Here is a 54212-nt window from a genome sequence, read left to right on the forward strand (position 1 = left end):
CTGCAGCGCGAGTCACTGCTCCGCGCCGGCCTGCTGGGCGATGCCGATGCGGCGGTGATGCAGGGGTTGACGGCACGGTTGCGGGGCGACGAGGCGGCGCCGGTGCCTGGCGAGGAGAAGCCCTTGAAGTAGGGCTTCCTTGCATCATCTAGCCCTCGGCTTGATGGCAGACCGCTTCGATGTTGTGCCCGTCCGGACCAATGACGAAGGCGGCGTAGTAGTTCGCGTGGTACTGCGGGCGCAGGCCCGGCGCACCGTTGTCCTCGCCTCCTGCCTCAAGAGCGGCGCGGTAAAAGGCTTCGACCTGCCCGCGGCTCTCGGCCGTGAAGGCCAGGTGAAGGTGTGTGGCCTTCGCTTCGACCCGGCGGATGCACAGCGAAGATTGGCTGTCGGGGCGGCAGAGCTCAATGCCCAGCGGCCCTTCCGAGACGACCACGACGCCGAGCGGCTCAAGCGCCTTGACGAAGAACGCCTTGCTCGCGGCATAGTCGCTGACGCCGAATACAACGTGATCGAACATGGGGCTGCTGACTGGTGTGGGCTTGGTCGAGGTCGACGGGATTTTGGCCCACGAAGGGTTTCGATGCCAGGTCTTGAATGCAGCAGGGTTCAAGACCTGACCCCGCCTGGCGTCCCGGGGCTCGTCAAACGGCCGGTGTCCCCTGCTCTTTGGCGCCATGCCGTTCGTGGTGACGGCCGAGATAGGGCAGGGCAAACAGGTACAGCCCCGTCAACAGCAGGAGGCCCAGTGGCAGCAGCGGCGCATAGGTCAGCCAGGGCGGCGGCTCTGCTGGCCCTTGGGCCCGGGCGACGAAGTTGGCGATGACGGTCAGCGTGAAGGCGATCGACACCCAGCGGTGGGTGCGCCTCAAGAAGCTGCTGCAATTCATGTCGCGCTCCCCGCTGCCTGGATCATCTTCCAGCCGTTGCCCGCAGGGTCGCGGAAACCGGCATCCACGCTGCCATAGCGATCCACCGGCTCCTGGGTGAATTCCACGCCCCGGGCATGCAGTTGCTGGTAGGTGGCCCGGCAGTCGGCCACGGCCAGGACCAAGGCCGGCATCGCGCCCTTGGCGACCAGTGCGCGCAGCGCCTGCGCCGTCGCCTCGTCGTGCATCGGTGGCCCGGGTGTGAACAGGCCGAGCTGAAATAAGGGTTGCTCCGGATGCTGTACCGTCAGCCAGCGATAGGCCCCATTGCGCACATCCGTATGGACGCGGAAACCGAGCTTGTTGACGTAGAAATCGAGGGCCTGGTCCTGATCGTCGACGTACACACCCACCACATTGATACCTTGGCTCATCAGCGCTCCTTTGTTGGTGGCCGGTTTGTACCTTCTGTTGCACGGCGACGCTTCTCCGAAACTGCGATGGTGAGGTCCGGCCGCTGCGCCGCTTTCAGGACGCAGGCGGGCACGCGGTCGAGCTGGGTGGTCTCGGCCCTGGCCTCGATGCGAAGCGCACCGGGGCTCTTGCCGGTGATGTCCCGGAATGTGCGCCCGAAGGTACCCAGGCTCTCCCAGCCGGTGGCGAAAGCAATCTCCGTGATGGGCAGTTCGGTGTCGCGCAGCAGCGTAGCCGCCTGCTCGATGCGCCGCGTCAATAGGTAGCGATGCGGTGGGATGCCAAAGGCCTGCCGGAAGGTGTGTGCGAAATGGGTCTCGGAGACGCCGCTGACCTCGGCGAGCCGCTTCACCGGCCAGGCTTCATGCGAGGCGGCGTCCATGCGATCCTTCGCCCGCAGCAGCCGCCGAAGCAGGGCCGGATCCGGGATATCGAAGTTTTCAATTGCTGCGCTTGATGAGTCATCCATGCGGCGCAATGCTAGCGGCTATGGGCATGCCGTTGTCATCGCCGCTGAGTAGGCGAGCAGGCCGGCGAGTGCAGCGACAAGCAGGTGCATCAATATCCAGAAGTTTCGCAAACCTTGCCAGCGAAGCCATGCGCCGAAGCCGCTGTAGCGCTGCTTGTGGCGCTTGTCTGCCGATCTTCTCAAGGCCTCGAATCCGGGCGCATCTACGCCGGCGTCTATCGCATCCCGGAGTTCTCGCGCTCGCTCATAGTGAGCATCCGCACGTTCGGTCTGCTTGGCCACAAAGATCGCTCCGAACACGCCTAGGATTCCGATGAAGACAAGCACCGGAATGTCTGTCTGCTGAATGCATCTGTCGTATCCGGCAACCGTGAATCCTGCGCCGGCCAGGACGAGCAGCGCATTCGTGGTTGTGGCTCGCAATGTCTCGTGATGACGCGAGTGATCCAGGTTGTCCTTCAAGTAACGCCAATGCAACTCCGTCTTGTCGTCCATATGACTGTCCTCCTGATCGCCGCACGGTGGCGACTATCCCCTCAGCCGATATGCTCCGCATCCTCCGGCGGTACGACCCAGCCATGCATGCGCTCCTCATAGACCGAGATGCTGGGCGCCGGGAAGCTGGGGTCGGCGAAGGCGCCGACCGGGATGGCCAGGAACTCTTCCAGGCCCTCGGGCTCGTAGTAGACCGTCGCGCCGCAGTGGGGGCAGAAGTGGAAGGTGACGCGGGAGCCTTCATCGCCGACCCGCACATAGGGGGTCGAGCGGCCCGACAGCGAGACGTTCTCACGGCGGAACCTGGCCTGTGCTCCGAACACGCTGCCGGTGCGGCGCTGGCAGGCCAGGCAGTGGCAGATCGAGACGCGCAGCGGCTCACCGACGACCTGGGCCGTGAGCTGGCCGCAGCTGCAGGAGGCGAGGCGTTCAGTCATGGCGGCGGTTCAGCGGCTGCCGAACATCATCTGCCGCGCCAGCGCGCGCTTCAGCGGCGGCAGCGCCTGCAGTGCGGCCAGGCCGAGGCCGCGCACGACCGGCAGGCCGGGCCAGCGCCAGGCGAAGCTGCGGGCCAGGAAGTCGGTGCTGGCGATGGTGCTCCAGCGGTCGGGGGCTCGTTGCCATTCGACGCTGCGCAGCGCGGCGTCGATGTCGCGACTACCGCGCAGGGTCTGAACCAGCGCATAGGCATCGCGCAGCCCCAGGTTCAGGCCCTGGCCGGCCACCGGGTGCAGGGTCTGGGCGGCGTTGCCGATGCGCACGGTACGGCCCTCGACCAGGCTGCGCTCGGCGTTCAGGCCCAGCGCAAAGCATTTGAGAGGGCTGATGGCCTGCAGCGGGCCGGCCTCGGTGGCCAGCAGGCTGTTGATGACGGCCAGGCGCTGGGCATCGCTGAGGCTGGCGATCTCGTCCTCGGCCTGCGGCATGCACCAGACCAGGGCCGCGCGCTTGCGGCCCTCCAGCGGTGGCAGCGGCAAGAGGGCCAGCGGGCCGTTGCGGGTGAAGCGCTCGTAGGCCACGCCGGGCGGGCTGCTCTCGGCCAGGGTCACGGTGCCGACCCAGGCGTTTTGCTGGTAGTCGTGAGCCAGACTCTTGCGCGCCTGCTCGGCAAACACGCCGCCCTCGGCGACCACCGCCAGATCGAAGGTGTCCGCAATGCCGGCGTCGACCTCGACCCCGCCGCCTGCTGACGCGTCCAGCGGCTTCAGCCCCACGACCGGCGCACCGAAGCGGCTCAGCAGGCGGGTCGGCTCGGCCGCGGCGGCCGCTTGCCAGGCCGCCTGCAGCGGGGCCACCAGCTGGCCGTAGCTGAGCACCGCGCCCAGCATGTCCACGCCCTGCTCGGCCGCACTGATGCGCACCAGCGGCTCGCCGGCCGCGCCGAAGATCGGGTGGTTCAGCGTGGGCGGGGCCTGGCTGACATGGACCTGCAGGATGGCTTGCGCGGCGGCTTCGTTCCAGGCGCCCAGGCGCTGCAGCAGCTGGACGCTGCCCAGGCTCAGCGCCAGCGTGCGCGGGTCGCCGGAGACATCGCGCTCCAGCGGCCGGGCATCGAACAGGCTGATCTGGGCCTGGGGCAGGCTGCGTGCCGCCAGCAGGGCCAGGCCCAGGCCGGCCGGGCCGGCACCGACCACGGCCAGGCGCAGGGCGGAAAGAGACGAAGCGTCGGCGATCTCGGACATGGCCGCAGTCTATAGCGGCCGTCCGCCATCCCGTCATGCCCAGGTCGCGACCGCGTCAGCACGATGACGCGCTGTGCGCTACGCTCGCGTCCGTCCGCTCACTCTCTGTCATCAGCACACCATGCAATACCGTCGTCTGGGCCGCAGCGGCCTGCAAGTCTCCGAGTTGTCCCTGGGCTCCTGGGTCACCTATCACAACCAGGTCGACACCAAGGCCGCCACCGAGATGCTGGCGGCCGCCTTCGATGCCGGTATCAACTTCTTCGACAACGCCGAGGTCTATGCCAAGGGCGAGAGCGAGGTGGTGATGGGCGCGGCGCTGAAGGCGCTGAAATGGCCGCGGCTGAACTATCTGGTCTCGACCAAGTTCTTCTGGGGCATGGAGCGCGCGCCGGCCGGCGAGCCGCGCCTGCCGAACCGCCAGGACACGCTGAACCGCAAATACCTGATGCAGGCCATCGACGGCTCGCTGGCGCGCCTGCAGCTGGACTTCGTCGACCTGGTCTACTGCCACCGCCCCGACCCGCTGACGCCGATCGAGGAAACGGTCTGGGCGATGAGCGACATCATCAAGCAGGGCAAGGCGCTGTACTGGGGTACCAGCGAATGGAGCGCCGACGAGATCCGCGCCGCCTACGAGATCGCCGAGCGCCACCATCTGCACAAGCCGGTGGTGGAGCAGCCGCAATACCATCTGTTCCACCGCCAGCGTGTCGAGACCGAGTACGCCCGCCTGTACGAGGACATCGGCCTGGGCCTGACGACCTGGAGCCCGCTGGCCTCGGGCCTGCTGACCGGCAAGTACAAGAACGGCATCCCGGAGGGCAGCCGCGGCTCGCTGGACAGCATGGCCTGGCTGCGCGAGCAGCTGCAGGACCCGGCGAAAAACCAGGCCGTGGCCGCACTGGAAGGCATTGCCGCCGAGCTCGGCTGCACCATGGCCCAGCTGGCGCTGGCCTGGGTCAACAAGAACCCGCGCGTCTCCACCGTGATCCTGGGCGCCAGCAAGCTCAGCCAGCTGCAGGACAATCTCGGCGCGCTGGCGGTCACGCCCAAGCTGACGCCCGAGCTGCTGGCCCGCATCGACACGATCGCCAAGCCGCTGGCCAAATAGGCCGCCGGCCTCAGCCCAGCTCGACCCGGTTGCGGCCCAGCGACTTGGCGCGGTAGAGCGCCCGGTCGGCGCGTCTGAACAGGGTGTCGGCCGAGTCGCCCGGCTGCCACAGCGTCAGCCCCAGGCTGCAGCGCAGCGCCGGCAGCTCGCCCCGGGGCGGCCGTGCGATCTGCTGGTGCAGCTGCCGTGCCCGCGCCAGTGCCGCGCCGTCATCGCCGGCCGGCAGCAGCAGGCAGAACTCCTCGCCGCCCCAGCGGAAGCCCTGCTCGCCAGCGGCTAGGCTGGCGCGCAGGCCTGCGGCGAAGTCGGCCAGCGCGGCGTCGCCGGCATGGTGGCCGAAACCGTCGTTGATGGCCTTGAAATGATCCAGATCGACCAGCAGCAGGGCAAAGGGCCGGGTCCGCGTGATCGCGGCGGCCACGGCCTCGTCGAGGGCCCGCCGGTTGGGCAGGCCGGTCAGCCCGTCGCTATGGGCTTGCTGCCGCACCTCGGCCTCGGCCTGCATCTTGCACATCTGCAGAAAGCCCAGTGTGGTCACGATGATGAACAGAAAGCCGAACAGGAACAGCGGCGCCTGCCAGTCGGCGGGCACGTTCAGATAGTCGCGTCCCTGGCCCTGCTGGAGCAGCAGCGCGGCGGCGCGCAGCGGCAGCAGCAGGCCCATCAAGAGGTAGAAGCTCGCGACCACCCGCTGCACCCCTCGCAGGGTCGGCGCCGGGCTGCGCCACAGCAGCCAGGCATTGAGCAGCTGCACCAGGCCGTAGGCGAAGCCGTTGAAGATGGTGGATTGCGCGTAGTCGGCACCGGCCGTCAGCGCCACCGCCGTCACCGCCAGCACCATCGAGGCCATCAGCACCAGCCCGCTGCGGTGCATGGCCTGGCCCAGGAACTGACGGATCGCCGCATGGAACAGCGCCACGCTGACGGCGCCCAGCGCATTGCCCAGGCCGGCGCTCAGCAGGCTGGGCAGGCGGCCGGCGTTGGACAGCAGCGCATAGGCCAGGCCCTGGCCGGCGACAGCCAGCATCCACAGGCGCAGGCCGTTGCGCCGGTCGGCCTCGCCGCGCGCGATCCACAGCATCGCGGCGCTGGCCAGCAGTGCGCAGGTCTGCGCCAGGAAGAGGGTGCGGACGTCCATGGCCGGCGCGGCTCAGGCGCTGCGGTTGAGGGCGTCCAGCCGCGCCGCCGTGCCCACATCGGCCCAGGGCCCGGCGTAGAACTCGGCGCCGATGCGGCCGGCGGCGATGCCGGCGTCCAGATAGGGCCGCAGCCGCGCGCGCGTGCCCGGGGTGATGCCGGTGAACATCTCGGCGCGGTACAGGCCGATGCAGGACCAGGTGTGGCGCGGCCCGCCTGCGGTGGCCGCCAGGCCCTCGGCGCTGATCGCGAAATCCCCGTCGGGGTGGTGCGGGCTGTTGGCCACCATCCACAGATGGGCCAGCCGCGGGCCGTCGGCGAAGCGCCGGGCCTGATCGGCGTCGAAGCGGAACGCCGGCAGAAAGACATCGGCCGAAACCACCCAGAAGGCCGCGTCGCCATCGGCCGTCAGCAGCGGCAGGGCCTGGGCGATGCCGCCGGCGGTCTCCAACGCCTGCGCCTCGACCGAGTAGTGCAGACGCAGGCCCCAGGCGCGGCCGTCGCCCAGCGTGGCCGGGAACTGCTCGGCCAGCCAGGCCGTGTTGATCACGATATCGCGCACGCCGGCGGCGGCCAGGGCCTCGATATGCCAGACGATCAGCGGCTTGCCGCGCACGTTCAGCAGCGGCTTCGGGGTGGTGTCGGTCAGCGGCCGCATGCGCTCGCCGCGCCCGGCCGCGAGGATGATGGCTCGCATGGGGCGGGAGTGTAGGGTGCGCCGCCGGGGGTCAGTCCGGCGGGCCCAAGCCCAGCGGCGCGGGCACCAGGTTCAGGATGCGGGAGAACAAGGCCTGGTACTCGGCGTCCGGCACATGGCCGGTCAGCGGGTCGCGGTTGCCGGCGAAGGCCTCGTCGAGCTCGGCCCAGTCTGCGGGGCCGAGCACCTGCTCGGCCAGCGGCAGCACCTCGCGCTCCTCCAGCGCCATATGCTGCAGATAGGCGTCGACATAGCGCTGGGCGGCCTGCTCGAAGGCGGCGCGGCGCGGCTCGCCGAGCAGCTCGAAGGCCAGCAGCCGGTGCTGCAGCTCGCGCACCGCGCGCTCGCCGCGGCCATGGTCGGCGTCGAGCCGGTCCAGCAGCTCGCGCGACTGCGGCGCCCGCGCCCGCAGCTTCGGAAACAGCAGCTCGGTTTCCTTCGGGTGGTGCAGGCGCTCGGGGAACTCGTCGACATAGAACAGCATCGCGCGCAGCGCGTCGAAATCGGGCCGGCTGCCCTGCTGGCGGTGCTGGGCCAGCAGCAGCGGTATCGTGCGCAGCATCGCGGCCAGCGCATGGTGTTCGTCGCGGATGATGCGAAGCGTCAGTGCGGTCATCGGTGTCTCCGGCAGTGCATGGTGCAGCGTGCCAGCTCGGGCGCCGCGAGGTCTTGCTCTGGGTCAAGCCGGGGTGGGCCGGCGGCCAAGTAAAATCCCGTGTTTACCCGCAACTCCGCCCGCATCCACCATGGCTCAAACCGCTGCAAGCAACCCCACTTTGATGGCCAACGCCATTCGCGCACTGGCCATGGACGCCGTGCAGCAAGCCAACTCGGGCCACCCCGGCGCACCGATGGGCATGGCCGATATCGCCGTCGCGCTGTGGGGCCGCCATTTGCGCCACAACCCGGCCAACCCGCAATGGGCCGACCGCGACCGCTTCGTGCTGAGCAATGGCCACGGCTCGATGCTGATCTATGCGCTGCTGCACCTGACGGGCTACGAGCTGCCGATGGCCGAGCTGAAGGCCTTCCGCCAGCTGCACAGCAAGACCCCGGGCCATCCCGAGGTGGGCATCACCCCCGGTGTCGAGACCACCACCGGCCCGCTGGGCCAGGGCATCACCAATGCCGTGGGCCTGGCGCTGGCCGAGAAGATGCTGGCCAAGGAATTCAACCGCGACGGCCATGCGGTGGTGGACCACCACACCTACGCCTTCCTGGGCGACGGCTGCCTGATGGAGGGCATCAGCCACGAGGCCTGCGCGCTGGCCGGCGCCTGGAAGCTGAACAAGCTGATCGCGATCTATGACGACAACGGCATCTCGATCGACGGCCAGGTCGCTCCCTGGTTCATCGACAACACCGCCCAGCGGTTCGAGGCCTATGGCTGGAACGTGATCGGCCCGGTCGACGGCCATGATGTCGATGCGGTTGACGCCGCGATCGCGCTGGCCAAGATGAGCACCGACATGCCCTCGCTGATCATCGCGAAGACCCATATCGGCAAGGGCAGCCCGAACCGTGCCAACACCGCCAAGGCCCATGGCGAGCCGCTGGGCGGCGACGAGATCAAGCTGACCCGCGAGGCGCTGGGCTGGACCCACGAGCCCTTCGTCGTGCCGGCCGAGGTCTATGCCGACTGGGACGCCAAGGCCAAGGGCACCGCGCTGGAGCAGGCCTGGGACGAGCGTTTCGACGCCTATGCCACGGCCCACCCCGAGCTGGCCGCCGAGTTCCAGCGCCGCATGGCCGGCGTGCTGCCGGCCAACTTCGCGCAGACCGCGGTGGACGCGGTGGTGGCCGCCCACACCAAGGGCGAGACCGTCGCCAGCCGCAAGGCGAGCCAGCTGGCACTGGAGGCCTTCACCGCCGCCGTGCCCGAACTGCTGGGCGGCTCGGCCGATCTGACCGGCTCCAACCTGACCAATACCAAGAGCACGCCGGCCTTCCGCCTGGAAGCCGACGGCAGCGCCAACGGCGGTCGCCACATCAATTACGGCGTGCGCGAGTTCGGCATGGCCGCCATCATGAACGGCATCGCGCTGCATGGCGGCTACATCCCTTATGGCGGCACCTTCCTGACCTTCAGCGACTACAGCCGCAACGCGATCCGCATGGCCGCGCTGATGAAGCAGCGCGTCATCCATGTGTTCACGCACGACTCGATCGGCCTGGGCGAGGACGGTCCGACCCACCAGAGCATCGAGCATGTGGCCTCGCTGCGCCTGATCCCAGGCCTGGATGTCTGGCGCCCGGCCGACACCACCGAGACCGCTGTGGCCTGGACCATGGCCATCGGCAATGCCACCCGCCCCAGCGTGCTGGCGCTGAGCCGTCAGAACCTGCCCTATGCGCCCAAGGCCAATCTGGACGAGATCAGCAAGGGTGGCTATGTCCTGAGCGAGCCGGCCGAGGTGGGCCTGAAGAAGAAGGCCCAGGGCGTGATCATCGCCACCGGCTCCGAGGTGCAGCTGGCCCTGCATGCCCAGGCCTCGCTGGCCGCCGAGGGCATCGCGGTGCGCGTGGTCTCGATGCCCTCGACCACGGTGTTCGACCGCCAGGACGCCAAGTACAAGAAGGCCGTGCTGCCCGAAGGCCTGCCGCGCGTCGCGGTGGAAATGGGTGTCAGCGATGGCTGGTGGAAGTACGGCGTCGCTGCCGTCGTCGGCATCGACAGCTACGGCGAGTCGGCCCCGGCACCGGTGCTGTTCAAGCATTTCGGCTTCACGCCCGAGAATGTGGTGGACACGGTCAAGGTGGCACTGGGCCTGGCCCGTTTGAAGACGAAGAAGTGATGGTTTGAGTTCGAAGGGGTGCGTGGCGCCCCTTTTTCATGGATTTTGCTTTTCTGACTTAGGAGACCTCTATGACGATCAAGATCGGTATCAACGGCTTCGGCCGCATCGGCCGCATGGTGTTCCGTGCCGCCATCGCCAACTTCAAGGACATTGAAGTCGTCGGCATCAACGACCTGCTGGAGCCCGACTATCTGGCCTACATGCTGAAGTACGACAGCGTGCATGGCAAGTTCGACGGCGAGGTCGCGGTCGACGGCAACACCCTGGTCGTCAACGGCAAGAAGATCCGCCTGACGCAGGAGCGTGATCCCGCCAACCTGAAGTGGAACGACGTCGGTGCCGACATCGTCGTCGAAGCCACCGGCCTGTTCCTGGACAAGGCCAGCGGCGAGAAGCATCTGGCCGCTGGCGCCAAGAAGGTGGTGTTCTCGGCCCCGAGCAAGGACGACACGCCGATGTTTGTGTTCGGCGTCAATGACAAGACCTACGCCGGCCAGGCCATCATCTCGAACGCTTCCTGCACGACCAACTGCCTGGCCCCGCTGGCCAAGGTGCTGAACGACAAGTGGGGCATCAAGCGCGGCCTGATGACCACCGTGCACGCCGCCACCGCGACCCAGAAGACCGTCGACGGCCCGAGCAACAAGGACTGGCGCGGCGGCCGCGGCATCCTGGAAAACATCATCCCTTCGAGCACCGGTGCGGCCAAGGCCGTCGGCGTCGTGATCCCCGAGCTGAACAAGAAGCTGACCGGCATGAGCTTCCGCGTGCCGACCTCGGACGTGTCGGTGGTGGACCTGACCGTGGAGCTGAACAGCGAGGCCTCGTACAAGGAGATCTGCGCCGAGTTCAAGGCACAGTCGGAAGGCGCACTGAAGGGCGTGCTGGGCTATACCGAGGACAAGGTGGTTGCCACCGACTTCCGCGGCGATGCCCGCACCTCGATCTTCGATGCCGACGCCGGCATCGCGCTGGACTCCACCTTCGTCAAGCTGGTGGCCTGGTATGACAACGAGTGGGGCTACTCGAACAAGGTGCTCGAGATGGTGCGCGTGATTTCCAAGTAAGCAGCCCGTCCGGTTGACCTCAAGGCCTTGCCCGGCGACGGGCAAGGCCTTTTTGCTTGGTCGGCCGAACACCCGGGTGGTTTTGCGTTTGTTTACACACGGACGCAAAGGTCGGCCCTCTAAACTGCGCTGATTGCGCCCGCTGGGCGTGCCCGAGCCCAGGATGGGTCAAGCCATGAAGCGCCTACGCAGCCCCGTGTTCCGTCCCTCTTTGCTGGCCCTGAGCCTGGGCCTGGCCGGCCTGCCTATCGGCCTGTCGGCCGCGACAGCCACCGCGAGCGCAACGAACGAGGCACAGGCCCGCGTGATCGTGCGCTTCAAGGCGGCCGCGCCCTCGGTGCTGGCCAAACCCATGGCCAGCCGGGCGGCGGCTGCCGAGGTGGCCGATCTGGCCGGCCAGCGCGCCCATGCGCTGGCGCTGCGCACCGGGCTGGCGGCCCGGGGCGGGCTGCGCGCCGGCCTGAGCCTGGATGCCCGGACCCAGGTGGTGCGCGCCCAGGGTCTGAGCTCGGCCGATCTGGCACGCCGCCTGGCGGCCGATCCGGAGGTCGAGCAGGTCGAGGTCGACCATCTGCGCCGTCACAGCCTGGTGCCCAATGACCCGGCCTATGCGACCGTGGCCGGGTCCGGGCCGGCCGCCGGGCAGTGGTATCTGAAGCCGCCGGCCGGCGAGGTCGTCTCCGGCATCAATGCGCCGACCGCCTGGGACCGCACCACCGGCAGTGCTTCCATCGTCGTGGCGGTGCTCGACACCGGCGTGCTCCCCGATCATCCCGATCTGGCGGCCAATTTGGTCGGCGGCTATGACTTCGTCGCCTACAGCAACGCGGATGCCCGCGGCCTGGCGATCGCCAATGACGGCAATGGTCATGACAGCAATGCCTCCGATCCCGGCGACTGGGTGACGCAGGCCGATGTCAACGCTGGAACGCTTGGCCCTGACTGCACCAGTGAGGATGTCGGTAATGGCCGGAGTTCCTGGCACGGCACGCGCGTCGCCGGCCTGATCGCGGCCGTCAGCAACAACGGCCTGGGCATGGCCGGCGTGGCCTGGGGTGCCAAGCTGTTGCCGGTGCGGGTGCTGGGCAAGTGCGGCGGCTTTGACTCCGACATCATGGCCGGCATGCGCTGGGCCATGGGCGTCGATGTGCCGGGCGTGCCCAGCAATCCGAACCCGGCCCGGGTGCTGAATCTGAGCCTGGGCGGCGGTGCCAGCTGTGGGACCTTCTACCCCCAGGTGATTGCCGAGGCCACGGCCCGCAATGTGGTGGTGGTTGCGGCGGCCGGCAACTCGGCCGGCCATGCGGTCGGCGCGCCGGGCAGCTGCGCCGGCGTCGTCACCGTGGCCGGCCTGCGCCATGTCGGCTCCAAGGTGGGTTTCTCCAGCATCGGGCCGCAGGTCACGCTCAGCGCGCCCGGCGGCAACTGCGTCAATGTCGATGCCAATGGCAATGCCACCGGCCCCTGCCTGTATCCGCTCTACAGCACCGGCAATAGCGGGACTCAAGGGCCGGTGGCGGCCGACAACAGCTACACCAGCGGTGTCGGCACCAGCTTCTCGACCCCGCTGGTCAGTGGCACGGTGGCGCTGATGCTGAGCTTGCAGCCCAGCCTGACGAGCAGCCAGGTGCGCAATCTGCTGACCTCGACCGTGCGCGCCTTCCCGACCACCGGCGCCACCGCCGGCACCGCCAGCTGCCAGGCACCGAGCAACGCCGAGCAGCTGGAGTGCTACTGCACGACCAGCACTTGCGGCGCCGGCATGCTGGACGCGGGCGCCGCCGTCGCGGCTGCTGTACCCGCGCCGACACCTGCACCTGCACCAACTCCAACTCCAACTCCAACACCGACACCGACACCGACACCGACACCGACACCGACACCGACACCCGCACCCGCACCCGCACCCGCACCCGCACCCGCACCCGCACCCGCACCGAGCACCGACGGCGGAGGAGGAGGTGGTGGTGGCGCCAGCAGCCTGGCCTGGTTGCTGGGCCTGGGCGTGGCCAGCCTGGCGCTGCGGCGGGGTCGCCCCTCAGGCCGCGCTGGCGGCTGAGGCGGCGGGCGCTGGCGGGCAGGTCTTGAAGCCCGGCGCCAGCGCGGGATCCTTGGCGTTCAGCAGACGGGTCTGCACACTGCCATCGGCGCTGGGCAGTTGCAGGCTGTGCAGCTGGCCGGGCGCCTGCAGCTGCAGCACCCGCAGCCCGCGCAGCGCGCGCTTCTCATAGGAGTCCAGCGCGGCCTCGGCGGCCTCGGCGCTGGCATGCTGGCTCAGCACCAGGCTGGGCTGCTCGCCCTGCGGTGCCGGCAGCGGCTCGTAGGCCAGGCGCAGGCGCTTGAAGACCTCTTCCTTGCGGGCCTGCTGCTCGGCCGACTCGAGCTTGTTGGTCGCCACCACCCAGCGGCCCGGCTGATCGCTGCTTTGCACCCGCCAGTCGCTGCTGCCCAGGCCGAAACGTTCGAGCGCGGCCTGCGCCGCCTTCAAGGCCTCGTCGCCGGGCAGCGGTGCCAGCTCCAGGCAACCGCGGGTCTGCATCGCACTGATGGCCTGCGGCGACAGCACGGTGACACGCTCGGCATGCTGGGCCAGCTTCAGGCGTTCGGGCTCGCCCTCACCGCCGGCGCGCAGGCCCAGCACGGTGTCGAGTAGACCCTGGCTCCAGCCGAAGAACAGCAGATTCAGCAGCAGCAGGGCAATAAGCAGGACTCTCAGCATGGGCTCAGGAGGCCTCGTCGGCGGCCAGGCGCACGCTGATCTCGCCGCCGGCCACCGCCTGCAGACCCGAGGCCGTCTGCAACAGCAGCTCACCCTGGGCGTTGACGCCCTGGGCCAGGCCTTCCATCGTGCCGGCCGTGACGTGGCGGCCCAGCAGCAGGTCGCGCCGCGCATAGGCGGACTGCCAGGGAGCGAAGCCACCGGTCTGGAAGTCCAGCAGGGCCTGGATCAGCGGCCGCGCCACCCGTGCCAGCACCGCCGGAGGATCGAGCTGCGGCTGCAGCTCGGCCAGCGAGGCAAAGCCGGTCTGGTACTGGGCATCGGCGGTCGGCGGCTGGCCGCCGACATTCAGGCCCACACCGACCACCACCATGCGCTGGCCGGCGGCCGGCACGGTCTCGATCAGGATGCCGCCCAACTTTCGGCCATCGAGCCAGATGTCATTGGGCCACTTCAGCTGCAGGCGTGGTGCGGCTTCGCTGGGCGGTTCCAGCGCGTCGGCGATCGCGCAGCCCACCGCCAGCGACAGCCCCGACCAGTCGCCCAGCGACATCGGCAGGGCCAGCGAGAAGGTCAGCGAGGCGCCAGGTCCGGCGTGCCAGCTGCGGCCCATGCGGCCGCGGCCATGGGTCTGGTGCTCGGCCACCAGCAGGCAGGGTTGCAGATCGTGGGCGCGGCGGCCATAGGGGCTGGGCTCGAACGATTGGCGGGCATCGCTGCGCACCCGCTCCAGCAGGGCCGAGTTGGTCGACTCGGCACGGGCCAGCACCTCGATGCTCATGCCCGGCAGCAGCGCCTCCAGGTCTTGCCAGAGGGCTTCAACCCCCCACTGTTGATGTTCGGCCATGGGCTCTGTGTTCAGGTGCTGCTGCGTTGGTTGTGACGCTGATTGTTACGTTTAGGCGCGAGCATCGTGCCACGACAGTCGGCGCTGCCGCAATAACAGGCGAATTCTTTTTTCAGCTTGGGCGTGTAGCGCTCGTCGATCACCAGGCCATAGTCGTAGAACAGCTCCTCGCCGGGCAGCAGATCGCGCAGCGCCTTGATGAAGACGCGACCGCTGTCGGTCTCGTCGGCCTCGCAATTGGGCTCGCAGCTGTGGTTGATCCAGCGCGAGCTGTTGCCGCCGTGCAGCGCGTCGATGACCTCGCCGGTCTCGATATGGAAGTAGAAGGTGTGGTTGGGCTGGCTGGGGTCGTGGGGATGGCGCTCCATCGCCTCGTCCCAGCTGATGCGCTCGCCGGTGTACTCGATCAGGGTCTCGCCGGCCTGGATGTAGTCGATCGCGTAGACGCCACGGCCGTGCACGCCGGAGCGGCGCACCTGGATGCGGCGGCCGGCCTTGAGCGGGGGCTTGGCCTGATTCTTGGGCGCGGGCTTCTTGGCGGCGGCGGCTTGCGTCATCGTTCGAGTTGGTTACATTGAAATCATGGGCGTGCGCGCGTGTGCGTGTGCGCGAGGCCGGATTGTAGGCAGGCTGCCAGCGATACTCGCGGCGGTCCGCCAAAAGAAAGAACCATGAGCAAGTCACTGATCATTGCCGAGAAGCCGAGTGTTGCGCAGGACATCGTGCGCGCGCTGACGCCCCAGTCGGGCAAGTTCGAGAAGTACGACGAATACTTCGAGAGCGAGCATTACGTCGTCAGCTCGGCGGTCGGCCATCTGGTTGAGATCAAGGCGCCGGAAGAGTTCGACGTCAAGCGCGGCAAATGGAGCTTCAACAATCTGCCGGTGATCCCGCCGCATTTCGACCTGAACCCGATCGACAAGAGCAAGGGCCGGCTCAATGCCCTGGTCAAGCTGATACGCCGCAAGGACGTCACCAGCCTGATCAATGCCTGTGACGCGGGCCGCGAAGGGGAACTGATCTTCCGCCTGATCATTCAGTATGCCGGCACGGCCAAGGCCGCGATCACCAAGCCGGTGAGCCGGCTGTGGCTGCAATCGATGACGCCGCAAGCGATCCGCGACGGCTTCGACAAGCTGCGCAGCGACAAGCAGATGCTGCCGCTGGCCGATGCCGCGCGCTGCCGCTCCGAGGCCGACTGGCTGGTGGGCATCAACGGCACGCGGGCGATGACGGCCTTCAACTCGCGCGATGGCGGCTTCTTCCTGACCACGGTGGGCCGGGTGCAGACGCCGACGCTGTCCATCGTCGTCGAGCGCGAGGAGAAGATCCGCAAGCATGTCTACCGCGACTACTGGGAGGTGCGCGGCAGCTTCGACGCCGTCGCCGGCCAGTACGAGGGCAAGTGGTTCGATCCCAAGTTCAAGAAGGGCGAGGATCCCGAGGCGCGCGCCGACCGCTTGTGGAACCGCGCCGATGCCGACGCGATCGCGGCCGCCGTGCAGGGCCAGCCGGCCAGCGTGAGCGAGGAGAGCAAGCCCACCACCAGCAGCTGCGGCGGGCTCTACGACCTGACCACCTTGCAGCGCGAGGCCAATTCGCGCTTCGGCTTCTCGGCCAAGACCACCCTGAGCCTGGCCCAGGCCCTGTACGAGAAGCACAAGGTGCTGACCTACCCGCGGACCGACTCGCGCTTCCTGCCCGAGGACTATCTGGCCGTGGCCAAGCAGACCGCCGAGATGATCGCCAGCGAGGACCTGCCGGGTCCGCTGCGCGAGCTGGCGGCGCACGCCAAGACCGCGATCAAGAACGGTTATATCAAGCCCACCAAGAAGGTCTTCGACAACGCCAAGGTCTCGGACCACTTCGCCATCATCCCCACCTTGCAGGCGCCCAAGAGCCTGACCGAGATCGAGGCCAAGCTCTATGACCTGGTGGTCAAGCGCTTCCTCGCGGTGTTCTTCCCGCCGGCCGAGTTCCAGGTGACGACGCGGATCTCGACGGTCAAGGCTGCCGGCAAGGAGTTCAACTTCCAGACCAATGGCAAGGTGCTGGTCAAGCCGGGCTGGCTGGCCGTCTATGGCAAGGAAGTCCAGGAGGACGACGCCAATCTGGTGGCCGTGGCCCCGGGCGAGCTGGTCGCGACCGAGAGCGTCGACGTCAAGGCCCTGCAGACCAAGCCGCCGGCCCGCTATACCGAAGCCACCTTGCTGTCGGCGATGGAGGGCGCGGGCAAGCTGATCGACGACGACGAGCTGCGCGAGGCCATGGCCGAGAAGGGCCTGGGCACGCCGGCGACGCGCGCCGCGACCATCGAAGGCCTGCTGACCGAGAAGTACATGCTGCGCGAAGGCCGCGAGCTGATCCCGACGGCCAAGGCCTTCCAGCTGATGACCTTGCTGCGCGGCCTGGATGTGCAGGAGCTGACCCGCCCCGAGCTGACCGGCGACTGGGAGTTCAAGCTCGCCGAGATGGAGAAGGGCCGGCTGGAGCGCGACGCCTTCATGGCTGAGATCGCCGCGATGACCGAGAAGGTCGTGCAAAAGGCCAAGTCCTATGACCGCGACACGATTCCGGGCGACTACGCGACCCTGAAGACGCCTTGCCCGAAGTGCGCCGGCATCGTCAAGGAGAACTACCGCCGCTTCACCTGCACCGGCAAGGACGGCGCCTCGGAGGGCTGCGGCTTCTCGATCGGCAAGATCCCGGGCGGCCGCAGCTTCGAGCTGCACGAGGTCGAGAAATTCCTGGCCGACAAGAAGATCGGCCCGCTGGAAGGCTTCCGCTCCAAGGCCGGCTGGCCCTTCACCGCCGAGCTGGCCCTGGTCTATGACGAGGAGATCGCCAACTGGAAGCTGGAGTTCGACTTCGGCGAGGACGCCAAGAAGGCCGAGGGCGACGGCGAGCCGGTCGACTTCGGCGGCCAGGAATCGCTGGGCGCCTGCCCGAAGTGCCAGGGCCATGTCTATGAGCACGGCAGCAACTACGTCTGCGAGCACGCGGTCGGCGCGGCCGTCACCTGCGACTTCAAGAGCGGCAAGATCATCCTGCAGCAGCCCATCGAGACCGGCCAGATGCGCAAGCTGCTGGCCGAGGGCAAGACCGAGCTGCTGGAGAACTTCGTCTCGAACAAGACCCGCCGCAAGTTCAAGGCCTTCCTGGCCTATGACAAGAAGGAGGGCAAGGTGATGTTCGAGTTCGAGCCGCGCGCCGCCAAGGTGCCGGCGGCCAAGAAGGCGGCCGCGAAGAAAACCACCGCGAAGAGCTAGGCGGCTAAGCGGGGGCTAGCCCCTCGCCGCGCAGCACCGGCTCGGCGGCCAGGCGCTCGCGGGCGAAGTCCACAAAGGCGCGCACCTTGGCCGGTGCGCGCCGCCCGGCCGGGTAGACGATGTGCACCGGCACCGGCGGCAGCTCATGCTCGGCCAGCACGATGGACAGGCGCCCGGCGCGCAGGCCCTCGGCCGCCTGGTAGGCCAGGCAGCGTGTCAGGCCCTGGCCGGCCTCGGCCGCGGCGATGCTGACCTCGTTGTTATTGCTGACCCAGGCGACGCGCGGATGGGCCACCTGGCCGTCGCGGAAGCGCCAGGGCTTGGGCGTCAGTGCATCGAAGGAAAAACCGATCGCCTGGTGCCGTGCCAGGTCTTGCGGAGTCTGCGGCCGGCCCTCGCGGGCCAGATACTCGGGCGAGCCCACCACCAGGCGCCGCAGGCTGCCCACCGGCAAAGCGGTCAGGCCCGAGTCGGGCAGGTGGGCGATGCGCACGGCCACATCGATGCCCTCGTCGAGCAGATGGACCAGGCGGTCGACGAAGAGGCTGCGCAGCTGCACCCGCGGCTGCGCGCGCAGAAAGTCCGCGATCAGCGGCGCCACATGCAGGCGGCCGAACATCTGCGGCGCGGTGATGGCCAGCAGGCCCTGGGCCTCGCCCTGCACGCCGGCCGCCGCGCGCTCGGCCTCGTCCAGCTCGGCCAGGATGCGGCGGCAGTCCTGCAGAAAACGCTCGCCGGTCTCGGTCAGCCGCACCGATCGAGTGCTGCGCTGCAGCAGCAGCACGCCCAGCCGCCCCTCCAGCGCCGCGATGGCCCGGGTCACGGCCGGCGGCGAGCAGTCCAGGCGGCGCGCGGCGGCGGCAAAGCCGGCCGCATCGGCCACGGCGACAAAGGCACGCAGGCTTTGCAAATGGTCCATTGTTTCGAGTTGCGTAATTCTGAAAGCCTGACTATCGGTATTCAAAACGTTGTTGGCAATAGATAAGGTCAAGTCTCCTCACAACGGAGTCTTTGATGACCGCGATCACCCCACCCCTGCGTCTGTACCGCCTGGCCGCCTCGGGGCATTGCCACCGGGTCGAGCTGATGCTGAGCCTGCTGGGCCTGCCCTATGAGGTCCAGCATGTCGATCTGCTGGCCGGCGAGCAGCGCCGGCCCGAGTTCCTGGCGCTGAACCCGCTGGGCCAGGTGCCGGTGCTGGTGGACGGCGATCTGGTGCTCAGCGACAGCAACGCCATCCTGCTCTATCTGGTCTTGCGCTATGCGCCCGACAGCCACTGGCTGCCGAGCGGCCCGGTAGGCGCGGCGCGGCTGCAGCGCTGGTTCAGCCTGGCGGCCAGCTGGCTGGACGGCGTGGCCAGCGCGCGCTTTGCGGGCCTGGTCGGGCGGCCGGTCGAGGCGCGCAGCCTGGTGCAGGGCCGCCATCTGTTCGCCTTCATGGAGGCCGAGCTGCAGAACCGCGACTGGCTGCTGGACGGTGCCGAGCCCAGCCTGGCCGATATCTCGCTCTACAGCTACAGCTCGCAGGCGGGGCTGGGTGGCCTGGCGCTGGATCCCTATCCGCGCATCCGCGCCTGGCTGGCCCGGGTCGAGGCCTTGCCCGGTTTCATTGCGCTGCCGGATCGTCTGTGATGGCCGCCCCTTCTTCATTCGCAGCCGGTACCTTCCACGCCGGTGAGCAGGCCTTGCAAGCCCGGGTCGGGCTGCGCGAGCGCCTGGCCGAGATCGCCCCGGTGATACTGCGCGACCACATGCCCGAGCAGCACCGCGAGCTGTTCGAGAAGCTGCCGACCCTGCTGCTGGGCAGCCTGGACCCGCAGGGCCGGCCCTGGGCCACGATGCTGGCCGGGCCGCCGGGCTTTGTCAGCACGCCGGATGCGCGCGCCATGCGCGTGGCCGTGGCGCCGGATGCCGACGATCCGGCGCTGGCCACGCTGGCTCCCGGCGCGCCGGTGGGCGTGCTGGGCCTGGAGCCGCACACGCGGCGGCGCAACCGGATGAACGGCCGCGTGCGCGCCTTCGACAGGCAGCAAGGCCTGGCGCTGGCGGTCGAGCAGAGCTTCGGCAACTGCCCCAAATACATCCAGGCGCGCCGGCCCGAGCCGCAGCCGCCGGGCGCTGCCATGCCGCCGCCGGTCTGGCTGGGCCCGGGGCTGGACGCCGCCGCCCGCGCGCTGATCGCGCGCAGCGACACGGTGTTCATCGCCAGTGCCTCGGCACCCCGGCCCGAGGGCGGGCCCGAGCAGGGGGTCGATGTCTCGCACCGCGGCGGCGAGCCGGGCTTTGTGCAACTGGCGCAGGGCGAGGACGGCGCCCTGCTGCTGAGCCTGCCCGACTACCCGGGCAACCAGTTCTTCAACACCCTGGGCAATCTGAGCCTCTATCCGCAGGCCGGTCTGCTCTTTGTCGACTACGCAGGCGGCGGCCTGCTGCAGCTGCAGGCCGAGGCGGAACTGCTGTGGGACGACGAAGTGGCGCGAGCCCCCTGGCCCGGGGCGCAGCGGGTCTTGCGCCTGCGGGTGCAGCGGGCGGTCTGGCGCGCGGCGGTGCTGCCCTGGCGCTGGAGCGCGCCCGAGCCGGCGGCGCAGTTCGGGGCGCTGCGCGCGCCGCCGGGTTGAGCTTGGCGGGGCGCTGGCTAGTGGTTTACGCTGATGTTTTTTAAGAATGCTACAAATATATTAATAACAACAGCAGTGAAAACGCAGCAACACAGGAGCAGCAGCCATGAGCCATCAACCCCGCTGGACCGGCATCTTCCCGGCCGTCACGACCAAGTTCTTCGCCGATGAACGCATCGACGCCGAGGGCACGGCCCGCCATATCGACTTCCAGATCCGCAACGGCATCCACGGTGTCGTGACCTGCGGCTCGCTGGGCGAGGCCAGCACCCTGAGCCTGGAAGAGAAGCTGGAGGTGGCCCGCATCGCGCTGGACGCCGCCGGAGGCCGCGTGCCGGTGCTGGCCAATGTCTCGGAGACCAGCACCCGCGAAGCGCTGCGCTATATCGAGGGTGCGAACAAGCTCGGCGTGGCCGGCTATATGGTGATGCCCTCGGTCATCTATGTGGCCGATGCCCGCGAGGCGATGCTGAATGTGCGCACCATGGCCGAGGCCGCGCAGAAGCCGGTGATGGTCTACAACAACCCGGTGGCCTACCGCGTCGATCTGAAGCCGGAGCATATGGTCGAGCTGGCCGACTGCCAATGGATCGCCGCGATCAAGGAAAGCACCGGCGACATCCGCCGCATCACCGATCTGCGCAATACGCTGGGCGACCGCTACCAGCTCTTCCTGGGCGTCGACGATCTGGCTTATGAGGGCCTGGCGCTGGGCTGCGACGGCCTGCTGGCCGGTGTCGGCTGCGCCTTCCCGCGCGAGACCGTCGCGCTGTTCGACCTGATGAAGGCCGGGCAATGGGCCGAGGCGCTGAAGCTCTATCAGTGGATGACGCCGATGCTGCATCTGGACGTGTCCAACAAGCTGGTGCAGAACCTGAAGCTGATCGACGCGCTGGTGGGCGTGGGCAGCGAGCATATGCGCCGGCCGCGCCTGCCGTTGATCGGCGAGGAGCGCGCCTTCGTCACCGCCGTGGTCGAGAAGGCGCTGGCAACGCGCCCGGCCCAGTACCGCTCGGTGGCCTGATCAGAGCCAGGCCCGCACCATGAACGACGCTGCTGCACCGCGACACCTCTGGGCCCGCCGGGTGCAGCAGGCCTCCGCCGCCGTCCTGAAGCTCGAACGCCTGGCCCTGATGGGGCTGATGGGCGGGCTGACCCTGCTGATACTGCTGAACGTCGTGACCCGCTACAGCGGCGTGCCGATCTACTGGGTCGACGAGGCGGCGGTCTATCTGGTGGTCTGGCTCTGCTTTGTCGGCGCCTCGGCAATGACAAGGCTGCGGCTGGACTTCGCGGTCAGCCTGCTGACCGACCATCTCGGCGAGCGCAACGCGCGCCGGCTCAAGGCCCTGGCGACCTTCGGCGTGCTGTGCTTCGGCCTGGCGATGCTGGCGATGTGCTGGCTGTGGATGGACCCGGTGGGCATCGTCCGCTACGGCTTCGATGCCAAGGAGTATGCGGCCGAGAGCTTCAACTTCCTCTACACCGAGCGCACCCAGACGCTGAACTGGCCGACCTGGATCGTGCAGTCCATCCTGCCGCTCTTCGGCCTGACGTTCAGCCTGCATGCGGCGGCCAATCTGGTCGAGGACCTGGGACTGCGGCCGCGCGCCGAGGTCAAGGGCTTCGATATCCACAATGCTGAAGAAGCGGTGAATTGAGATGCTGACCGGCGCCTTCTTCCTCTTCGTGATGCTGGTCGGCGTGCCGATCGGCGTCTGCCTGTGCCTGGCCGGCATCGTCTATATCTACAGCAACGGCAACACCGTGCTCTTGCAGTCCTTTCCCAGCCAGATGTTCGGCGGGGTCGACAGCTACGGCCTGATCGCGATTCCGCTGTTCATCCTGATCGGCGAGATCATGAGCAGCGGCGGCATCACGCGCCGCCTGGTGGAGCTGGCGATGGCCTTTGTCGGCTCGGTGCGCGGCGGCCTGGCCTATGTCAACATCCTCGCGAACATGATGGTCTCGTCCATCATCGGCTCGGCCACGGCCCAGGTCGCCATCATGTCCAAGATCATGGTGCCGGAGATGGAGAAGGCCGGCTATGACAAGACCTTCGCGGCCGGCGTCACCGTCTACGGCGGCATGCTGGGCCCCATCATCCCGCCCTCGGTGATGTTCGTGGTCTACAGCGTGCTGGCCCAGGTCGCGGTCGGCGACATGCTGACCGCCGGCATCCTGCCCGGCATCGTGCTGACCCTGCTGTTCTTTGTCGTGATCGCCTGCATGGGTGTGATCTACAAATACCCGCGCAGCGAGCGCAGAACCCTGCGTGAGCGCGCCCGCACCGCGCTGGCCGCCTCGCCGACGCTGCTGATCCCCATCGTCATCGTCGGTTCCATCCTCGGCGGCTTCGCCAACCCGACCGAGGCGGCGGCGGTCGGCGCGGTCGCGGCGGCGCTGATCGGCCGCTATGTGACGCGCGAGTTCCGCTTCGGCATGCTGCCGGCCATCCTGCTGCGCTCGGCGGTCTACTCGGCCATCGTGCTCTTCCTGGTCGCTGCGGCGGCGGTGTTCTCCTGGCTGCTGATCTACGGCAAGGTGCCGCAGGCGGCGGCCGCCTGGATACAGACGGTGGCCAAGGACCCGGTCAGCTTTCTGCTGCTGGTCAATGTGATCCTCTTGATCATCGGCACCGTGATCGACGGCATCCCCGGCCTGATCATGACCGTGCCCATCCTGCTGCCTATCGCCACCGAGGTCTACGGCATCGACCCCCGCCATTTCGGCGTGGTCGTCGTCGTCAACCTGGTGCTGGGCCTGATGTCGCCGCCGGTGGGGCTGAGCTTCTTTGTCGCGGCCGCCGTGACCGGCGCCAAGCCGGGAAAGATGTTCATCGTCACGCTGCCGTTCTTTGTGATCTGCTGCGTCGCGCTGGTGCTGCTGTCGCTGTTCCCGAGTCTCTCGCTCGCTCTCCTGAACTAAACCCGAAAGGTCCTCGCCATGACTCTGCTGACCCGTCGCCAACTCGTTCAAGCCGGTGCCGCGCTGGCCGCCCCCGCCTTCATCGGCCAGGCCCGCGCCCAGGCCAAGGAATTCCGCCTCGGCCTGATCACGCCGGCCGGCCATTCATGGAACCGCGCCGCGCTGGCTTTCGGCGAGAGCATCAAGAAGGAAAGCAACGGCCGCCTGTCCGTCACCGTCTTCCACTCGGGCCAGCTGGGCAATGAGTCGGCGATGATGCAGCAGCTGCAGACCGGCGCGCTGGACATGGGCTGGATCCAGGCCGCCGAGCTGGGTTCGCGGGTCGCCAGCGTCGCGGCCATCAACGCGCCTTATCTGGTGCGCTCGACCACCGACGTCGCCAAGCTGGTGCGCCACGAGGCCGCGCTGAAGCTCCTGGAGGTGCTGCCGCGCGAGACCGGCACCATAGGCCTGGGCTGGGGCATCACCGGCATGCGCGTGGTGTTCTCGACCAAGGAGATCGCCGGCGTCAAGGACATCAAGGGCATGAAGCTGCGCATCAACCCGACGCCGGTCTACCGCGACTTCTACCAGTCGCTGGGCGCCGCGCCGACGCCGATCCCGACGCCGCAGGTCTTCGACGCGATGGCCAACGGCCAGGTCGACGGGCTGGAGGCCGATATCGAGTTCTCGTGGAACCAGCGCTTCGACAAGGTGGCCAAGAGCATGCTGCAGATGAATGCGCTGTTCATGCCCTTTGCGCCGCTGGTCTCGGGCCGCATCTGGCAGGGCCTGGATGCCAAGGACAAGGAGCTGATACGCGGCCTGGTGCGCCAGTCGCTCGATGCGCAGATCAAGGACATCGTGACCACCGAGCTGGGCCTGATCGAGAAGTTCAAGGCCGTGCCCTTCGCGATCAAGACCGAGCCGGGCCTGGACACCCAGGCGCTGATCAGCGACTTCGACAAGCTCTGGCTGCCCAAGGCGCCGCAGATCGCCGCGCTGCGCAAGGTCGGAGCCGCGCTGTGAGCCTGGCGATCAGCGGGGAGCAATTGATAGGCGCCGCAGCGAAGCGCGGCACGGCCGGCGAGATCCGGGCCTGGAGCCCGATCCGGGGCCAGGTCTTGCCGGAGACCTTTGGCGGCGGCGATGCCGCCGATGTCGAGCGGGCCTGCGCGCTGGCGCGCGCCGCCGCCGATCCCTGGCGCCGCAGCCTGCCCGAGCAGCGCGCGCGGCTGCTGGAGACGGTCGCCGAGGGCCTGCTGGCGCTGGGCGACGGGCTGATCGAGCGGGCCCATCTGGAGTCGGCCCTGCCGCTGGCGCGGCTGCAGGGCGAGCGCGGCCGCACCGTCGGCCAGCTGCGCCTGTTCGCCCAGGCCCTGCGCGACGGCCACTGGAGCGCCGCGACCCTGGACTCGGCCCTGCCCGAACGCGCGCCGCTGCCGCGCGCCGATCTGCGCTCGCACAAGATCGCCATCGGGCCGGTCGCGGTGTTCGGCGCCAGCAATTTCCCGCTGGCCTTCTCGGTCGCCGGTGGCGACACAGCGGCCGCGCTGGCGGCCGGCTGCCCGGTCATTGCCAAGGCGCATCCGGCCCATCCCGGCACCTCGGAGCTGGTCGGCCGCGTGATCCAGCAGGCGGTGCGCGAGCTGGGCCTGCCCGAGGGCCTGTTCTCGCTGCTGCATGATGCCGGCACCGCGCTGGGCCAGGCCCTGGTCGCGCACCCGGTGATCCAGGCGGTCGGCTTCACCGGTTCGCGGCGCGGTGGCCAGGCCTTGATGGCCGTGGCCCAGGCGCGGCCGCAGCCGATTCCGGTCTATGCCGAGATGAGCGCGATCAACCCGGTCTTTCTGCTGCCGGCGGCGCTGGCGGCGCGGGCCGAGGCCATCGCCCAGGGCTTCGCCGATTCGCTGACCCTGGGGGTCGGCCAGTTCTGCACCAATCCCGGCCTGCTGGTCGGGCTCGATGGCCCGGATCTGCAGCGCTTTGTGGCGGCGGCCGTGCCGCTGCTGGCCGCCAAGCCGGCCGGCACCATGCTGACACCGGGCATCCAGGCCGCCTGCGAGGCCGGTGCCGCGCGGCTGCGCGAGCAGCCCGGCGTCGAGACCCTGGTGCAGGGCGCGGCCCAGCTCTGCCTTGCCGATGCCGCGCGCTTCATCGCCAATCCGCTGCTGCATGAAGAGGTGTTCGGCCCCGCCGCGCTGCTGCTGCGCTGCCGCGATGAGGCCGAGCTGCTGGCGGTGGCCGAGGCGCTGGAAGGCCAGCTGACCGCGACCCTGCAGCTGGATGCAGCCGATACGCAGCTCGCCCAGGCCTTGCTGCCGGTGCTGGAACGCAAGGCCGGGCGCATCCTGGCCAATGGCTTCCCGACCGGGGTCGAGGTGGCGCCCGCGATGGTGCATGGCGGCCCCTGGCCGGCCAGCAGCAGCGCGGCCCACACCTCGGTGGGCACGGCCGCGATCGAGCGCTTTCTGCGCCCCGTCTGCTATCAGGATCTGCCGGCCGAGCTGCTGCCGCCGGCGCTGCAGCCCCACAACCCGCTGGGCCTGTGGCGGCTGCGCGATGGCAAGCCCTGTCCCCCGGAGGGCTGAACATAGGCGACACTTGGCGGCCGCTGAGGCATTAAGGGAGAGGCATGGCCTGGCTGCCAAGAACATTCAGTATTCAGACGCGCTTGATCGCCGGCATTGCGCTGGCCACCACGGTGCTGGTGGTGCTGATCGCCTGGTATTGGACCGCACGCGAGGAGCGTGAACTGACGGCGGCGCTGGACCGGCGCGCGGAGCGCATGAGCCAGATGGTGGCGCGCGGTTTCGGCGGGCCGATCTGGAATCTGGACACGGTGGCGGTGGCCAATCTGCTCGATGCGGTGATGGCCGATCCTGAGGTGCACGAGATCGAGATCAAGGCGGTGGGGGTCGAGGCCGAGCCCATGCTGCGGCGCCGTGACACGGCGCTGGTGCAGCCGCTGGAGCGCCAGGTCGACATCCTGCATCAGGCCTCGCCGCAAAGCCCCTCCAATGCGGTCGGCCGGGCGCGGCTGGTGTTCAACCGCGAGCAGGTGCTGGTCAGCGTGGGTCAGACCCGCCAGCTGGTCGGCAGCCTGCTGGCCGCCGTGCTGGCGGCCATCGTCGTGACCAGCTACTGGCTGGTGCATCGCCTGGTCAGCTGTCCGGTGATGGCGCTGGGCGGCCTGGCGCGCCGGGTGGCCGGCGGCGATCTGGGCGCCACCTTGCCGGTGCAGCGTGCCGACGAGCTGGGTCTGCTGACGGAGCAGTTCAACCGCATGAGCGTGCAGCTCAAGGCCTCGTCCGAGGGCCTGCGGCGCAGCGAGGAGCGCTACCGCAGCCTGTTCGAGAACGCCACCGAAGGCATCTTCCAGGCCGATGGCCGCGGCCGCCTGCTGAGCGTCAACAAGGCGCTGGCCCAGATGCTGGGCTATGCGCGGCCCGAACAGGCGCTGGCCGGCACCGTCAGCCTGCGCCGGCTGGCCGGTGTCGAGCTGGCGGAGTTCAAGCGGGTCGCCCATGCGCTGCAGCGCCATCGCGTGCTGCAGCAGGTGCCGCTGCTGATCAGCGGGCGCGAAGGGCGCCAACTCTGGGTCGAGCTGAGCGTGCACATCGTCGCCGACGGCCTGGGCCCGCGCATCGAGGGCATGCTCAGCGACATCTCGCAGCGCCGCCTGGCCGAGCAGGAGCTGACCCGCCATCGCGACCATCTGGAGGAGCTGGTGGCCGAACGCACGCTGGAGCTCAACCAGGCACGGCTGCGCGCCGAGGGCGCCAACCAGAGCAAGAGCCGCTTCCTGGCGACGATGAGCCATGAGTTCCGCACGCCGCTGAATGCCATCCTGGGCTTCGCCCAGCTGCTGCAGATGGACGCCAGCCTGAGCACGCCGCAGCAGGGCAAGATCAATCTGATCCGCGATTCCGGCGAGCATCTGCTGAGCCTGATCTCGGACCTGCTGGACATGGCCAGCATCGAGGCCGGCCGGGTGCGGCTGATGCCCACCGTGGTCGATCTGCGCGGCCTGCTGGAGGTGGCCTGCGACAGCCTGCGGCCGCGCGCCGAGGAGAAGCAACTGCAGTTCCGGCTCGAGATCGACGCCGAGCTGCCGGCGCGGGTGCGCCTGGACGGCCAGCGCCTGCGCCAGGTGGTGCTGAACCTGCTGTCCAACGCGATCAAGTTCACCGATGCCGGCGAGGTCTCGGTGCGCGCCCGGCTGCTGCACCAAGGCCCCAGCACGGCGCGCATGCGGGTCGAGGTGATAGACACCGGCATCGGCATGGACGAGGTGCAGATGGCCCGGCTCTTCAAGCCCTTCGAGCAGGTTTCCGAGATCGACCGCCGCGACGGCGGCACCGGCCTGGGCCTGTCGATCAGCCAGCAGCTGATGCGGCTGATGGACAGCGAGATCAGCGTCAGCAGCGCGCCGGGGCAGGGCAGCTGCTTCAGCTTCGAGCTGGAGATGGCGCTGCAGTCCTGAGGCTTGTTCGCTACGCGAGTTCCACAACAGGCGGCGGGCCGGGCCGGCGCGATACTCGCTGCTTATGTCCTGGATGGTTTTCTACAAGCTGCTGGCGATCTTCATCACGGTGGCGATCGGCTGGTTCGTCGGCCGCATGCGCTGGCTCGGCGACGCCTCGGCCGGCGGCAGCGGGGGCGACCCGGCCAAGGTGCTGTCAGCGGCGGCCTTCTACCTCTTCGTGCCGGCCCTGCTGTTCCGCACCACGGCCCGGGTCGATTTCGACAGCCTGCCCTGGCTGACCCTGAGTGCCTTTTTCGGACCGCTGCTGCTCCTGATCCTGCTGATCTACGGCGTGCAACGCTGGCGCGGCGCCGGTCGCGAGGAACCGGCCCTGCCTTGCGTGCAGGCCATCACGGTGGGTTTCGGCAACACCTTGCAGGTCGGCGTGCCGCTGGCGGCCGGCATCTTCGGCGAGGCCGGGCTGGCCATCCACATCACCGTGGTCAGCCTGCATGCGCTGCTGATCCTGACCCTCTTGACCCTGCTGGTCGAGCATGACCTGGCACGCGCCCGGCCCGGCGCCAGCCTGGGCCGCACGCTGGCGCTGACGGTCAGGAACACCGTGATCCATCCGGTCGTGCTGCCGGTGGTGGCCGGCCTGCTGTTCAATGCCTCCGGGCTCACGCTGCCGGCGGTGCTGGACGAGGTGCTGCAGCTGCTGGGCACGGCCGTCGTGCCGCTGTGCCTGACGCTGATCGGCATGTCGCTGGCCTATTACGGCTGGCCCTCGCGCTGGCGCGGCGCGCTGTCGCTGGCACTGCTGAAGCTGTTCGCGCTGCCGGCCCTGGTGCTGACCATCGCGCATTGGGGTTTCGGCCTCGCCGGCATGCCGCTGGCGGTGATCGTGATGATGGCGGCCCTGCCCACCGGCTCCAACGCGCTGATCTTCGCCCAGCGCTACCAGACCCGCGAGGCCGAGGTGACCGCCGCCACCGTGCTGTCCACCGTGGCCTTTGTGCTGACCGCGCCGCTGTGGCTGGCCCTCGTGACCCGATTTCCTTGAGCCTGCTGCCACCATGAGTCAAGACCCGACCCTTGTCGTCCCGGCCGCCGAGCTGGCGCCCGCGCCGCTTCACCAGGCCTTTGTCGGCGCCTTTGCCGACTATCTGATCGGGCCCTTCCAGACCACGCTGGCGCAATGGCCGGGCCTGCTGGCCCGCCAGGGCATCGATCTGGGGCTCAGCCGCGTGGTGCTGGAGGGCCGGGATCGCCAGATCCTGGCCTTCGCCTTCGTTGCGCCGCGGCCCGAGAGCGGGCGCTGGCGGCTGGCCACGATGGGCGCGCTGCCGGCTGCGCGCGGCCGCGGTGCCGCGGCGCGCCTGCTCGACGATATGCTGGCGCGCGCCCGCGCCGCCGGCCTGGCCGAGGCCGAGCTGGAGGTGTTCGCGCAGAACGAGCGGGCGCTGCGCCTGTATCGCGGCCGCGGCTTCGAAACCCTGCATGAGCTGCACGGCTATCAGGCGCTGCCGGGCAGCGTCGCGCCGGCGGCCTGCGAGTTCCGTGCGGTCGAGCACGGGGCCGCGCTGGCCTGGTTGCGCGACGAGGCCCAGGCCCGGCTGCGCGATCTGCCGCTGCAGGTGACGGCCGCCTCGCTGCAATCGGCCAGCGGCATGAGCGCCTGGCAGAAGGGCTCGGCCCAGCTGATGTTCTCGCGGCCCGATGCGGCCACGGTGGTGGTCGGCAGCCTGATCGACTGGCAGCCTGCGCAGACCAATGCCCGCGCCCTGCTGCAGGCGCTGCGCGCCGAGTTCCCGCAGGCCACGCTGCGCGTGCCCCAGCTGCAGCGCCTGGATCTCGGGGGTCAGGCCCTGCGCGAGCTGGGCTTCGAGACCCTGCCCCTGCATCAGCTGCTGATGCGTGCCAAGCTCTGATACAGGAGACATGCTGCGATGAACCACTGGCCCGATACCCGCATCCTCGATCTGTTCGGCATCGAGCTGCCCATCATCCAGGCGCCGATGGCCGGACCCACCTTGCACGAGATGGTGGTGGCCGTCTCGGAGGCCGGCGGCCTGGGCTCGCTGCCCTGCGCGCTGCTGAGCCCGACCCAGCAGCGCGAGCAGCTGGCGCTGATCAGGGCGCAGACCGGCAAGCCTATCAATCTGAACTTCTTCTGCCACCGCCCGCCTGCGCCGGATGCCGAGCGCGAAGCCGCCTGGCGGCAGCGGCTGCGCCCCTATTACCTGGAGCTGGGCCTGGACCCCGATGGCCCGGTGCCGGCGTCGAACCGCCAGCCCTTTGACGCGCTCAGCTGCGAGTTGATCGAAGCCTTCCGGCCCGAGGTCCTCAGCTTCCATTTCGGCCTGCCCGCGCCCGAGCTGCTGGCCCGGGTGCGCGCCAGCGGCGCCAAGATCATCGCCTCGGCAACCACGGTGGCCGAGGCGCGCTGGCTCGAAGCCCAGGGTGTGGACGCCATCATCGCCCAGGGCTTCGAGGCCGGCGGCCATCGCGGCCATTTCCTGGCCGACGAGATCGCCACCCAGGTCGGCACCTTCTCGCTGCTGCCCCAGGTGGTCGACGCGGTGCGGCTGCCGGTGATCGCGACCGGCGGCATTGCCGACCCGCGCGGCATCCATGCCGCCTTCGTGCTGGGCGCGGCCGCCGTGCAGATCGGCACCGCCTATCTGTTCACGCCCGAGGCCCATCTGGCGGCGCCGCACCGCGCCGCGCTGCGCAGCGAGCGCGCCGAGCAGACGGCGCTGACCAATCTCTTCACCGGCCGGCCGGCGCGCGGCATCGTCAACCGCGTGATGCGCGAAGTCGGCCCGATCTCGGCCCTGGCCCCGGCCTTCCCGACCGCCGGCGGCGCGCTGGCGCCGCTGCGCGCGGCCAGCGAGCCCAGAGGGGATGAAGGTTCGGGCGACTTCATGTCGCTGTGGTCGGGGCAGTCGGCGCGGCTGGCGCGCGAGGGCCTGGGCGCGGGGGAGTTGACGCGCTGGCTGGCCGAGCAAGCGCTGTCGAGGATGGGGCGATGAGCCCATCGGCGAGAATCAAGGCATGAGTGACGACATCCAGACCCTGATGCAGACCCTGGGCCGCCAGGCCCGTGCCGCCGCCACCTCGATGGCCGCCGCGCCCACCGCCGCCAAGAACGCCGCGCTGCTGGCGCTGGCGCGCCGCCTCGGCGAGGCCGGCCCGGCGCTGCGCCAAGCCAATGAGGGCGATCTGGAGGCGGCGATCAAGGCCGGGCTGGACGCGCCTATGGTCGACCGGCTGAGGCTGACGGACAAGGTCATCGCCACGGTGGCCGAGGGCTGCGCACAGATCGCCGCGATGCCCGATCCGATCGGCGAGATCAGCGGCGTCAAGCGCCGCCCGAGCGGCATCAGCGTCGGCCAGATGCGCGTGCCGCTGGGCGTGTTCGGCATGATTTACGAGAGCCGGCCCAATGTGACCATCGAGGCCGCGTCGCTGGCGATCAAGAGCGGCAATGCCTGCATCCTGCGCGGTGGCTCCGAGGCCCTGCATTCGAATCTGGCGCTGGCGCAGATCGTCGGCGACGCGCTGGCCGAAGCCGGCCTGCCGCGCGAGGCCGTGCAACTGGTCGGCACCACCGACCGCGCCGCGGTTGGCGCGCTGATCACGATGCCCGAGTTCGTCGACGTCATCATCCCGCGCGGCGGCAAGGGCCTGATCGAGCGCATCAGCCGCGAAGCCAAGGTGCCGGTGATCAAGCATCTGGACGGCAACTGCCACAGCTATGTCGACGCCGAGGTCGAGCTGGGCCTGGCGCTGCGCGTGGTCGACAACGCCAAGACGCAGAAATACAGCCCCTGCAACGCGACCGAATCGCTGCTGGTGCATGCCGAGCAGGCGAGCGAGTTCCTGCCCCGCATCGGCGCGATCTTCGCGGCCAAGGGCGTCGAGATGCGCGGCTGCCCGCGCACGCTGGCCCTGCTGGGCCCGCTGCAAGGCGGCCTGGCCGGCGCCAAGCTGTCGGCCGCCACCGAGGCCGACTGGAGCGAGGAATACCTGGCGCCTGTCATCAGCATCAAGGTGGTCGACAGCCTGGACGAGGCGATTGCCCATATCAACCGCTACGGCTCGCACCACACCGACGCGATCCTGACGACCAACCATCCGAACGCGATGCGCTTTCTGCGCGAGGTCGATTCGGCCAGCGTGATGGTCAATGCCAGCACCCGTTTTGCCGACGGCTTCGAGTACGGCCTCGGTGCCGAGATCGGCATCTCGACCGACAAGTTCCACGCCCGCGGACCGGTCGGGTTGGAGGGGCTGACGTCGATGAAGTGGGTGGTGCTGGGGCAGGGCGAGGTCAGGGGCTGATTCGCAGCTCAGCCCCGCAGATGACAAGCCACCCAATGCCCGTCGCTGCTCTGCTTCAGCGGCGGTGACTCGCTGCCGCACAGCGGCATCTGCCTGATCGGGCAGCGGGTGTGGAAATGGCAGCCCGAGGGGGGCTTGATCGGGCTGGGCACATCGCCCTGCAGCATGATGCGTTTGCGCTTGACGCTGGGGTCGGGAATAGGAACCGCCGACAGCAGGGCCTCGGTATAGGGGTGCAGCGGCCGGCTGTAGAGCTCGCGGGCGCTGGCGATCTCGACGATGCGGCCCAGATACATCACCGCGACGCGGCTGCTGGTGTGCTCGACGACCGAGAGGTCATGGGCGATGAAGAGATAGGTCAGATTGAACTTGGCCTGCAGATCTTCGAGCAGATTGATGACCTGGGCCTGGATCGACACGTCCAGCGCCGAGACCGCCTCGTCGCAGACGATCAGCTTGGGGCTCACCGCCAGCGCGCGGGCGATGCCGATGCGCTGGCGCTGGCCGCCGGAGAACTCGTGCGGGTAGCGGCGCAGATGGTCGGCGGACAGGCCCACGGTCTCCAGCAGCTCGACGATGCGGCCCTCGTAGTCGGCCCGGTTCTTGGCCAGCTTGTGGATGGTCAGGGCCTCGCCGATGATGGCGCCCACCGTCATGCGCGGGTTCAGCGAGGCATAGGGATCCTGGAAGATGATCTGCATATCGCGCGCCAAGGCGCGCAGCTCGCTCTTGCCCAGCGCCGTGACCTCGCGGCTATCGAACCAGACCTGGCCCGAGCTCGGCTCGATCAGGCGCAGGATGCAGCGGCCGGTGGTCGACTTGCCGCAGCCCGACTCGCCGACCAGGCCCAAGGTCTCGCCGGCCATCAGCTCGAAGCTGACGCCGTCGACCGCATGCACGCGGGCCTGCTCGCGGCCCAGCAGCCCGCCCTTGATCGGGAAGTGCTTGACCAGGTTCTCGACCTTCAGCAGCGGTGTGGTGCTCATAGAATGCAGGCGACCTTGTGGCCGGGGGCGATCTCGCGCAGCGCCGGCGTGGCCTGGGTGCAGGCACCGCTGGCGTATTGGCAGCGCGGCGCGAAGCGGCAGCCCTCGGGCGGGTTGATCAGCTTGGGCACCGTGCCGGCAATCGCCTCTAGCCGAACCTTGTGCGTGGCGGCCAGGTCGATGCGCGGGATCGAACGGATCAGGCCCTGGGTGTAAGGGTGGCGCGGGTTGGCGAACAGCTGCTCGACCGTGGCCTCCTCGATCACCTTGCCGGCATACATCACCACGACGCGCTGCGCGACCTCGGCGACCACGCCCATCGCATGGGTGATCAAGAGGATGCTCATGCCCAGCCGCGCCTTCAGCTCGGCCAGCAGCTCCAGGATCTGGGCCTGTATCGTCACGTCCAGCGCGGTGGTCGGCTCGTCGGCGATCAAGAGCTGCGGATTGCAGCTCAAGGCCATCGCAATCATCACGCGCTGGCGCATGCCGCCGGAGAACTGGTGCGGATAGTCGCGCACGCGGCGCTCCGGCGTCGGGATATTGACCAGGCGCAGCATCTCGACCGCGCGGTCCATCGCGTCGCGCCGGTTCAGCCCTTCCTGCAGGCGCAGCACCTCGGCGATCTGCTGGCCCACCGTGTAGACCGGGTTCAGCGAGGTCATCGGCTCCTGGAACACGATGGCGATCTGCTTGGCGCGGATGCGCCGCATCTCGCTCTCGGGCAAGGTGACCAGGTCGCGGCCCTGCCAGAGGATCTGCCCGGCGACGATGCGGCCCGGCGGCATCGGCAAGAGCTTGAGCACACTCATCGCGGTGACCGATTTACCGCAGCCCGACTCGCCGACCACGCAGACCGTCTCGCCGCGCTGCACCGTCAGATCGACACCGTCGACCGCATGCAGCCAGCCGGCATCGGTGGCGAAATGGGTCTTCAGGCCGCGGATATCGAGCAGCGGGGCGTCGGGGCTCATCACATCACCTTGCGCGGATCGAGGGCGTCGCGCAGACCGTCGCCGATGAAGTTGATCGTCAGCGCGGCCAGAAAGATCGCCAGGCCGGGGAAGAGGGCCCAGTGCGGCGCGATGTCCAGATAGTCCTTGGCATCGAAGAGGATGCGGCCCCAGGTCGGGATGTCGGGCGGGAAGCCCAGGCCCAGAAAGGACAGCGTCGACTCGGCAATGATGGCGGCCGCCACATCGATGGTGCCGGCCACGATCACCGGGCCCAGCGCATTGGGCAGGATGTGGCGGGTGACCTGGCGCGGCGTGCTCGCGCCCAGGGCCCGCGCCGCCTCGACGAACTCCTTCTCGCGCAGCGAGAAGAACTGCGCCCGCACCAGCCGCGCCACCGGCATCCAGCGAAAACCGCCGATCACGACGACGATCAGGATGAAGACGCCGACCTCGGGGCCGAAGGTCTCCTTCAGCCCGTCGCGGAACAGATAGATGATCAGCAGCAGCAAGGGCAGCTGGGGCAGCGAGAGAAACAGATCGGTCAGCCACATCAGCGCCGCATCGACGCCGCCGCGCGAGATGCCGGCGATCGCGCCGATCAGCACACCGACGATCACCGCCATCAGCATCGCCGCCAGGCCCACGGCCAGCGAGATGCGGCCGCCGTAGAGCAGGCGGGCCAGCAGGTCCTGGCCCAGATCGTCGGTGCCCAGCGGGTGGGCCAGCGAGGGGCTCTTGAGCCGGGCCGTGAAGTCGATATCGTTGATCGCGACGGGCCAGAGCCAGGGCCCGACCAGCACGGCCGTCACCATCAGCAGCAGGATCACCAGGCTGAGCATGGCCATGCGGTGGCGCTTGAAGCGCCGCCAGGCCTCGCCCCAGGGCGAGACATGGGCGCTAGCGGTAGCTGATGCGGGGGTCGAGCCAGCCATAGAGCAGATCGGCCAGGAGGTTGAAGAAGATCACCAGGCAGGCGAACACAAAGGTCACCGCCATGATCACCGGCGTGTCATTGGCCAGGATGGCGCTGATCAAGAGCGAGCCGATGCCGGGGATGCGGAAGATCTGCTCGGTGACGATGGCGCCGCCGAACACCGCCGGCATCTGCAGCGCCACCAGGGTCACGACCGGGATCAGCGCATTGCGCAGCACATGCTTGATCACGACCCCGCCCTCGGAAAGGCCCTTGGAGCGGGCCGTGGTCACATAGTCGAGCTTGATCACGTCCAGCACCGCCGAGCGCACATAGCGGGTCCAGCTGGCGCCCTGGAACAGGCCCAGCACGACCACCGGCATCAGGGACTGCTTGAGGTGCTCCCTCCACCAGGCCCAGCCGCTGGCCTCGATATCGGCGCGGTAGACAAAGGGCAGCCAGTCGAGCTGGATCGAGAACAGCAGGATCAGGAGCAGGCCGGTGAAGAAGGTCGGCAGCGAGAAGCCGACGAAGGCCAGGGTGTTGGCGATCTGGTCGAACACCGAGTAGGGCCGGGTCGCGGCATAGACGCCCACCGGTATCGCGATCAGCAGCGCGAGGATCTGCGAGCTGCCGATGATGACCAGGGTGGTTGGCAGGCGCTGCAGTATCAGCTGGTCCACATCGATGCGGCTGACGAAGGAGAAGCCCCAGTCGCCCTGGAACATGGCGAACAGCCAGCGGAAATAGCGCTGCCAGACGGGGTCATCGAGGCCGAACTTGGCGCGCAGCATCTGGCGCACCTCGGCCGGCACATTCGGGTTGGTGGCCAGTTCCTCGAAGGGGTCGCCGGGCGCCAGCGCCAGCACGGTGAACAGCACGACGCTGATGCCCAGCAGGCTGGGCAGCGCGTAGAGCAGACGGCGCAGCAGGTACTGCAGCATCGCGCGGCTCAGGCCTCTTTGAACCAGTCTTTCAGATTCCAGAGATCGTTGTCCCAGCCGCTGGTCGGGGCGTAGAGCTTGCTGGCAACGGCCGAGACGCGGGGGCGGTAGGCCACCGGAATGACCACCGGATCGCTGCAGACCATGTCATTCATCGTCACGAACAGGGCCGCGCGCTTGACCGGGTCCAGCTCCTGCTCGGCGGCGCGGTAGGCGCGGTCGTAGTCGTCGCTGCGCCAGCGCGAGAGATTGCGGCCCTGCCATTTATTGTCCTTGGCCGACATTTCCCAGCTGACGAACTGGTTCATGAACAGCTCGGGATCGGGCTGGATCATCGTGGTGGTGAACATCTCCACATCGCAGAAGAACTTGGTATAGGTGTCCGGGTTGGCGGCATCGGACGAGAAGAACACCGAGGCCGTCACCGACTTCAGCTCCATGTCGATGCCGGCCTTCTGCGCGGCCTGCTTGACGATGGCCTGGGTCTTCTGGCGCGGCGCGTTGATTGAGGTCTGGAACACCAGCTTGAGCTTTTTGCCGCCCTTCTCGCGGATGCCGTCGCCGCCCTTCTTCCAGCCGGCCGCCTCCAGCAGCGCGCTGGCCTTGTCGATGCTGAACTCCCACTTCATGGTCTTGGAGCGGAAGCGCTCGGGGTTGTTCAGGAAATTGGCCGTGGCCACGCCGGTGCGGCCATAGATGAACTCCTGCACCGCCGCGCGGTCCACCAGCAGGCCCAGGGCCTTGCGCACCCCCGGGTCTGACAGGATGGGGTGGCGGCTCTTCGGGTGCGCGCGCTCGCCCTCGGTCTCGGTCCAGGGGTCGGCCATATTCAGCACGATGAACTCGAGATTGCCGCCGGGCGTGATCTGCACCCGGCCGCGCCCGCCGGCCTCCAGCCGCTTCAGGATCTCGTCCTCGACCTGCATATTCCAGGCGTAGTCGAACTCGCCGGTCTGCAGCACCGCGCGCGCCGCCGACACCGCATCGCCGCCGCCCTTCATCTCGATGCTGTCGAAATGCGGTCGGTGCTCGATGTGGTAGCCGGTGTTGATCGCGCCGCGCACCATATCGCCCGGCTTGAAATCGACGAATTTATAGGGCCCGGTGCCGACCGGCTTCAGATTGGCCGGTGCATCGCGCGACTTGGCGCCGATGAAATCGGCGAACAGATGCTTGGGGATCAGCATGCCGCGCACGCCGACAAAGGGGTCGGCCCAGAACGGTGTCGGCTTCTTGAACGTCAGCTTGACCGTGTGGCTGTCGATCTTCTCGGCCTTGCAGTCCTTGTAGGTGCCTATCGTGACGGCGGCCGTGTCCGGGTGGCTGGCGTATTCCCAGTTGAACACGCAGTCGTCGGCGGTGAAGGGCTTGCCGTCATGCCATTGCACGCCGCGCTTGAGCTTCCAGATCACCGACATGCCGTCCTTGGCCAGGCCGCCATTGGCCAGGCTGGGAATCTCGGCCGCCAGTATCGGCACCAGATTGCCGTCGGGGTCCCAGGCGGCCAGCGGCTCGTAGAAGATGCGCGCGCCTTCCTGGTCCTTGGTGCCGGTGGCGAAGTGGGGGTTCAGCAGCGTCGCCCCCTGCCACCACAGCAGCTTCAGCGCGCCGCCGCCGCCGCGCTTGGTCGGCTTGTAGCCGGAGCTGGTCTGGGCCTGGGCGATGCCGGCATTGAGCAGCATCTGGCCCGCCATCGGCGCCGTCAGGCCCAGGGCCAGCATGCGTTGGATGAAAGACCGTCGGGCCAGTCGGCCCTCGCGCACATCCTCGATCAGACCGCGCAACGCTTGCTCTTGCATGGGTAACCTCCGTGGGACCGGAACGGAACTGCCTAGCTGAACTGCCGGGCCATGCTAGCAGCGCCGCGCGCAATGCTTATCGGGGTAGGCCCTGATGAAGCATCGCGGGCGTTGTTGCGCGCTGGTGCTCTCGTCCTCAGTCCTGTGGCACAAAGATCCACATCAGCAGATAGAACAGCACGCCGGTGCCGCCGCACAGGGCCAGCAGCGTGAAGCCCAGGCGCCAGACCCAGGAGGCCATGCCGGTGATGCGAGCCAGGCCGCCGCAGACCCCGCCGATCCAGCGGTCGTCGCGGCTGCGGCGCAGCGCGTTGATCGCGGCGGTTCCCGGCGTGCCGCTGCCGACATCGCCGGCCAGCACGCGCGCCTTGGCGCGGGCGAACTCCTCGTCGCTGAGCGCGCCGCGCTGATGCAGCTCGCCGAGTTTGTCGAGATCGTCGCTGATGGTCATGATCGTTCCTCCTGGTTTGCAATGCCTGCAGACTAAGGGCAGCTCGACCACGGCACCAGCGCGATCCGACAGACTGTGGCCCGCCGGGGACAGGCCGGCCGCCCGGCTTACCAGCTGCCGGTATTGGCCATCGAGGCCCAGGGCTCGGCCGGGGCCAGCGCCGGGCCGTCCTGCAGCAATTCGACCGAGATATTGTCGGGCGAGCGCACAAAAGCCATGCGGCCGTCGCGCGGCGGGCGCAGCACGGTGACGCCGTGGTCGGCCAGGCGCTGGCAGGCGGCGTAGATATCGGGCGTCGCAAAGGCCAGGTGGCCGAAGTTGCGGCCGCCGGTGTAGACCTCGCTCCGGCCCTCGGCATCGGGCCAGTTGTAGGTCAGCTCGACCTGCGGTTGATACTTGCCGGCTTCGTCGCCGGGGGCGGCCAGATAGACCAGCGTGAAACGGCCGGCCTCGTGTTCGCTGCGGCGCACCTCGATCATGCCCAGCGCATCGCGGTAGAACTTCAGCGAGGCGTCCAGATCGGTGACGCGCACCATGGTGTGCAGGTATTTCATATCAGGCGTTCTTTCCTTGGCGATTGCTCATTGGGCTATTGTCGTGCGCCGCCCGGCGCTGACGCGGTTGCGGCCGCCGTCCTTGGCGGCATACAGGGCCTCGTCGGCGCGCGCCAGCAGTGCGTCGGCGCTGGCCATGCCGGGCGCCAGCTCGGCACAGCCGATGCTGACCGTCACGGCGGCCGGCAGCTGCAGCTCGGCAATGGCCAGGCGCAGCCGCTCGGCCAACTGCTCCGCCTGCGCCAGCCCGGTGCCGGGCAGCAGCAGCGCGAACTCCTCGCCGCCGATGCGGGCCGCCAGATCGCTGTCGCGCAGGCTGGCGCGGCAGCACTGCGCCACCTCGCGCAGCACCGTGTCGCCGAGCTGGTGGCCGCCGCTGTCGTTGATGCGCTTGAAGTGGTCGACATCCAGCGCCAGCAAGGACAGCGGCCGGCCGCTGGTGCGGCTTTCGGCCAGCGTGCTCTCGGCGGCGCGGAAGAACTGGCGGCGGTTCGGCAGCGCGGTCAGCGCGTCGGTGCGGGCCAGCAGCTCGGTCTCGGCCAGCAGATGCTGGTTCACGGCCAGCAGCTGGTGCAGCTCGCTCTCGGTGCGGTAGAGCTGGCGATTGAGCCGCTGTATCACCCAGGCGGCCACGCCGCAGACGCCGGCCCATAGCAGATGGAAGAAGACCACGCGCTTGACGGTGGTCGCGTCCAGACCCAGGGCCGGCAGCAGCACGGCGGTGGCCAGCACGGTCAACCCGCCGCAGACCAGCACCAGGGCCAGGCTGGACTTGGCGATCAGCAGCCCCATCAGATAGAGCAGCGAGGTGGCCAGGATGAACTCGGGCCGGCCCAGCAGCTGGCCATCGATCAGGCAGGCGAAGCTGACGCCCACCAGGGTGTAAAGCGGGTAGGACAGCGCCATCGGCAGCCGCCAGCCGGGCTTGAAGCTCAGCGCGCTGAGCAGGGCCCAGAACAGCAGATAGCCCAGGCGCAGGCGCAGCACCTCGGCGGCGGCCGGCTCGATCAGCCAGTCGCCCAGCAGATAGAGCAAGGGGATCAGGCCGCCGATCGCATAGACGAAGCGCAGCACCGGCCAGGAACGCAGGGCCAGCCAGTCCTGGTAGGCGGGCACGATAGGGCTGTGGGAGGAGGGCGGGGGGCTGTGCTGCACGGAAGGGCCGCCAGGCGGCGGGTTGACGGGCCTGCGGCCCGAAACCCTGCGATTGTCCGCCTTCGGCGCTGCGCCCGCCTAGGCCAGCACGCCCTCGGCGATCAAGGCCGTGATGTCGGTCTCGCTATAGCCCAGCTCGGCCAGCAGGCGGCGGTTGTGCTGGCCCAGCGTCGGCGGCTGCTCGCGCAGGCCCAGGCGCCGGCCGTCCAGGCTCAGCGGCAGCAGCGGCACGCGGGTCTCGCGGCCGTCGGGCAGGGTCAGCGGCGCCAGCCCGCCGGTGGCCAGCAGATGCGGGTCGTCCATGAGCTGCTCGGGCCGGGTGATGGGCGCGAACGGCAGGCCCTGGGCCTCGAACACGGCGGCGATCTCGGCGGCCGGCCGGGGCGCCAGGCGCTCGCGCAGCGCCGGGATCAGCCAGTCGCGCGCGCGCACCCGGTCGTTATTGCTGGCCAGGCGCGCATCGGCGCGCAGCTCGGCCAGGCCGAAGGCCTCGCAGAACAGCGCCCACTGGGTGTCGCTGACCACGGCCAGGAAGATCTGCTCGCCATCCCTGACCGTGAACACGTCGTAGATGCCCCAGGCCGAGATGCGCTCGGGCATGGGCGCGGCGGGCTTGCCGGTGACCGCGAACTGCATCATGTGCTGGGCCACCAGAAAGACATTGTTCTCGAACAGGGCCGACTGCACGGGCTGGCCGCGCCCGGTGACATGGCGCTGCTGCAGCGCGGCCAGCACGCCGATCGCGCCGAACAGCCCGCCCATGATGTCGTTGACGCTGGAGCCGGCGCGCAGCGGATCGCCCGGCCGGCCGGTCATATAGGCCAGGCCGCCCATCATCTGCACCACCTCGTCCAGCGCGGTGCGGTGCTCGTAGGGGCCGGGCAGAAAGCCCTTGTGCGAGACATAGATCAGGCGCGGGTTCAGTGCCGTCAGCGCGTCGTGACCCAGGCCCAGCCGCTCCATGGCTCCGCTCTTGAAGTTCTCGCTGAACACATCGGCGCTGTGCAGCAGCTTCAGCACGATCTCCAGGCCCTTGGGGTGCTTGATGTCCAGCGCCAGGCTGAGCTTGTTGCGGTTGAACATCGGATAGAAACCGGCTCCCGAGCCCAGCAGCTTGCGGGTGTTGTCGCCGCCGAGCGGCTCGACCTTGATGACCTCGGCGCCCAGATCGCCCAGCACCATGCCGCAGGTCGGCCCCATCACCATATGGGTGAACTCGATCACTCGCAGACCTGCCAGTGGCAGGCCTGCGCTCTTGCCGGCCAGGGGCAGGTCTTGCTGCTTGTTCTCTTCTGTCATCACTGAAATCCTTTGGGAAGCCCGGCCTCGGCCAGCATGCCGTAGATCGCCTCGCCGGGCAGCCCCTCGCGCAGCGGCGTGCGGGCGGCCAGCAGCGTGTGGATGTCGATGCCGGTGTCCACGCCCATGGCCTCGAACATGAAGACCAGGTCCTCGGTGACCACATTGCCCGAGGCGCCCGGTGCATAGGGGCAGCCGCCCAGGCCGCCCAGCGAGGCATCGAAGGTCCTGACGCCGACATCAAAGGCCGCCAGGCAGTTGGCCAGGCCCAGGCCGCGCGTGTTGTGCAGATGGGCGGCGCCGGCACGCGGCCCCAGCTCGGCGCGCAGCCGCGTGAACAGCCGCCGCACCTGGGCCGGGTTGGCCATGCCGGCGGTGTCGGACAGGCCCACCTCGTCGGCCCCGGCCTCGGCGCAGGCGAGGGCCAGACGGATCACCGCGTCCTCATCGACCCGGCCGGCCAGCGTACAGCCGAAGGCGGTGGACAGCCCCACCTCGACCCCCATCTGCGGCGCGCGCTCCCGGCGCAGCGCGGCGACCGCGCGCAGCTCCTCGACCATGGCCTCGGGCGTCTTGCGCACATTGGCCAGCGAATGGGCCTCGCTGGCCGAGATCGGCAGGCTGATCTTGTGGGCACCGGCGGTGATGGCCGCCTCGGCGCCGCGAACATTCGGCACCAGGGCCAGCACGCGCAGGCCCGGCAGGGTCAGCGCATGGGCGACGACCTCGGCCACATCGGCCATCTGCGGCAGCAGCCGTGCCGGCACAAAGGAGCCGACCTCGATCTCGCGCAGCCCGGCCGCATGCAGCGCGTCCAGCCAGCGCCGCTTGGCGGCGGTAGGCATCACGCTGGCGATGCTCTGCAGGCCGTCGCGCGGGCCGACCTCGCTGATCAGGACGCTGCTTGACATGATGGGGTGGTTCTATAAGATGGAACTGTGTTCCGAAAAGTATCGCGTTTGTCGCGAGCCTCGTCAATGCCCAGGAAATCCGCCACCCCCTCGCTGGCCGAAACCCAGGCCGCGCCCGGCGGTGTCGGCGCGGTCGACAAGGCCTTGAGCCTGCTGAGCGCCTTCCGCGCCGGCGACCGTGCCCTCAGCCTGGCCGAGCTGGCCCAGCGCACCCGGCTCTACAAGAGCACGGCCTTGCGCCTGCTGGCCTCGCTGGAGCATGGCCGGCTGCTGCAGCGCCAGGCCGATGGCGCTTATGCGCTGGGGCCGGAGCTGGCCCGCCTGCAGTCGTTGCGCGCGGCCGGCTTCTCGCTGGAAGCCGAGGTGATGCCGGTGCTGCGCGCGCTGGTGGCGCGCACCCGCGAGAGCGCGGCCCTGCATGTGCGCCAGGGCGAGCAGCGCCTGTGCCTGTACCGGGTCGATTCGCCGCAGCCGCTGCGCGACCATCTGAGTGCCGGCGATCTGCTGCCGCTGGACCGGGGCGCGGGCGGGCGGGTGCTGCTGGCCTTCTCGGGCGCACGCGGCAAGCGCTACGAAGAGATCCGCCAGGCCGGTGTCGCCGAGATCAGCGGCGACCGCGTCGAGGGGCTGAGCGGTATCGCCGCCCCTGTGTTCGGCGCGCAGGCCGAGCTGGTCGGCGCCCTGACCCTGAGCCTGCCCAGCAGCCGGCTCAAGCCCGGCCTGGCCGAGGAGGTCAGGCGGGCGGCGGCCGAGCTGAGCCGGCGCCTGGGCGCGCCGGCTTGAGCGGGCGCGGTCAGCCGCTCCCGGCCGCCGTCAGCACCGCCGTGGCTTCGATCTCGACCAGCATGCCGTCCAGTGCCAGGCGCGGCACCGGGATCAGCGTGCAGGCCGGCGTCGGCGCTTCGCCCCACAGTGATTTCAGCGCCTGGCTGAGCTGCGCCAGCCTCGCCTCGTTGTGCTCGACCACCAGCACGGTCAGGCGTGCCACGTCCGGCAGGCCGGCGCCGCCGGCGCGCAGCGCGGTCTGCAGATTGGCCAGGCATTGCGCCAGCTGGCCCTCGAAGTCCTCGGGCAGGCCGGTGCTGGGGTGTTCGCCGCCCTGGCCGGACAGCAGCAGCCAGCGGGCCGGACCCTGAACGAGGGCCAGGTGGGAATAGCCATTGGGTGCCGGGTCGTAGAGGCCGGCGGGATTGTGGAAGCTCAGCAGGGCGGTCGAGGTGTGCATGGCCTGGGCTCGGATCGGTAGATCGTCGGGTTGATGAAACAGGCCGCCAGTCTCGAACCTCAACTCGGCTTGAGGTCAAGGCGAAGAGGACAAGAGCCCACGGAGCAAGGGCCTATTGCCTCCGGCCCGGCGGTGCCAGGTCTTGCCTGTGGCGCTTGCGATGTGCCGCCGTGACCCCATCTGGGAGACCTGCCCATCACTGTGCGACCGATAGGCCTGGCACGGCGCTTCAGGACTGGGGTGCCGACTACTTTGCCGCCACCGAGCCACTCCATCTGCCGGGCCGCGCCGAGGTGCTGGCCCGTTTCGCTGCCGTGCAGCGGCCGGTCGCCTGGCTGGTGTTGCTTCTGGAGTGCTTTGCCGCGCCGGTCTCGACCTGGCTGCGGGCTGCCCTGGCCCAGGGCGGCGCGCCGGCCGAGCGGGCCGTGGCCCTGGTGGACGAGGGCATGGACGGACTGCTGGGCTTCATGAGCCGGCAGGGCTTCGTCCACTTTGACACCCATCTCGACAATCTGCTGACCGATGGCCACGCGATCTACCTGAGCGACTTCGGCCTGGCTACCTGTCCGCAGTTCGCCTTGAGTGACGAGGAACGTGTCTTTGCGGCCGCGCATGCGGACTATGACGCCGCCCGCTTCGCGAGCAGCCTGGTCCAGGTGCTGGTGACGAGCCAGGGGCTGAACTGGCGTGACTACCTGGCCGCGCCGGAGCGTTTCGATGCCGAGGCCCTGCCGGTGTCGCTGCGGCGCGTCTACCGGCGCCATGCGCCGCCGGCTCTGGCGCTGTGCGAGTTCTCGCGCCGCCTGCAGCGCGACAGCAAGCTCAGCCCCTACCCGGCGATCGCGCTGCGCCGTCGTCCTTGAGCGGCCGCGCGATCAGCGCGCCGGCGCCGGCCGGGCCTGATTCAGCAGCAGGTTCAGCAAGGCGCCCAGCGCCAGCAAGGCCAGCAGGCCGCCGCCCCAGATCACCCAGGCCAGCGGCAGCAGCCAGCCCATGGCCGTGCCCAGCCAGGGTGCGGTGTGGGTGATGGCGGCCATCAGGCCCGTCAGAGCGCCGCGCATCATTTCGGCCCAGGCCGGGTCTACCCAGAACTCCAGCCAGGCGGGCAGCGGCCACTGGGCGATGGCGCGCTCCAGCTCGCCGGCGTCGCCGGCGCTCAGGCGCGTGGCCAGCCATTGCAGCAGCTCGATGCTGAGCCAGGCACAGCCGCTCCAGACGGCGGCAAGGAAGGCGATGAAGATCCAGAGTGCAGTTTTCATGGGACGCTACCTTAACCTGATTGGTCCCCGATTCGACAAGCCGGTGGGGCCGTCGGATCTGGCTCAGGCGCGCGCCGGTATCTTCAGTCCGCGCGCCACCGCCGGCCGCGCCAGAAAGGCCTGCAAGACCCGCTGCAGCTGCGGGAACTCGGCGAAGCCGACCAGCTCGCCGGCACCATAGAAGCCGACCAGGTTGTTGACCCAGGGGAGGATTGCGATATCGGCGATGGTGTACTCGCTGCCCATGATCCAGTCGCGGCCGGTCAGGCGCTGCTCCAGCACGGCCAGCAGGCGCTTGGACTCGGCCACATATCGCTCGCGCGGGCGCTTGTCCTCATAGTCCTTGCCGGCGAACTTGTGGAAGAAACCCAGCTGGCCGAACATCGGCCCGACGCCGCCCATCTGGAACATCAGCCACTGGAGGGTCTCGTAGCGCAGGGCCGGGTCTTGCGGCAAGAACTGACCCGTCTTCTCGGCCAGATAGATCAGGATCGCACCCGACTCGAACAAGGCCAGCGGCGCGCCGCCCGGGCCCTGCGGGTCCAGGATGGCCGGGATCTTGTTGTTCGGGTTCAGCGACAGGAACTCGGGCGTCAGCTGATCATTGCGATCGAAGCTGACCAGGTGGGCCTCGTAGGGCAGGCCCAGCTCCTCCAGCAGGATGGAGACCTTGACGCCGTTGGGCGTGGGCAGCGAGTAGAGCTGCAGGCGCTCGGGATGCTGCGCGGGCCAGCGGCGGGTGATGGGGAAGGCAGAGAGCGTGGTGGCGGTCATGAGGCGGCAGTCGGTCGGAAGTGATGGCGCATTCTCCGGTGAGACCCGGGGGGCTGCCTGAGCCTGTCGTGAAACCCCCAGCTTTGGATGGGGCGAATGGCGGGCAAGGGTTCGAATAGCAAGACCTGGCCCCGGCGCGCTACAAACAAGGGGCTGGATTTCCTCTTTCCGGCCCATGAGAATCCCGCAAGCCTGCTCCATCCGTGCTGCGAAAAATGAACGATGCCCCCGCCACCGACGAGACCTTCTTCCTGCGCTTTACCGCGCCCGATCCGGCCGCTCTGCACCGTGACATGGCGCATGCCGAGCGTCAACTGGCGCAGGCGCGGGCAGAGGCCGATCTGTTGCGGGCGCTGGATCATGCCGGCGATCTCGGCAGCCTGCTGACGACCGACCGGCAAGAGCAGGCGGCTCGCAGGCTGCTCGGCGAGTTCCTGCCCGCCGCGCGCCAGCACCCTGCGCATGAGCCCTCCGCCTGGCTGCTCCATGCGCTGGCCACGGCCTGCCAGTACTGTGGCGAGCGAGCCGAGGCGGATGCGCTGTTCGCCGAGGCGCTGGCGCAGGCCCGCCTGCATAGCTGGACCCGGCTGGAGCACTATGTGCTGCACCACTGGGGCCGCAGCCTCGCCGAACAGCGGCGTTTCGGCCCGGCCCGGGACTGCTTCCTGCAGTCGCTGGCGATCCGGGAAGCGCTCGGCGATCCGCGGCAGGCCTCGTCGCGTCAGGCGCTCGCTCGGCTCGCCGAGTGCGAGGCCGATCACATCACCGCCGGCCCTGCGGCTGCGGTGGCCAAGGGCCCGCTCAATGCAATGCCACGTTGAGCTGGTCGATGACCTCGGCCCAGTCGGCGTCCTGGCGCACCTGCTCGCGCAGCAGCGCCGCCTGTGCCGGGCTCCAGAATGGCGCGTCCGCCAGCCTCATATCGGCCGGCAGCGGCCGATGGCTGCCGATGAAGCGGCGGATGCCGGCCTCGTCCGAGGGCAGGCCCAGCTGGGCGAACAGATCCGAGAAGCGATGAAACGAGGTTTCCATATCAGGGCTCCGATTCGATGGTTTGCGAGAAGTTCATGGCCAGCTCGCCACGCCCGACCGCAGCCAGCAGCCGGTGGATGAAGTCGAGTTTCTCGATCACCGGCGTCGGCATGGCGAAAGGATAGCTGTCATGCGAGCCCAGGCTGCGGTCCATCGCGTTGATGAACTGCGAGATCGGCAGCCATTGCTCGATCAGCGCCGGCGCCAATACGGCCTCGCGCGACAGCGGCTGCGCGATCACCGGCGCGCCGCCGGGCAGCGCCTGCTCCAGCCGCAGGCCCCAGGCGGCTGCGCTCTCCAGTCCGTCCTGGATGTGCATGTAATGAGCCCAGCATTCGGCCCAGTCCTCCCAGGGGTGGGCGCTGGCATAGCGGCTGATGAAGCTTGAACGCCAGTCGGCCAGCGGTCCGCTGTAGTGCTGCTGCAAGGCCTGGCCATAGTCGGCGCGTTCGTCGCCAAACAGCGCGCGGAATTCGGCCAGCCAGCCGGAGCCGCTGACCAGCCGGTCCCAGTAGTAGTGACCGATCTCGTGGCGCAAGTGGCCCAGCAGGGTGCGGTAGGGTTCGTGCAGATGGGCGCGCATCTGCTCGCGGCGGGCGTCGTCGGCCTCGGCGATATTGAGCGTGATCACCCCGTTGTCATGGCCACTCAGCACCCGCTGCTGCGGCGTGACCTGTTCGAGGAAGTGGAAGGACAGGCCGTGCTCGGCGTCGTCGTCCTTGCTGGGCGTTGGCAGTTTCAGCGCGATCAGACTGTAGAACAGTCGCCGCTTGGCGCGCTCGATGCGCGCCCAATGGTCGCGGTTCTCGGGCTTGCCCAAGGCGGGGATCACATCGGTGCAGCGGCAGCTGAGGCACAGGGCCTGGGCCGAGTCGGCGGGCAGCATCCAGTTGCAGACGCCTTCGAGCCGGTAGTTGCTGCAAGGGCGCTGAGCCGTGGCACCCTCGGCGAGGCGCTGCCAGACGCCGTCGCTGCCGACCTCGAAGGCGCCGAAGCGCAATTCGGCCGGCACAAAGCCCAGCGCCGCGCCACAGGCGTCGCAGGCCAGGTTCTCGAAGAAGACGCGCTGGCCACAGCGCTCGCAGCTCAAGGTTCTCATTGCTGGGCAGCATAGGCCTCTTGCCCCGCCGCGACCAGCGGTGGCGGCCGCGGCCGCCCGTCGGCCGGCGCCTACAGCCGTGTGCGAGACTGGCCGCCTGCGCTCCGACCAGGGGCGCTCGACACAGCAACGGGAATGACGATGAGAGTGTGCATAGTGGGCGCCGGTGCCATCGGCGGCTGGTTCGCCGGCCATCTGGGCCACCGGCTGGGCGCCGAAGTCAAGCTCAGCGCATTGGCGCGCGGCGCCACGCTGGCGGCCTTGCGCGCGCAGCGGGGGCTGCGTGTCGAGTCCGGCGGCGAGCGCTGGACCGTGCCCCTAGCGGCCGGCGAGCGGCCCGAGGAGCTGGGCCCGCAGGACCTGATCGTGCTGGCCGTCAAGGGCCCGGCGCTGGCGGCGGTGGCCCCGGCCGTCAAGGCCTTGCTGGACATGAACGAGCAGGCCCGCGTGCTGGTGGCGATGAATGGCGTGCCCTGGTGGTTTTTCGATGGCCTGGGCGGTGCGCTGGATGGCCTGCGGCTGGAGTCGGTCGACCCCGGCGGCCGGGTGGCCGGCCTGATCCCGGCCGCGCGCGTGATCGGCAGCGTGGTCCATGCCAGCTGCACGACGCCCGAGCCCGGCCTGGTCCGCCATGTGATGGGCATGGGCCTGATACTCGGCGCGCCCGCAGGCGGCCGGCCCGAGCACATCGAGGCGCTGGCCGCGCTGCTGGGCCGCGCCGGCTTCAATGCCACGGTCTCCGAGCGCATCCAGCGCGATATCTGGTTCAAGCTCTGGGGCAATATGACCATGAACCCGATCTCGGCACTGACCGGCGCGACCTGCGACCGCATCCTCGACGACGAGCTGGTGCGCGGCTTCGTCACGAATGTGATGCGCGAGGCCGCCGACATCGGCGCGCGCATCGGCTGCGCTGTCGATCAGACGCCCGAGCAGCGCCATGAAGTGACACGCAAGCTGGGAGCCTTCAAGACCTCGATGCTGCAGGACGTCGAAGCCGGCCGGCCGCTGGAGCTCGATGCCCTGGTGGCTTCGGTGCGCGAGATCGCGCAGCAGCTCGGCCTGGCCACGCCGCATACCGATGCGATGCTGGGGCTGACGCGGCTGATGGCGCGCACGCGCGGGCTGCTGCCGGCCTGATCATGGGCTGATGGCCGGTCAGGGGTTAACCCGACCGGCCGTGCCGCTGATGGCTCGCATCAGAAACGATGATTGGCTGCCGCGCAGCCGGCCTCCTACATTGCGCTCTCACTGTCAGCAAAAGAACAGGAGACAAGCATGCAAGGCAAGAAGACTCTTCGCGCGGCCGCCCTGGCCCTCGTCCTGCTCGGCGCCGCTCAGCTGGCGGCGGCCGGCACGGTCACGGTGCTGACCTCCTTTCCCAAGGAGCTGACCACCGCCTACCAGAAGGCCTTCGAGGCCGCGAACCCCGGCATCAAGATCGAGATCCTGAACAAGAACACCACGGCCGCCATCGCCTATGTGCGCGAGCTGGCCGAGGGCCAGCGTCCCGACATCATGTGGGCCTCGGCGCCCGATGCCTTCGAGGTGCTGGCACGCAACAAGCTGCTGCTGCCGGCCCCCGAGGTCAAGAACCCGGCCGCGCCGGCCAAGATCGGCAACTACCCGCTCAACGACCCCGGCGGCCTCTACTACGGCCAGGCGCTGGCGGGCTACGGCATGATGTGGAACACCCGCTATATGGCGGCCAACAAGCTGCCGGCGCCCAAGGAGTGGGTCGACCTGACGCGGCCCGAGTACTTTGGCCATGTCGCGATCTCCAGCCCCTCGCGTTCGGGAACGACCCAGCTGACCGTGGAGACGATTCTGCAGGGCGAGGGCTGGGACAAGGGCTGGAGCCAGCTGCTGGCGATGATGGGCAATGCGGCCGCCGTCACCGACCGCAGCTTCGCGGTGCCGGACGGGGTCAACAACGGCCAGTACGGCATCGGCATCGTGATCGACTTCTTCGGCCTGGCCGGCAAGTACTCGGGCTTTCCGGTGGACTTCGTCTACCCGTCGATGACGGCGGTGGTGCCGGCCAATATCGCGCTGATCGCCGGCAGCAAGAACCCCGAGGAGGCCAAGAAGTTCATGCGCTTCAGCATGTCGACCGAGGGCCAGCAGCTGCTGTTCGACCCCAAGATCAGCCGCCTGCCCATCCTGCCCTACACGGCGCTGAAGGCACCGGCCGGCTATCCGGTGCCGCAGGCGGTGGCGGCGCGCGCCAAGGTGCAGTTCGACGCCGAGCTGTCGGAGAGCCGCTACCAGGTGGTCACCAGCCTGTTCGACCAGATGGTGACCTTCCGGCTCAAGGAGCTGCAGGCCGCCACCAAGGCCATCCATGCGGCCGACAAGGCGCTCAAGGCCCGGCCCAATGCCAAGGGGCTGGAGCTGGCGAGCCAGGCCCGCAACCTGGCCTATAGCTCCCTGGTCGGCGAGGCCAATGTGAAGAACGAGCAGTTCCTCGAGCTGTTCCGCAAGAACCGCCGCGAGGTGGCGGTGTCCAAGGAACTGACCGGCCTGGAGCAGCTCTGGGCCAGCAAGGCGCGCGATAACTATGCCCGTGCCACCAAGCTGGCCGAGGAAGCGCTGGCGCTGGCCAAGTAGTCGCTCGCCCCAAGCCCTGTCGTCCCTCGACGCTCCCTCGGCCCCGGCCCGGAGCGTCCTTTCGGAAACACACCATGTCTGCTGTCTACACGGAGCCCGGCGCCGCCGGGCCAGCCGCCGGCCGCGTGCGTCCCTGGCGCGCGCTGAGCGGCTTCGGCCCCTGGCTGGCCTTCGGCCTGATCCTGGCCTTTCTGCTGCTGTTCCTGCTGATCCCGGTCGGCCTGGTGATCTACACCGCCTTCATCAACGAGACCGGCGCGCTGACCTTCGGGCACTTCGCGAACTTCTTCGAACAGACGGTGTTCCGCGAATCCTTCTTCAACAGCCTGATCGTCGCGCTGGCCAGCGTGTTTTTCGCCAGCCTGATCGCGGTGCCGCTGGCCTATCTGACGGTGCGCTTCGAGTTCCGCGGCGCGCTGCTGATCCAGACCCTGGGCGTGCTGCCGCTGATCATGCCGCCCTTCGTCGGTGCGGTGGCGCTGCAGCTGATCTTCGGCCGCAACGGTTCGCTGAACCTGCTGCTCAACGAGTACTTCGGGTTCACGATCCCGATCATGGACGGGCTGGGGGGCGTGGTCTTCGTCGAGAGCATCCACTACTTCCCCTTCATCCTGCTGAACCTGGTCGCCGCGATGCGCAATATCGACGGCGCGATGGAGGAGTCGGCGCTGAACCTCGGCGCCAAGGGCTGGCGGCTGTTCCGCCGCATCATCTTCCCGCTGGCGATGCCGGGCTTCCTGGCCGGCGCGGCCCTGGTCTTCGTCAAGGTCTTCGACGACCTGGGCACGCCGCTGGTGATGGGCGTGACCAATATGCTGGCGCCCCAGGCCTATCTGCGCATCACCTCGGTGGGCATCGACGATCCGCTGGGCTATGTGATCAGCGTCATCATGATCGCCTTCTCGATCCTGGCGCTGTGGCTGGCTGCCCGCGTGATGAAGGGCAAGGACTATGCGACCCTGCAGAAGGGCGGCAGCGCGCTGCAGCGGCGCCGGCTGGGAATGTGGGAATCGCTGCTGGCCTACGGCTGGATCGTCCTGATCCTGCTGGTCACGCTGGCCCCGCATCTGGGCATTCTGCTGATGTCCTTCTCCAAGGTGTGGAGTTTCTCGGTGCTGCCGGACGCCTACACGCTGGAGCACTACGCCACCGTGTTCAGCGACTCCAGCCGCATGATTGGCAACACGCTGATGTATTGCTTCATGGCCGCCGGCCTGGACGTGCTGATCGGCACGGCCATCGCCTACCTGATCCTGCGCACCGAGCTGCCGGCCCGCCAATGGCTGGACTATCTGGCCTCGGCGGCGCTGGCGATCCCGGGCCTGGTGCTGGCGATCGGCTATCTGCGCCTGTTCAAGGGGGTCAACCTGCCCTTCACCGAGACCCCGCTGATCACCACCTGGGTGCTGATCATGCTGGCCTACGCGGTGCGTCGCCTGCCCTATGCGCTGCGCTCCTGCATGGCGGCGCTGCAGCAGGTCCATGTCTCGCTGGAGGAGGTGGCGCAGAGCCTGGGGGCCTCGCGGCTGTCGACGATTCGCCGCATCATGGTGCCGCTGATGATGGGCGGCATGCTGGCCGGCTTCGTCACCAGCTTCATCACCGCCGCGGTCGAGCTCTCGGCCACCATCCTGCTGTCCTCGGCCCAGAGCCAGGCGCCGATGAGTTACGGCATCTATCTCTATATGCAAAGCATCTCGGGCCGCGGTCCCGGCGCGGCGCTGGGTGTGCTGGCCGTCGTCGTCGTCGGCCTGGGCACCTATTTCTCGCACCGCGTCGTCGAGCGCTCGCGCGCCATCGCTCCCGTTCACAAGGCTTGATCACCATGCATCTGAACAAAGTCTCCCTCGAGGCCCGGCACATCAGCCTGAGCTATGGCAGCACCGAGGTGCTGCGTGACGTCAATCTGCGCATCGAGCCGGGCGAGTTCTTCGCGCTGCTGGGTCCTTCGGGCTCGGGCAAGTCGACGCTCCTGCGACTGATTGCCGGCTTCAACCAGCACCAGCGCGGCGAGCTGCTGGTGGACGGCCAGGACATCACCGGTACGCCGCCGCACCGGCGCAATATCGGCATGGTGTTCCAGAACTATGCGCTGTGGCCCCATATGACGGTGTGGGACAACGTCGCCTTCGGCCTGGTCGAGCGGCGCGAAAGCAAGGACGCGATCCGCCGCAAGGTCGGCGCGGTGCTGGAGCTGGTGGGCCTGCAGACCTATGCCCAGCGCCGGCCCGGCCAGCTCTCGGGCGGCCAGCAGCAGCGCGTCGCGCTGGCGCGCACCGTCGTGATCGAGCCCAAGCTGCTGCTGCTGGACGAGCCCCTGTCCAATCTCGACAAGCAGCTGCGCGTGCAGATGCGCGAGGAGCTGAAGAACCTGCAGCGCAAGCTGGGCCTGACCACGGTCTTCGTGACCCATGACCAGGAGGAGGCGATGACCACGGCCGACCGCATGGCGGTGCTGGACAAGGGCATCCTGCAGCAGGTCGGCGCGGCCACCGGGCTGTATGACTTCCCGGTCAACCGCTTCGTCGCCGGCTTTGTCGGCACCGCCAATCTGCTGGAGGGCCGGGTCACCGCGGTCAACGGCGAGACCCTGGTCTTCAATGTCGAGGGCATGGGCAGCCTGACCCTGCCGAGCCCGGCCGAGGCGCCGGCGCTGGGCGCGGCGGCGCTGGCCTTCCGGCCGCACCAGGTCAGCATCCGGGTGCGTGACGAGGCGGTCGATGCCTCGCGCGTCTGGCTCGATGGCCGGGTCGAGAGCGCCGAGTTCCTGGGTGAGTTCTCGCGCTACCGGGTGCGCGTCGGTGAGGTGGCCCTGGTCACCGATCAGGCCCACTACGCCGGTCTGGCGATGTTCGCGGCGGGCGCCCAGGTCCGGCTGGGCATCGAGCCCAGCCAGGTGCGTTTCCTCGACCGCTGACGGTCGCGCTACGCTCGCCGCATGGAGATCTATCAGCTACGCGCTTTTGTCACGGCGGCCAAGCTGGGCAATATCACCCGCACCGCCGAAGCCCTGCACCTGACCCAGCCCGCCATCACCGGCCAGATCAAGGCGCTGGAGGAGGGGCTGGGCGTGACCCTGTTCGACCGCCGGCCCGGCCGCATCAATCTGACGCGGGCCGGCGAGGCCTTGCTGGCCGATGCCGAGCAGGTGCTGACAGCGGCCGGCCATCTGCTGGGCAAGGCGCGCGATCTGCAGGGCGAGGTGACCGGCAGCCTGACCCTGGGCACCGTGGCCGACCCCGACACCTTGCGCCTGGGCTCACTGCTGGGCGCCCTGGTGCGCGACCTGCCGCTGCTGGAAATCCGTACCCGCAACGGCCCGGCCGAGGAGCTGCGCGAGCAGGTCGCGGCCGGGCTCCTGCAGGGCGCCTTCTATATCGGCCCCAGCATCCCGCAGGAGGCGGCGGGCCTGGCGCTGCAGACCATCCACTACCGCATCGCCGGCCCGGCCAGCCAGGCCCAGGCCCTGCTGCATGCCGGCTGGCGCGATATCGCCGCGATGCCCTGGATAGGCGCGCCGGCCCAGCACCATGTGCAGACCCTGATGCGCGATATGTTCGCGCGGCAAGGCCTGAGCCCGCACCAGGTGATCGAGTCCGACGAGTCTTCGCTGCCGCAAAGCCTGGTGCGTGCCGGCGTCGGGCTGTCGCTGCTGCGCGAGGACGTGGCCCTGCCGGCCAGCGAGCGCGGCGAGATCGTGATCTGGCCGCACGCGCGGGTCGGCGCGATGCTCAGCTTCATCTACCCGCGCGCGGCCGAGCATGAGCCGGCCATCGTCGCGACCCTGTCGCTGCTGCGCTCGGTTTGGGGGCTGAGCGCCTAGCGGCCCGGTTCGGTTCAACCCGGCTTGCGCCCGAACAGCGCGCAAGCCGGGCAGAAACCCAGCAGGCTCGAGAGCAGCGCGCCGGCCGCGCTGGCGGCCAGCAGCCAGGCCCAGGGGCCGGCACCAGGCATCAGCAGCGCGGCCGCGCCCATGGCCAGCGCACCGGCGCCGCGCAGCAGCCGTTCCCAGACCGGCAGGTTCTTCACATAAAGCATCACAACTCCTTCAATCAGTTTTTCGAGGATCTATCGCCTCGACAAGCAAGAGTCGGGTTCGCGGGCAAAGGATTCGCGCGGCGCCAAGAAAAAAGTGATCCGAGGCTTCACGGCGACTTCACGCCCGGCTTTCTAGGCTGTCGCATCCTCACCCCCGGAGCCGCTCATGCCTCTGATCAAGACTTCTCGCCGCCTGCTGCTGGCCGCTGCCGCGACCCTCGGCCTTTTCA

General features: G+C 68.8%; 57 protein-coding genes (2 of these 57 only partly in view). 27 read left to right on the top strand and 30 right to left on the bottom strand.

From position 1 onward, the window contains the following. A protein-coding gene (locus tag ABGI63_RS06215; protein WP_349741549.1) for an HD-GYP domain-containing protein crosses the window boundary here: on the top strand, window positions 1-132 show its 3' end. 1236 nt of this gene lie to the left of the window's left edge; 132 of the gene's 1368 nt are visible here — the last part of the coding sequence; its start codon lies beyond the left edge, outside the window; its stop codon occupies window positions 130-132. Window positions 133-148: 16 nt separating this feature from the next. Here ABGI63_RS06215 and ABGI63_RS06220 read toward each other — a convergent pair whose 3' ends face one another. The 7 genes from ABGI63_RS06220 to ABGI63_RS06250 form a co-directional block, all read right to left on the bottom strand. Further along, window positions 149-520 carry a VOC family protein gene (locus tag ABGI63_RS06220; protein ID WP_349741550.1) on the bottom strand — a complete coding sequence of 124 codons (372 nt, stop codon included), beginning with the start codon at window positions 518-520 and terminating at the stop codon, window positions 149-151. 124 nt (window positions 521-644) lie between these two features. Next, window positions 645-890, bottom strand: coding sequence for a hypothetical protein (locus ABGI63_RS06225; RefSeq protein WP_349741551.1), 246 nt, complete (start codon window positions 888-890; stop codon window positions 645-647). Then, on the bottom strand, window positions 887-1303 hold the full coding sequence (locus ABGI63_RS06230; protein WP_349741552.1) for a VOC family protein: 417 nt from the start codon (window positions 1301-1303) through the stop codon (window positions 887-889). Before ABGI63_RS06230 ends, ABGI63_RS06225 begins: the two co-directional genes overlap by 4 nt. Further along, window positions 1303-1812 (bottom strand): helix-turn-helix transcriptional regulator, encoded by a 510-nt coding sequence (locus tag ABGI63_RS06235; protein WP_349741553.1) that lies wholly within the window; start codon window positions 1810-1812, stop codon window positions 1303-1305. Before ABGI63_RS06235 ends, ABGI63_RS06230 begins: the two co-directional genes overlap by 1 nt. Before the next feature lie 18 nt (window positions 1813-1830). Next, window positions 1831-2307, bottom strand: coding sequence for a hypothetical protein (locus tag ABGI63_RS06240; protein ID WP_349741554.1), 477 nt, complete (start codon window positions 2305-2307; stop codon window positions 1831-1833). A 41-nt stretch (window positions 2308-2348) separates the two neighbouring features. Then, window positions 2349-2744 (bottom strand): GFA family protein, encoded by a 396-nt coding sequence (locus tag ABGI63_RS06245; RefSeq protein ID WP_349741555.1) that lies wholly within the window; start codon window positions 2742-2744, stop codon window positions 2349-2351. Between the two features lie 9 nt (window positions 2745-2753). Then, window positions 2754-3989, bottom strand: coding sequence for an FAD-dependent monooxygenase (locus ABGI63_RS06250; protein WP_349741556.1), 1236 nt, complete (start codon window positions 3987-3989; stop codon window positions 2754-2756). A 121-nt stretch (window positions 3990-4110) separates the two neighbouring features. On the opposite strand from ABGI63_RS06250, the gene ABGI63_RS06255 reads away from it, so the two are divergent. Continuing rightward, entirely contained in the window at window positions 4111-5103 is a 993-nt protein-coding gene (locus ABGI63_RS06255; RefSeq protein ID WP_349741557.1) for a potassium channel beta subunit family protein, read from the top strand. 10 nt (window positions 5104-5113) lie between these two features. On the opposite strand, the gene ABGI63_RS06260 is transcribed toward ABGI63_RS06255, so the two are convergent. Genes ABGI63_RS06260 through ABGI63_RS06270 form a run of 3 tightly spaced genes read right to left on the bottom strand, consistent with a single transcriptional unit; the run spans window position 5114 to window position 7553 of the window. Next, window positions 5114-6241: a GGDEF domain-containing protein gene (locus ABGI63_RS06260; RefSeq protein WP_349741558.1), complete on the bottom strand. Its 1128-nt coding sequence runs from the start codon at window positions 6239-6241 to the stop codon at window positions 5114-5116. 12 nt (window positions 6242-6253) lie between these two features. Further along, window positions 6254-6937: an N-acetylmuramate alpha-1-phosphate uridylyltransferase MurU gene (gene murU, locus ABGI63_RS06265; RefSeq protein ID WP_349741559.1), complete on the bottom strand. Its 684-nt coding sequence runs from the start codon at window positions 6935-6937 to the stop codon at window positions 6254-6256. Window positions 6938-6968: 31 nt separating this feature from the next. Further along, entirely contained in the window at window positions 6969-7553 is a 585-nt protein-coding gene (locus ABGI63_RS06270; RefSeq protein ID WP_349741560.1) for a hemerythrin domain-containing protein, read from the bottom strand. 130 nt (window positions 7554-7683) lie between these two features. Between ABGI63_RS06270 and tkt the strand changes: the two genes are divergently transcribed. The 3 genes from tkt to ABGI63_RS06285 all read left to right on the top strand — a co-directional run bounded on the left by tkt (window position 7684) and on the right by ABGI63_RS06285 (window position 12861). After that, a complete protein-coding gene (gene tkt / locus ABGI63_RS06275; RefSeq protein WP_432767377.1) occupies window positions 7684-9732 on the top strand; it encodes a transketolase in 2049 nt (682 codons plus the stop codon). A gap of 71 nt (window positions 9733-9803) precedes the next feature. After that, window positions 9804-10802: a type I glyceraldehyde-3-phosphate dehydrogenase gene (gene gap, locus ABGI63_RS06280; protein WP_349741562.1), complete on the top strand. Its 999-nt coding sequence runs from the start codon at window positions 9804-9806 to the stop codon at window positions 10800-10802. Between the two features lie 175 nt (window positions 10803-10977). After that, on the top strand, window positions 10978-12861 hold the full coding sequence (locus ABGI63_RS06285) for a S8 family peptidase (protein WP_349741563.1): 1884 nt from the start codon (window positions 10978-10980) through the stop codon (window positions 12859-12861). Here ABGI63_RS06285 and ABGI63_RS06290 read toward each other — a convergent pair. The 3 genes from ABGI63_RS06290 to ABGI63_RS06300 are packed head-to-tail and all read right to left on the bottom strand — an operon-like array spanning window position 12841 to window position 14925. Beyond that, on the bottom strand, window positions 12841-13521 hold the full coding sequence (locus ABGI63_RS06290; protein ID WP_349741564.1) for a hypothetical protein: 681 nt from the start codon (window positions 13519-13521) through the stop codon (window positions 12841-12843). The genes ABGI63_RS06285 and ABGI63_RS06290 overlap by 21 nt on opposite strands. Before the next feature lie 4 nt (window positions 13522-13525). Next, a complete protein-coding gene (locus ABGI63_RS06295) occupies window positions 13526-14368 on the bottom strand; it encodes a biotin--[acetyl-CoA-carboxylase] ligase (protein WP_349741565.1) in 843 nt (280 codons plus the stop codon). Window positions 14369-14379: 11 nt separating this feature from the next. Then, the gene (locus ABGI63_RS06300; RefSeq protein WP_349741566.1) at window positions 14380-14925 is read right to left on the bottom strand and encodes an SET domain-containing protein; all 546 of its coding nucleotides are present in this window, start codon (window positions 14923-14925) and stop codon (window positions 14380-14382) included. A gap of 114 nt (window positions 14926-15039) precedes the next feature. On the opposite strand from ABGI63_RS06300, the gene ABGI63_RS06305 reads away from it, so the two are divergent. Next, entirely contained in the window at window positions 15040-17637 is a 2598-nt protein-coding gene (locus ABGI63_RS06305) for a DNA topoisomerase III (protein WP_349741567.1), read from the top strand. 4 nt (window positions 17638-17641) lie between these two features. Here ABGI63_RS06305 and ABGI63_RS06310 read toward each other — a convergent pair whose 3' ends face one another. Beyond that, window positions 17642-18556 (bottom strand): LysR substrate-binding domain-containing protein, encoded by a 915-nt coding sequence (locus ABGI63_RS06310; protein ID WP_137944227.1) that lies wholly within the window; start codon window positions 18554-18556, stop codon window positions 17642-17644. Between the two features lie 95 nt (window positions 18557-18651). Between ABGI63_RS06310 and ABGI63_RS06315 the strand changes: the two genes are divergently transcribed. The 12 genes from ABGI63_RS06315 (at window position 18652) to ABGI63_RS06370 (ending at window position 31977) form a co-directional block, all read left to right on the top strand. Further along, entirely contained in the window at window positions 18652-19269 is a 618-nt protein-coding gene (locus ABGI63_RS06315; RefSeq protein WP_349741568.1) for a glutathione S-transferase family protein, read from the top strand. After that, entirely contained in the window at window positions 19269-20255 is a 987-nt protein-coding gene (locus tag ABGI63_RS06320) for a pyridoxamine 5'-phosphate oxidase family protein (RefSeq protein WP_349741569.1), read from the top strand. The genes ABGI63_RS06315 and ABGI63_RS06320 overlap by 1 nt, the downstream gene beginning before the upstream one ends. A 106-nt stretch (window positions 20256-20361) precedes the next feature. After that, window positions 20362-21279 (top strand): dihydrodipicolinate synthase family protein, encoded by a 918-nt coding sequence (locus ABGI63_RS06325; protein WP_349741570.1) that lies wholly within the window; start codon window positions 20362-20364, stop codon window positions 21277-21279. Window positions 21280-21298: 19 nt separating this feature from the next. Then, on the top strand, window positions 21299-21916 hold the full coding sequence (locus ABGI63_RS06330; protein WP_349741571.1) for a TRAP transporter small permease: 618 nt from the start codon (window positions 21299-21301) through the stop codon (window positions 21914-21916). 1 nt (window position 21917) lies between these two features. Then, window positions 21918-23183 (top strand): TRAP transporter large permease, encoded by a 1266-nt coding sequence (locus ABGI63_RS06335; protein WP_349741572.1) that lies wholly within the window; start codon window positions 21918-21920, stop codon window positions 23181-23183. Between the two features lie 18 nt (window positions 23184-23201). Continuing rightward, entirely contained in the window at window positions 23202-24191 is a 990-nt protein-coding gene (locus ABGI63_RS06340) for a TRAP transporter substrate-binding protein (protein ID WP_349741573.1), read from the top strand. 2 nt (window positions 24192-24193) lie between these two features. Further along, a complete protein-coding gene (locus tag ABGI63_RS06345) occupies window positions 24194-25753 on the top strand; it encodes an aldehyde dehydrogenase (NADP(+)) (RefSeq protein WP_349741722.1) in 1560 nt (519 codons plus the stop codon). A gap of 83 nt (window positions 25754-25836) precedes the next feature. Beyond that, entirely contained in the window at window positions 25837-27648 is a 1812-nt protein-coding gene (locus ABGI63_RS06350) for an ATP-binding protein (RefSeq protein ID WP_349741574.1), read from the top strand. Window positions 27649-27712: 64 nt separating this feature from the next. After that, entirely contained in the window at window positions 27713-28693 is a 981-nt protein-coding gene (locus ABGI63_RS06355; RefSeq protein WP_349741575.1) for an AEC family transporter, read from the top strand. Between the two features lie 13 nt (window positions 28694-28706). Further along, on the top strand, window positions 28707-29561 hold the full coding sequence (locus tag ABGI63_RS06360; protein ID WP_349741576.1) for a GNAT family N-acetyltransferase: 855 nt from the start codon (window positions 28707-28709) through the stop codon (window positions 29559-29561). Between the two features lie 18 nt (window positions 29562-29579). Further along, a complete protein-coding gene (locus ABGI63_RS06365; RefSeq protein WP_349741577.1) occupies window positions 29580-30665 on the top strand; it encodes an NAD(P)H-dependent flavin oxidoreductase in 1086 nt (361 codons plus the stop codon). A gap of 22 nt (window positions 30666-30687) precedes the next feature. Then, window positions 30688-31977 carry a glutamate-5-semialdehyde dehydrogenase gene (locus ABGI63_RS06370; protein ID WP_349741578.1) on the top strand — a complete coding sequence of 430 codons (1290 nt, stop codon included), beginning with the start codon at window positions 30688-30690 and terminating at the stop codon, window positions 31975-31977. An 8-nt stretch (window positions 31978-31985) separates the two neighbouring features. Here the strand turns inward: ABGI63_RS06370 and ABGI63_RS06375 are convergent, their stop codons facing one another. The 10 genes from ABGI63_RS06375 to ABGI63_RS06420 all read right to left on the bottom strand — a co-directional run bounded on the left by ABGI63_RS06375 (window position 31986) and on the right by ABGI63_RS06420 (window position 41945). Next, entirely contained in the window at window positions 31986-32963 is a 978-nt protein-coding gene (locus ABGI63_RS06375; protein WP_349741579.1) for an ABC transporter ATP-binding protein, read from the bottom strand. Then, window positions 32960-33937: an ABC transporter ATP-binding protein gene (locus ABGI63_RS06380; protein WP_349741580.1), complete on the bottom strand. Its 978-nt coding sequence runs from the start codon at window positions 33935-33937 to the stop codon at window positions 32960-32962. The genes ABGI63_RS06375 and ABGI63_RS06380 overlap by 4 nt, the downstream gene beginning before the upstream one ends. Continuing rightward, entirely contained in the window at window positions 33937-34851 is a 915-nt protein-coding gene (locus ABGI63_RS06385; protein ID WP_349741581.1) for an ABC transporter permease, read from the bottom strand. Before ABGI63_RS06385 ends, ABGI63_RS06380 begins: the two co-directional genes overlap by 1 nt. Further along, complete coding sequence (locus tag ABGI63_RS06390; protein ID WP_349741582.1) at window positions 34817-35776, bottom strand: ABC transporter permease; 960 nt, start codon at window positions 35774-35776, stop codon at window positions 34817-34819. The genes ABGI63_RS06385 and ABGI63_RS06390 overlap by 35 nt, the downstream gene beginning before the upstream one ends. Window positions 35777-35784: 8 nt before the next feature. Beyond that, entirely contained in the window at window positions 35785-37575 is a 1791-nt protein-coding gene (locus ABGI63_RS06395; RefSeq protein ID WP_349741583.1) for a peptide ABC transporter substrate-binding protein, read from the bottom strand. Window positions 37576-37711: 136 nt separating this feature from the next. Beyond that, the gene (locus tag ABGI63_RS06400) at window positions 37712-38026 is read right to left on the bottom strand and encodes a PspC domain-containing protein (RefSeq protein ID WP_349741584.1); all 315 of its coding nucleotides are present in this window, start codon (window positions 38024-38026) and stop codon (window positions 37712-37714) included. A 107-nt stretch (window positions 38027-38133) separates the two neighbouring features. After that, window positions 38134-38580 (bottom strand): lactoylglutathione lyase, encoded by a 447-nt coding sequence (locus ABGI63_RS06405; RefSeq protein WP_349741585.1) that lies wholly within the window; start codon window positions 38578-38580, stop codon window positions 38134-38136. A gap of 27 nt (window positions 38581-38607) precedes the next feature. Further along, window positions 38608-39735, bottom strand: a complete 1128-nt coding sequence (locus ABGI63_RS06410) for a GGDEF domain-containing protein (RefSeq protein WP_349741586.1) — start codon at window positions 39733-39735, stop codon at window positions 38608-38610. 78 nt (window positions 39736-39813) lie between these two features. Then, the gene (locus ABGI63_RS06415; protein WP_349741587.1) at window positions 39814-41034 is read right to left on the bottom strand and encodes a CaiB/BaiF CoA transferase family protein; all 1221 of its coding nucleotides are present in this window, start codon (window positions 41032-41034) and stop codon (window positions 39814-39816) included. Next, on the bottom strand, window positions 41034-41945 hold the full coding sequence (locus ABGI63_RS06420; protein ID WP_349741588.1) for a hydroxymethylglutaryl-CoA lyase: 912 nt from the start codon (window positions 41943-41945) through the stop codon (window positions 41034-41036). Before ABGI63_RS06420 ends, ABGI63_RS06415 begins: the two co-directional genes overlap by 1 nt. A gap of 66 nt (window positions 41946-42011) precedes the next feature. Here ABGI63_RS06420 and ABGI63_RS06425 point away from each other — a divergent pair, with 66 nt between their 5' ends. Beyond that, window positions 42012-42728 (top strand): IclR family transcriptional regulator, encoded by a 717-nt coding sequence (locus tag ABGI63_RS06425; RefSeq protein ID WP_349741589.1) that lies wholly within the window; start codon window positions 42012-42014, stop codon window positions 42726-42728. A 10-nt stretch (window positions 42729-42738) separates the two neighbouring features. Here the strand turns inward: ABGI63_RS06425 and ABGI63_RS06430 are convergent, their stop codons facing one another. Continuing rightward, entirely contained in the window at window positions 42739-43170 is a 432-nt protein-coding gene (locus ABGI63_RS06430) for a RidA family protein (RefSeq protein WP_349741590.1), read from the bottom strand. A 170-nt stretch (window positions 43171-43340) separates the two neighbouring features. On the opposite strand from ABGI63_RS06430, the gene ABGI63_RS06435 reads away from it, so the two are divergent. Then, window positions 43341-44033: a hypothetical protein gene (locus ABGI63_RS06435; protein WP_349741591.1), complete on the top strand. Its 693-nt coding sequence runs from the start codon at window positions 43341-43343 to the stop codon at window positions 44031-44033. 12 nt (window positions 44034-44045) lie between these two features. On the opposite strand, the gene ABGI63_RS06440 is transcribed toward ABGI63_RS06435, so the two are convergent. Continuing rightward, window positions 44046-44429, bottom strand: coding sequence for a hypothetical protein (locus tag ABGI63_RS06440; protein WP_349741592.1), 384 nt, complete (start codon window positions 44427-44429; stop codon window positions 44046-44048). A 63-nt stretch (window positions 44430-44492) separates the two neighbouring features. After that, window positions 44493-45203: a glutathione S-transferase N-terminal domain-containing protein gene (locus ABGI63_RS06445; protein WP_349741593.1), complete on the bottom strand. Its 711-nt coding sequence runs from the start codon at window positions 45201-45203 to the stop codon at window positions 44493-44495. 215 nt (window positions 45204-45418) lie between these two features. Here ABGI63_RS06445 and ABGI63_RS06450 point away from each other — a divergent pair, with 215 nt between their 5' ends. Then, window positions 45419-46024: a tetratricopeptide repeat protein gene (locus ABGI63_RS06450; RefSeq protein WP_349741594.1), complete on the top strand. Its 606-nt coding sequence runs from the start codon at window positions 45419-45421 to the stop codon at window positions 46022-46024. Here the strand turns inward: ABGI63_RS06450 and ABGI63_RS06455 are convergent. Continuing rightward, window positions 46005-46235 (bottom strand): DUF2789 domain-containing protein, encoded by a 231-nt coding sequence (locus ABGI63_RS06455; RefSeq protein WP_349741595.1) that lies wholly within the window; start codon window positions 46233-46235, stop codon window positions 46005-46007. The two genes, ABGI63_RS06450 and ABGI63_RS06455, sit on opposite strands and share 20 nt — an antisense overlap. A gap of 1 nt (window position 46236) precedes the next feature. Continuing rightward, window positions 46237-47334: a zinc-binding metallopeptidase family protein gene (locus ABGI63_RS06460; protein ID WP_349741596.1), complete on the bottom strand. Its 1098-nt coding sequence runs from the start codon at window positions 47332-47334 to the stop codon at window positions 46237-46239. A gap of 141 nt (window positions 47335-47475) precedes the next feature. Here ABGI63_RS06460 and ABGI63_RS06465 point away from each other — a divergent pair, with 141 nt between their 5' ends. The 5 genes from ABGI63_RS06465 (at window position 47476) to ABGI63_RS06485 (ending at window position 53767) form a co-directional block, all read left to right on the top strand. Next, the gene (locus ABGI63_RS06465) at window positions 47476-48474 is read left to right on the top strand and encodes a 2-dehydropantoate 2-reductase (protein ID WP_349741597.1); all 999 of its coding nucleotides are present in this window, start codon (window positions 47476-47478) and stop codon (window positions 48472-48474) included. Between the two features lie 138 nt (window positions 48475-48612). Further along, on the top strand, window positions 48613-49944 hold the full coding sequence (locus ABGI63_RS06470) for an ABC transporter substrate-binding protein (RefSeq protein ID WP_349741598.1): 1332 nt from the start codon (window positions 48613-48615) through the stop codon (window positions 49942-49944). A 74-nt stretch (window positions 49945-50018) separates the two neighbouring features. Further along, on the top strand, window positions 50019-51764 hold the full coding sequence (locus ABGI63_RS06475) for an ABC transporter permease (protein ID WP_349741599.1): 1746 nt from the start codon (window positions 50019-50021) through the stop codon (window positions 51762-51764). Between the two features lie 11 nt (window positions 51765-51775). Continuing rightward, window positions 51776-52861 (top strand): ABC transporter ATP-binding protein, encoded by a 1086-nt coding sequence (locus tag ABGI63_RS06480; protein ID WP_171018355.1) that lies wholly within the window; start codon window positions 51776-51778, stop codon window positions 52859-52861. A 21-nt stretch (window positions 52862-52882) separates the two neighbouring features. Next, the gene (locus ABGI63_RS06485; RefSeq protein WP_137944193.1) at window positions 52883-53767 is read left to right on the top strand and encodes a LysR family transcriptional regulator; all 885 of its coding nucleotides are present in this window, start codon (window positions 52883-52885) and stop codon (window positions 53765-53767) included. A 14-nt stretch (window positions 53768-53781) separates the two neighbouring features. Here the strand turns inward: ABGI63_RS06485 and ABGI63_RS06490 are convergent, their stop codons facing one another. Then, window positions 53782-53982: a YgaP-like transmembrane domain gene (locus tag ABGI63_RS06490; protein ID WP_349741600.1), complete on the bottom strand. Its 201-nt coding sequence runs from the start codon at window positions 53980-53982 to the stop codon at window positions 53782-53784. A 166-nt stretch (window positions 53983-54148) separates the two neighbouring features. Between ABGI63_RS06490 and ABGI63_RS06495 the strand changes: the two genes are divergently transcribed. Continuing rightward, window positions 54149-54212, top strand: partial view of a type 1 glutamine amidotransferase domain-containing protein gene (locus ABGI63_RS06495; RefSeq protein WP_349741601.1) — the beginning only. Its footprint extends 1046 nt past the window's final position; 64 of the gene's 1110 nt are visible here — the first part of the coding sequence; it begins with the start codon at window positions 54149-54151; its stop codon lies off the right edge, out of view.

Origin of the sequence: Roseateles cavernae, assembly GCF_040187885.1 — a bacterium.
Taxonomy (GTDB): domain Bacteria; phylum Pseudomonadota; class Gammaproteobacteria; order Burkholderiales; family Burkholderiaceae_C; genus Roseateles_E; species Roseateles_E cavernae.

Excerpts from the sequence above, each read along its gene's own strand:
- ABGI63_RS06220 (WP_349741550.1), bottom strand. The coding sequence starts at position 520 with ATGTTCGATCACGTTGTATTCGGCGTCAGCGACTATGCCGCGAGCAAG.
- ABGI63_RS06225 (WP_349741551.1), bottom strand. The coding sequence starts at position 890 with ATGAATTGCAGCAGCTTCTTGAGGCGCACCCACCGCTGGGTGTCGATC.
- ABGI63_RS06230 (WP_349741552.1), bottom strand. The coding sequence starts at position 1,303 with ATGAGCCAAGGTATCAATGTGGTGGGTGTGTACGTCGACGATCAGGAC.
- ABGI63_RS06235 (WP_349741553.1), bottom strand. The coding sequence starts at position 1,812 with ATGGATGACTCATCAAGCGCAGCAATTGAAAACTTCGATATCCCGGAT.
- ABGI63_RS06240 (WP_349741554.1), bottom strand. The coding sequence starts at position 2,307 with ATGGACGACAAGACGGAGTTGCATTGGCGTTACTTGAAGGACAACCTG.
- ABGI63_RS06245 (WP_349741555.1), bottom strand. The coding sequence starts at position 2,744 with ATGACTGAACGCCTCGCCTCCTGCAGCTGCGGCCAGCTCACGGCCCAG.
- ABGI63_RS06250 (WP_349741556.1), bottom strand. The coding sequence starts at position 3,989 with ATGTCCGAGATCGCCGACGCTTCGTCTCTTTCCGCCCTGCGCCTGGCC.
- ABGI63_RS06255 (WP_349741557.1), top strand. The coding sequence starts at position 4,111 with ATGCAATACCGTCGTCTGGGCCGCAGCGGCCTGCAAGTCTCCGAGTTG.
- ABGI63_RS06260 (WP_349741558.1), bottom strand. The coding sequence starts at position 6,241 with ATGGACGTCCGCACCCTCTTCCTGGCGCAGACCTGCGCACTGCTGGCC.
- murU (WP_349741559.1), bottom strand. The coding sequence starts at position 6,937 with ATGCGAGCCATCATCCTCGCGGCCGGGCGCGGCGAGCGCATGCGGCCG.
- ABGI63_RS06270 (WP_349741560.1), bottom strand. The coding sequence starts at position 7,553 with ATGACCGCACTGACGCTTCGCATCATCCGCGACGAACACCATGCGCTG.
- tkt (WP_432767377.1), top strand. The coding sequence starts at position 7,684 with ATGGCTCAAACCGCTGCAAGCAACCCCACTTTGATGGCCAACGCCATT.
- gap (WP_349741562.1), top strand. The coding sequence starts at position 9,804 with ATGACGATCAAGATCGGTATCAACGGCTTCGGCCGCATCGGCCGCATG.
- ABGI63_RS06285 (WP_349741563.1), top strand. The coding sequence starts at position 10,978 with ATGAAGCGCCTACGCAGCCCCGTGTTCCGTCCCTCTTTGCTGGCCCTG.
- ABGI63_RS06290 (WP_349741564.1), bottom strand. The coding sequence starts at position 13,521 with ATGCTGAGAGTCCTGCTTATTGCCCTGCTGCTGCTGAATCTGCTGTTC.
- ABGI63_RS06295 (WP_349741565.1), bottom strand. The coding sequence starts at position 14,368 with ATGGCCGAACATCAACAGTGGGGGGTTGAAGCCCTCTGGCAAGACCTG.
- ABGI63_RS06300 (WP_349741566.1), bottom strand. The coding sequence starts at position 14,925 with ATGACGCAAGCCGCCGCCGCCAAGAAGCCCGCGCCCAAGAATCAGGCC.
- ABGI63_RS06305 (WP_349741567.1), top strand. The coding sequence starts at position 15,040 with ATGAGCAAGTCACTGATCATTGCCGAGAAGCCGAGTGTTGCGCAGGAC.
- ABGI63_RS06310 (WP_137944227.1), bottom strand. The coding sequence starts at position 18,556 with ATGGACCATTTGCAAAGCCTGCGTGCCTTTGTCGCCGTGGCCGATGCG.
- ABGI63_RS06315 (WP_349741568.1), top strand. The coding sequence starts at position 18,652 with ATGACCGCGATCACCCCACCCCTGCGTCTGTACCGCCTGGCCGCCTCG.
- ABGI63_RS06320 (WP_349741569.1), top strand. The coding sequence starts at position 19,269 with ATGGCCGCCCCTTCTTCATTCGCAGCCGGTACCTTCCACGCCGGTGAG.
- ABGI63_RS06325 (WP_349741570.1), top strand. The coding sequence starts at position 20,362 with ATGAGCCATCAACCCCGCTGGACCGGCATCTTCCCGGCCGTCACGACC.
- ABGI63_RS06330 (WP_349741571.1), top strand. The coding sequence starts at position 21,299 with ATGAACGACGCTGCTGCACCGCGACACCTCTGGGCCCGCCGGGTGCAG.
- ABGI63_RS06335 (WP_349741572.1), top strand. The coding sequence starts at position 21,918 with ATGCTGACCGGCGCCTTCTTCCTCTTCGTGATGCTGGTCGGCGTGCCG.
- ABGI63_RS06340 (WP_349741573.1), top strand. The coding sequence starts at position 23,202 with ATGACTCTGCTGACCCGTCGCCAACTCGTTCAAGCCGGTGCCGCGCTG.
- ABGI63_RS06355 (WP_349741575.1), top strand. The coding sequence starts at position 27,713 with ATGTCCTGGATGGTTTTCTACAAGCTGCTGGCGATCTTCATCACGGTG.
- ABGI63_RS06360 (WP_349741576.1), top strand. The coding sequence starts at position 28,707 with ATGAGTCAAGACCCGACCCTTGTCGTCCCGGCCGCCGAGCTGGCGCCC.
- ABGI63_RS06365 (WP_349741577.1), top strand. The coding sequence starts at position 29,580 with ATGAACCACTGGCCCGATACCCGCATCCTCGATCTGTTCGGCATCGAG.
- ABGI63_RS06370 (WP_349741578.1), top strand. The coding sequence starts at position 30,688 with ATGAGTGACGACATCCAGACCCTGATGCAGACCCTGGGCCGCCAGGCC.
- ABGI63_RS06375 (WP_349741579.1), bottom strand. The coding sequence starts at position 32,963 with ATGAGCACCACACCGCTGCTGAAGGTCGAGAACCTGGTCAAGCACTTC.
- ABGI63_RS06380 (WP_349741580.1), bottom strand. The coding sequence starts at position 33,937 with ATGAGCCCCGACGCCCCGCTGCTCGATATCCGCGGCCTGAAGACCCAT.
- ABGI63_RS06385 (WP_349741581.1), bottom strand. The coding sequence starts at position 34,851 with ATGGCTGGCTCGACCCCCGCATCAGCTACCGCTAGCGCCCATGTCTCG.
- ABGI63_RS06390 (WP_349741582.1), bottom strand. The coding sequence starts at position 35,776 with ATGCTGCAGTACCTGCTGCGCCGTCTGCTCTACGCGCTGCCCAGCCTG.
- ABGI63_RS06395 (WP_349741583.1), bottom strand. The coding sequence starts at position 37,575 with ATGCAAGAGCAAGCGTTGCGCGGTCTGATCGAGGATGTGCGCGAGGGC.
- ABGI63_RS06400 (WP_349741584.1), bottom strand. The coding sequence starts at position 38,026 with ATGACCATCAGCGACGATCTCGACAAACTCGGCGAGCTGCATCAGCGC.
- ABGI63_RS06405 (WP_349741585.1), bottom strand. The coding sequence starts at position 38,580 with ATGAAATACCTGCACACCATGGTGCGCGTCACCGATCTGGACGCCTCG.
- ABGI63_RS06415 (WP_349741587.1), bottom strand. The coding sequence starts at position 41,034 with ATGACAGAAGAGAACAAGCAGCAAGACCTGCCCCTGGCCGGCAAGAGC.
- ABGI63_RS06420 (WP_349741588.1), bottom strand. The coding sequence starts at position 41,945 with ATGTCAAGCAGCGTCCTGATCAGCGAGGTCGGCCCGCGCGACGGCCTG.
- ABGI63_RS06425 (WP_349741589.1), top strand. The coding sequence starts at position 42,012 with ATGCCCAGGAAATCCGCCACCCCCTCGCTGGCCGAAACCCAGGCCGCG.
- ABGI63_RS06430 (WP_349741590.1), bottom strand. The coding sequence starts at position 43,170 with ATGCACACCTCGACCGCCCTGCTGAGCTTCCACAATCCCGCCGGCCTC.
- ABGI63_RS06440 (WP_349741592.1), bottom strand. The coding sequence starts at position 44,429 with ATGAAAACTGCACTCTGGATCTTCATCGCCTTCCTTGCCGCCGTCTGG.
- ABGI63_RS06445 (WP_349741593.1), bottom strand. The coding sequence starts at position 45,203 with ATGACCGCCACCACGCTCTCTGCCTTCCCCATCACCCGCCGCTGGCCC.
- ABGI63_RS06450 (WP_349741594.1), top strand. The coding sequence starts at position 45,419 with ATGAACGATGCCCCCGCCACCGACGAGACCTTCTTCCTGCGCTTTACC.
- ABGI63_RS06455 (WP_349741595.1), bottom strand. The coding sequence starts at position 46,235 with ATGGAAACCTCGTTTCATCGCTTCTCGGATCTGTTCGCCCAGCTGGGC.
- ABGI63_RS06460 (WP_349741596.1), bottom strand. The coding sequence starts at position 47,334 with ATGAGAACCTTGAGCTGCGAGCGCTGTGGCCAGCGCGTCTTCTTCGAG.
- ABGI63_RS06465 (WP_349741597.1), top strand. The coding sequence starts at position 47,476 with ATGAGAGTGTGCATAGTGGGCGCCGGTGCCATCGGCGGCTGGTTCGCC.
- ABGI63_RS06470 (WP_349741598.1), top strand. The coding sequence starts at position 48,613 with ATGCAAGGCAAGAAGACTCTTCGCGCGGCCGCCCTGGCCCTCGTCCTG.
- ABGI63_RS06475 (WP_349741599.1), top strand. The coding sequence starts at position 50,019 with ATGTCTGCTGTCTACACGGAGCCCGGCGCCGCCGGGCCAGCCGCCGGC.
- ABGI63_RS06485 (WP_137944193.1), top strand. The coding sequence starts at position 52,883 with ATGGAGATCTATCAGCTACGCGCTTTTGTCACGGCGGCCAAGCTGGGC.
- ABGI63_RS06490 (WP_349741600.1), bottom strand. The coding sequence starts at position 53,982 with ATGCTTTATGTGAAGAACCTGCCGGTCTGGGAACGGCTGCTGCGCGGC.